Origin of the sequence: Bradyrhizobium sp. RP6 (assembly GCF_003837805.1) — a bacterium.
Taxonomy (GTDB): Bacteria; Pseudomonadota; Alphaproteobacteria; order Rhizobiales; family Xanthobacteraceae; genus Bradyrhizobium.
The window spans coordinates 1-55,808 of sequence record NZ_RQIT01000021.1; the positions used below are offsets into that span (position 1 = coordinate 1).

General features: G+C 64.6%; 52 protein-coding genes (1 of these 52 running past the window's edge). 28 read left to right on the plus strand and 24 right to left on the minus strand.

The features are described 5' to 3' along the window. Positions 1 to 29 precede the first annotated feature (29 nt). The 4 genes from EHH60_RS28555 (at position 30) to EHH60_RS28570 (ending at position 2,839) form a co-directional block, all read left to right on the plus strand. Entirely contained in the window at positions 30 to 497 is a 468-nt protein-coding gene (locus EHH60_RS28555) for a PH domain-containing protein (RefSeq protein WP_124162716.1), read from the plus strand. A gap of 14 nt (positions 498 to 511) precedes the next feature. Then, entirely contained in the window at positions 512 to 1,279 is a 768-nt protein-coding gene (gene ubiG, locus EHH60_RS28560) for a bifunctional 2-polyprenyl-6-hydroxyphenol methylase/3-demethylubiquinol 3-O-methyltransferase UbiG (RefSeq protein ID WP_199752113.1), read from the plus strand. A gap of 111 nt (positions 1,280 to 1,390) precedes the next feature. Then, positions 1,391 to 1,672: a GIY-YIG nuclease family protein gene (locus tag EHH60_RS28565; protein ID WP_124162717.1), complete on the plus strand. Its 282-nt coding sequence runs from the start codon at positions 1,391 to 1,393 to the stop codon at positions 1,670 to 1,672. 267 nt (positions 1,673 to 1,939) lie between these two features. After that, positions 1,940 to 2,839: an EamA family transporter gene (locus EHH60_RS28570; protein ID WP_124162718.1), complete on the plus strand. Its 900-nt coding sequence runs from the start codon at positions 1,940 to 1,942 to the stop codon at positions 2,837 to 2,839. Between the two features lie 137 nt (positions 2,840 to 2,976). Here EHH60_RS28570 and EHH60_RS28580 read toward each other — a convergent pair whose 3' ends face one another. Genes EHH60_RS28580 through EHH60_RS28595 form a run of 4 tightly spaced genes read right to left on the minus strand, consistent with a single transcriptional unit; the run spans position 2,977 to position 5,451 of the window. Then, positions 2,977 to 3,459 (minus strand): DUF1178 family protein, encoded by a 483-nt coding sequence (locus EHH60_RS28580; RefSeq protein ID WP_124162719.1) that lies wholly within the window; start codon positions 3,457 to 3,459, stop codon positions 2,977 to 2,979. Beyond that, positions 3,456 to 4,334, minus strand: a complete 879-nt coding sequence (locus EHH60_RS28585) for a carbon-nitrogen hydrolase family protein (RefSeq protein ID WP_124162720.1) — start codon at positions 4,332 to 4,334, stop codon at positions 3,456 to 3,458. The genes EHH60_RS28580 and EHH60_RS28585 overlap by 4 nt, the downstream gene beginning before the upstream one ends. Then, the gene (grxC, locus tag EHH60_RS28590; RefSeq protein ID WP_124162721.1) at positions 4,331 to 4,606 is read right to left on the minus strand and encodes a glutaredoxin 3; all 276 of its coding nucleotides are present in this window, start codon (positions 4,604 to 4,606) and stop codon (positions 4,331 to 4,333) included. The genes EHH60_RS28585 and grxC overlap by 4 nt, the downstream gene beginning before the upstream one ends. Positions 4,607 to 4,653: 47 nt before the next feature. After that, positions 4,654 to 5,451 (minus strand): ComF family protein, encoded by a 798-nt coding sequence (locus EHH60_RS28595; RefSeq protein ID WP_124162722.1) that lies wholly within the window; start codon positions 5,449 to 5,451, stop codon positions 4,654 to 4,656. A 118-nt stretch (positions 5,452 to 5,569) separates the two neighbouring features. On the opposite strand from EHH60_RS28595, the gene EHH60_RS28600 reads away from it, so the two are divergent. After that, entirely contained in the window at positions 5,570 to 6,439 is an 870-nt protein-coding gene (locus tag EHH60_RS28600; protein ID WP_199752136.1) for a methyltransferase domain-containing protein, read from the plus strand. 74 nt (positions 6,440 to 6,513) lie between these two features. Here EHH60_RS28600 and EHH60_RS28605 read toward each other — a convergent pair whose 3' ends face one another. The 3 genes from EHH60_RS28605 to EHH60_RS28615 all read right to left on the minus strand — a co-directional run bounded on the left by EHH60_RS28605 (position 6,514) and on the right by EHH60_RS28615 (position 9,255). After that, on the minus strand, positions 6,514 to 6,924 hold the full coding sequence (locus EHH60_RS28605) for a (deoxy)nucleoside triphosphate pyrophosphohydrolase (RefSeq protein WP_124162724.1): 411 nt from the start codon (positions 6,922 to 6,924) through the stop codon (positions 6,514 to 6,516). Between the two features lie 4 nt (positions 6,925 to 6,928). Continuing rightward, positions 6,929 to 8,170: a bifunctional glutamate N-acetyltransferase/amino-acid acetyltransferase ArgJ gene (gene argJ, locus EHH60_RS28610; protein WP_124162725.1), complete on the minus strand. Its 1,242-nt coding sequence runs from the start codon at positions 8,168 to 8,170 to the stop codon at positions 6,929 to 6,931. Between the two features lie 146 nt (positions 8,171 to 8,316). Beyond that, on the minus strand, positions 8,317 to 9,255 hold the full coding sequence (locus tag EHH60_RS28615) for a peptidylprolyl isomerase (protein WP_124162726.1): 939 nt from the start codon (positions 9,253 to 9,255) through the stop codon (positions 8,317 to 8,319). 354 nt (positions 9,256 to 9,609) lie between these two features. Here EHH60_RS28615 and secA point away from each other — a divergent pair, with 354 nt between their 5' ends. After that, on the plus strand, positions 9,610 to 12,450 hold the full coding sequence (gene secA / locus EHH60_RS28620) for a preprotein translocase subunit SecA (protein ID WP_124162727.1): 2,841 nt from the start codon (positions 9,610 to 9,612) through the stop codon (positions 12,448 to 12,450). A 381-nt stretch (positions 12,451 to 12,831) separates the two neighbouring features. Here the strand turns inward: secA and EHH60_RS28625 are convergent, their stop codons facing one another. Next, positions 12,832 to 13,275 (minus strand): MarR family winged helix-turn-helix transcriptional regulator, encoded by a 444-nt coding sequence (locus tag EHH60_RS28625; protein ID WP_124162728.1) that lies wholly within the window; start codon positions 13,273 to 13,275, stop codon positions 12,832 to 12,834. A 179-nt stretch (positions 13,276 to 13,454) separates the two neighbouring features. Between EHH60_RS28625 and EHH60_RS28630 the strand changes: the two genes are divergently transcribed. The 7 genes from EHH60_RS28630 to EHH60_RS28660 all read left to right on the plus strand — a co-directional run bounded on the left by EHH60_RS28630 (position 13,455) and on the right by EHH60_RS28660 (position 21,000). Continuing rightward, positions 13,455 to 14,639: a substrate-binding domain-containing protein gene (locus tag EHH60_RS28630; RefSeq protein WP_199752115.1), complete on the plus strand. Its 1,185-nt coding sequence runs from the start codon at positions 13,455 to 13,457 to the stop codon at positions 14,637 to 14,639. Positions 14,640 to 14,803: 164 nt separating this feature from the next. Then, positions 14,804 to 16,318: an amidase gene (locus tag EHH60_RS28635; protein WP_124162730.1), complete on the plus strand. Its 1,515-nt coding sequence runs from the start codon at positions 14,804 to 14,806 to the stop codon at positions 16,316 to 16,318. Positions 16,319 to 16,354: 36 nt separating this feature from the next. Continuing rightward, complete coding sequence (locus EHH60_RS28640; protein ID WP_124162731.1) at positions 16,355 to 17,212, plus strand: branched-chain amino acid ABC transporter permease; 858 nt, start codon at positions 16,355 to 16,357, stop codon at positions 17,210 to 17,212. A 4-nt stretch (positions 17,213 to 17,216) separates the two neighbouring features. Continuing rightward, positions 17,217 to 18,434, plus strand: a complete 1,218-nt coding sequence (locus tag EHH60_RS28645; protein WP_124162732.1) for a substrate-binding protein — start codon at positions 17,217 to 17,219, stop codon at positions 18,432 to 18,434. Positions 18,435 to 18,493: 59 nt separating this feature from the next. After that, positions 18,494 to 19,591 (plus strand): branched-chain amino acid ABC transporter permease, encoded by a 1,098-nt coding sequence (locus tag EHH60_RS28650; RefSeq protein WP_124162733.1) that lies wholly within the window; start codon positions 18,494 to 18,496, stop codon positions 19,589 to 19,591. Next, positions 19,578 to 20,312: an ABC transporter ATP-binding protein gene (locus EHH60_RS28655; RefSeq protein WP_124162734.1), complete on the plus strand. Its 735-nt coding sequence runs from the start codon at positions 19,578 to 19,580 to the stop codon at positions 20,310 to 20,312. The genes EHH60_RS28650 and EHH60_RS28655 overlap by 14 nt, the downstream gene beginning before the upstream one ends. Then, positions 20,305 to 21,000, plus strand: a complete 696-nt coding sequence (locus tag EHH60_RS28660; RefSeq protein ID WP_124162735.1) for a branched-chain amino acid ABC transporter ATP-binding protein — start codon at positions 20,305 to 20,307, stop codon at positions 20,998 to 21,000. Before EHH60_RS28655 ends, EHH60_RS28660 begins: the two co-directional genes overlap by 8 nt. A gap of 116 nt (positions 21,001 to 21,116) precedes the next feature. Here EHH60_RS28660 and EHH60_RS28665 read toward each other — a convergent pair whose 3' ends face one another. From EHH60_RS28665 to EHH60_RS28680, 4 genes are all read right to left on the minus strand, one after another. Then, a complete protein-coding gene (locus EHH60_RS28665) occupies positions 21,117 to 22,637 on the minus strand; it encodes a L,D-transpeptidase family protein (RefSeq protein WP_245454612.1) in 1,521 nt (506 codons plus the stop codon). Positions 22,638 to 23,163: 526 nt separating this feature from the next. Then, positions 23,164 to 24,126, minus strand: coding sequence for an acetyl-CoA carboxylase carboxyltransferase subunit alpha (locus EHH60_RS28670; protein ID WP_124162736.1), 963 nt, complete (start codon positions 24,124 to 24,126; stop codon positions 23,164 to 23,166). 340 nt (positions 24,127 to 24,466) lie between these two features. Then, a complete protein-coding gene (xerD, locus tag EHH60_RS28675) occupies positions 24,467 to 25,423 on the minus strand; it encodes a site-specific tyrosine recombinase XerD (protein ID WP_124162737.1) in 957 nt (318 codons plus the stop codon). Between the two features lie 17 nt (positions 25,424 to 25,440). Continuing rightward, entirely contained in the window at positions 25,441 to 25,587 is a 147-nt protein-coding gene (locus EHH60_RS28680) for a hypothetical protein (RefSeq protein WP_035669499.1), read from the minus strand. A gap of 172 nt (positions 25,588 to 25,759) precedes the next feature. Here EHH60_RS28680 and EHH60_RS28685 point away from each other — a divergent pair, with 172 nt between their 5' ends. The 3 genes from EHH60_RS28685 to EHH60_RS28695 all read left to right on the plus strand — a co-directional run bounded on the left by EHH60_RS28685 (position 25,760) and on the right by EHH60_RS28695 (position 28,945). Beyond that, the gene (locus EHH60_RS28685) at positions 25,760 to 26,386 is read left to right on the plus strand and encodes a shikimate kinase (RefSeq protein ID WP_124162738.1); all 627 of its coding nucleotides are present in this window, start codon (positions 25,760 to 25,762) and stop codon (positions 26,384 to 26,386) included. After that, a complete protein-coding gene (aroB, locus tag EHH60_RS28690; protein ID WP_124162739.1) occupies positions 26,383 to 27,525 on the plus strand; it encodes a 3-dehydroquinate synthase in 1,143 nt (380 codons plus the stop codon). The genes EHH60_RS28685 and aroB overlap by 4 nt, the downstream gene beginning before the upstream one ends. A 67-nt stretch (positions 27,526 to 27,592) precedes the next feature. Then, positions 27,593 to 28,945: a hemolysin family protein gene (locus EHH60_RS28695; RefSeq protein WP_124162740.1), complete on the plus strand. Its 1,353-nt coding sequence runs from the start codon at positions 27,593 to 27,595 to the stop codon at positions 28,943 to 28,945. A 49-nt stretch (positions 28,946 to 28,994) separates the two neighbouring features. On the opposite strand, the gene EHH60_RS28700 is transcribed toward EHH60_RS28695, so the two are convergent. Continuing rightward, the gene (locus EHH60_RS28700) at positions 28,995 to 29,264 is read right to left on the minus strand and encodes a BolA family protein (RefSeq protein WP_124162741.1); all 270 of its coding nucleotides are present in this window, start codon (positions 29,262 to 29,264) and stop codon (positions 28,995 to 28,997) included. A gap of 127 nt (positions 29,265 to 29,391) precedes the next feature. Here EHH60_RS28700 and EHH60_RS28705 point away from each other — a divergent pair, with 127 nt between their 5' ends. Beyond that, positions 29,392 to 30,024, plus strand: coding sequence for a J domain-containing protein (locus EHH60_RS28705; RefSeq protein ID WP_124162742.1), 633 nt, complete (start codon positions 29,392 to 29,394; stop codon positions 30,022 to 30,024). A gap of 258 nt (positions 30,025 to 30,282) precedes the next feature. On the opposite strand, the gene EHH60_RS28710 is transcribed toward EHH60_RS28705, so the two are convergent. Further along, positions 30,283 to 31,398 (minus strand): citrate synthase/methylcitrate synthase, encoded by a 1,116-nt coding sequence (locus EHH60_RS28710; RefSeq protein WP_124162743.1) that lies wholly within the window; start codon positions 31,396 to 31,398, stop codon positions 30,283 to 30,285. A 72-nt stretch (positions 31,399 to 31,470) separates the two neighbouring features. On the opposite strand from EHH60_RS28710, the gene EHH60_RS28715 reads away from it, so the two are divergent. Continuing rightward, entirely contained in the window at positions 31,471 to 32,691 is a 1,221-nt protein-coding gene (locus tag EHH60_RS28715) for a citrate/2-methylcitrate synthase (RefSeq protein WP_124162744.1), read from the plus strand. A gap of 175 nt (positions 32,692 to 32,866) precedes the next feature. On the opposite strand, the gene EHH60_RS28720 is transcribed toward EHH60_RS28715, so the two are convergent. After that, a complete protein-coding gene (locus EHH60_RS28720; RefSeq protein ID WP_124162745.1) occupies positions 32,867 to 33,526 on the minus strand; it encodes a DedA family protein in 660 nt (219 codons plus the stop codon). Between the two features lie 298 nt (positions 33,527 to 33,824). Between EHH60_RS28720 and cobS the strand changes: the two genes are divergently transcribed. The 5 genes from cobS (at position 33,825) to EHH60_RS28745 (ending at position 39,977) form a co-directional block, all read left to right on the plus strand. Further along, entirely contained in the window at positions 33,825 to 34,823 is a 999-nt protein-coding gene (gene cobS, locus EHH60_RS28725; protein ID WP_057196971.1) for a cobaltochelatase subunit CobS, read from the plus strand. A gap of 155 nt (positions 34,824 to 34,978) precedes the next feature. Next, on the plus strand, positions 34,979 to 36,883 hold the full coding sequence (gene cobT / locus EHH60_RS28730; RefSeq protein ID WP_124162746.1) for a cobaltochelatase subunit CobT: 1,905 nt from the start codon (positions 34,979 to 34,981) through the stop codon (positions 36,881 to 36,883). Then, positions 36,880 to 37,965: an esterase-like activity of phytase family protein gene (locus EHH60_RS28735; protein WP_124162747.1), complete on the plus strand. Its 1,086-nt coding sequence runs from the start codon at positions 36,880 to 36,882 to the stop codon at positions 37,963 to 37,965. The genes cobT and EHH60_RS28735 overlap by 4 nt, the downstream gene beginning before the upstream one ends. Before the next feature lie 320 nt (positions 37,966 to 38,285). Continuing rightward, entirely contained in the window at positions 38,286 to 39,398 is a 1,113-nt protein-coding gene (locus EHH60_RS28740; protein ID WP_124162748.1) for an NADH:flavin oxidoreductase/NADH oxidase, read from the plus strand. A gap of 171 nt (positions 39,399 to 39,569) precedes the next feature. Next, positions 39,570 to 39,977 carry a hypothetical protein gene (locus EHH60_RS28745; RefSeq protein ID WP_124162749.1) on the plus strand — a complete coding sequence of 136 codons (408 nt, stop codon included), beginning with the start codon at positions 39,570 to 39,572 and terminating at the stop codon, positions 39,975 to 39,977. Positions 39,978 to 40,034: 57 nt separating this feature from the next. Here EHH60_RS28745 and EHH60_RS28750 read toward each other — a convergent pair whose 3' ends face one another. From EHH60_RS28750 to rpmB, 6 genes are all read right to left on the minus strand, one after another. Further along, positions 40,035 to 40,286, minus strand: coding sequence for a PilZ domain-containing protein (locus tag EHH60_RS28750; RefSeq protein ID WP_124162750.1), 252 nt, complete (start codon positions 40,284 to 40,286; stop codon positions 40,035 to 40,037). Positions 40,287 to 40,457: 171 nt separating this feature from the next. Further along, positions 40,458 to 41,789 (minus strand): T6SS phospholipase effector Tle1-like catalytic domain-containing protein, encoded by a 1,332-nt coding sequence (locus EHH60_RS28755; protein ID WP_124162751.1) that lies wholly within the window; start codon positions 41,787 to 41,789, stop codon positions 40,458 to 40,460. Positions 41,790 to 41,905: 116 nt separating this feature from the next. Continuing rightward, positions 41,906 to 43,750, minus strand: coding sequence for a sbcc family protein (locus tag EHH60_RS28760; protein WP_124162752.1), 1,845 nt, complete (start codon positions 43,748 to 43,750; stop codon positions 41,906 to 41,908). Position 43,751: 1 nt separating this feature from the next. Then, entirely contained in the window at positions 43,752 to 44,261 is a 510-nt protein-coding gene (locus EHH60_RS38720; RefSeq protein ID WP_124162753.1) for an ABC-three component system middle component 2, read from the minus strand. Next, complete coding sequence (locus tag EHH60_RS28770; RefSeq protein ID WP_124162754.1) at positions 44,258 to 45,385, minus strand: ABC-three component system protein; 1,128 nt, start codon at positions 45,383 to 45,385, stop codon at positions 44,258 to 44,260. Before EHH60_RS28770 ends, EHH60_RS38720 begins: the two co-directional genes overlap by 4 nt. A 206-nt stretch (positions 45,386 to 45,591) precedes the next feature. Then, the gene (gene rpmB / locus EHH60_RS28775; protein WP_028176922.1) at positions 45,592 to 45,900 is read right to left on the minus strand and encodes a 50S ribosomal protein L28; all 309 of its coding nucleotides are present in this window, start codon (positions 45,898 to 45,900) and stop codon (positions 45,592 to 45,594) included. 600 nt (positions 45,901 to 46,500) lie between these two features. Between rpmB and EHH60_RS28780 the strand changes: the two genes are divergently transcribed. From EHH60_RS28780 to EHH60_RS28805, 5 genes are all read left to right on the plus strand, one after another. Continuing rightward, the gene (locus EHH60_RS28780) at positions 46,501 to 47,310 is read left to right on the plus strand and encodes a DUF3108 domain-containing protein (protein WP_124162822.1); all 810 of its coding nucleotides are present in this window, start codon (positions 46,501 to 46,503) and stop codon (positions 47,308 to 47,310) included. A 697-nt stretch (positions 47,311 to 48,007) separates the two neighbouring features. Next, positions 48,008 to 51,448, plus strand: coding sequence for a helicase-related protein (locus EHH60_RS28790; protein WP_124162755.1), 3,441 nt, complete (start codon positions 48,008 to 48,010; stop codon positions 51,446 to 51,448). Between the two features lie 22 nt (positions 51,449 to 51,470). Further along, positions 51,471 to 51,722, plus strand: a complete 252-nt coding sequence (locus EHH60_RS28795) for an RNA-binding S4 domain-containing protein (RefSeq protein WP_124162756.1) — start codon at positions 51,471 to 51,473, stop codon at positions 51,720 to 51,722. Positions 51,723 to 51,853: 131 nt separating this feature from the next. Continuing rightward, positions 51,854 to 52,192: a ferredoxin FdxA gene (gene fdxA / locus EHH60_RS28800; protein WP_018643465.1), complete on the plus strand. Its 339-nt coding sequence runs from the start codon at positions 51,854 to 51,856 to the stop codon at positions 52,190 to 52,192. Between the two features lie 345 nt (positions 52,193 to 52,537). Beyond that, a complete protein-coding gene (locus EHH60_RS28805) occupies positions 52,538 to 53,362 on the plus strand; it encodes a CarD family transcriptional regulator (RefSeq protein WP_199752117.1) in 825 nt (274 codons plus the stop codon). 205 nt (positions 53,363 to 53,567) lie between these two features. Here EHH60_RS28805 and EHH60_RS28810 read toward each other — a convergent pair whose 3' ends face one another. The 3 genes in view from EHH60_RS28810 to EHH60_RS28820 are tightly spaced (each overlapping or abutting the next) and all read right to left on the minus strand, a layout consistent with a single transcriptional unit that may run on beyond the window. Next, positions 53,568 to 54,101 (minus strand): response regulator transcription factor, encoded by a 534-nt coding sequence (locus tag EHH60_RS28810; protein WP_124162758.1) that lies wholly within the window; start codon positions 54,099 to 54,101, stop codon positions 53,568 to 53,570. Beyond that, positions 54,091 to 55,494: an ATP-binding protein gene (locus tag EHH60_RS28815; protein ID WP_199752119.1), complete on the minus strand. Its 1,404-nt coding sequence runs from the start codon at positions 55,492 to 55,494 to the stop codon at positions 54,091 to 54,093. The genes EHH60_RS28810 and EHH60_RS28815 overlap by 11 nt, the downstream gene beginning before the upstream one ends. After that, on the minus strand, positions 55,466 to 55,808 hold the end of the coding sequence (locus tag EHH60_RS28820) for an SURF1 family protein (RefSeq protein WP_124162760.1). The gene runs 509 nt beyond the window's last position; only the last 343 of its 852 coding nucleotides appear in the window; the start codon falls outside the window, past its right edge; its stop codon occupies positions 55,466 to 55,468. The genes EHH60_RS28815 and EHH60_RS28820 overlap by 29 nt, the downstream gene beginning before the upstream one ends.

Genomic DNA, 55,808 nt, shown 5'->3' on the forward strand with positions numbered 1-55,808 from the left:
GGCATGGGGGAAGTGGGTTAACCGAGATCATGGCGCGCTATATCGACGAGATCCTGCAACCGGGCGAGCGGGTGCTGTATTCGACCAATGCGCACTGGATCTTCTACTTTCCGGCCATCGTGGCCTGGATCGCGGCGCTGGCCCTGTTCGTGCTGTCCCGGCAGGCCACTGCCGACTGGCTCGTCTTGCTCTGCCTTGGCGCCTCGGGTCTGGTGGCTCTGGCGGCCTTGTATTGGACCATCAAGGGCTGGTTCCATCGCTTCACCACCGAGACCGACGTCACCAATCTCAGGGTCGTGCACAAGACCGGTTTCATCAAGCGCCGAACCTTCGAGATGGCGCTGGACAAGGTCGAGAGCGTCGACGTCGACCAGTCCATTCTTGGACGTATTCTCAACTACGGCGACGTGACGATTCGCGGCGTCGGCGAGGGCATCGAGACGATCAAGACCATCGCCTCGCCGCTCGCCTTCCGTAGTTCGATCACCACGCGGTAGGACCGCGCGCAACCATGAGCATGCAGCAAAATACTTCCCTTTCCGCCCAGCCGGGCTCGACCGTCGATGCCGCCGAGATCGCGAAATTCTCAAAGCTCTCCGCGGAGTGGTGGGACCCCAAGGGCAAGATGGCGCCGCTGCACCGGATCAACCCGCTGCGGCTCGGCTATATCCGCGACGCCGCCTGCCGCAAGTTCGAGCGCAACGTGCGCAGCCTCAATTGCCTCGGGTCCTTGCGCGTGCTCGACATCGGCTGTGGCGCCGGCCTGCTGTGCGAGCCGTTGTCGCGGCTGGGCGCGCAAGTCATCGGCATCGATCCTTCCCAGAGCAACATCGCGGCCGCAAAGCTCCACGCCGACAAGAGCCATCTTGCGATCGACTATCGCTGCACCACGGTGGAGGAGATCGATCCGCGCGAGCGCTTCGACATCGTGCTGGCGATGGAGGTGGTCGAGCACGTCACCGATGTCGGCGTCTTCCTGAAGCGCTGCGCCTCGATGCTGAAGCCGAACGGCCTGATGGTGGTCTCGACGCTGAACCGCAACTGGAAGAGCTTCGCGCTCGCCATCGTCGGCGCCGAGTACGTGCTGCGCTGGCTGCCGCGGGGCACCCACGAATGGAACAAGTTCGTCACCCCCGACGAGCTCGCAAAACACCTGCTCGACAACCGCCTCGTCATCACCGAACAGACCGGCGTGGTCTACTCACCCTTCGCCGACAAATGGACCCTCTCGTCCGATATGGACGTGAACTACATGGTGGTCGCGGAAGGGATGGTGTGAGGGGGCGTGAGTGGGGTACGGAGCTGTTGCTCCGAGAACAGTGTCGTCCCTGCGAACGCAGGGACCCATAACCACCGGCCCCCGTGGTTAACAAAGATAGGCGCTCCGAGCATGTACTACGTCTACATCCTCGCCAGCCGCCATCACGGCACGCTCTACATCGGCATAACCAACTCGCTCCAGAAGCGCCTGGAGCAGCATCGCGCCGGCAGATGCTCGGAGTTCGTGAAGCGCTATGGCGTGCACCGGCTCGTCTACACCGAGGCGTATGAGCGGGCCGAAGAGGCGATCGCCCGCGAAAAGCAGCTCAAGCGCTGGAAGCGCGACTGGAAGATCGAGCTGATCGAACGCGACAATCCGGAGTGGCGTGACCTCAGCGATCTCTTGGTTTGACGGTGTGATGCCGCCAAGCCAATGCTGTCGTCCCTGCGAACGCAGGGACCCATACCGCGGAATCTATCGGAGGCGGACGGTGTTGGATGCGCGGTTTGGCAGTCCTCGCCAAACTGCTTCCTGGGGTTATGGGTCCCTGCGTTCGCAGGGACGACACTGAACTTGTTGCGCGAGCATCGCACCCATGACATCCGCGTGATTGACCTGCTTGAGCGCTAGCTGCAGGTTGGCCGTAATATCTGGCCCCCGTACCCATTTCCACCCCCCATGCTCACCGTTACCAGCCTCTGGATTCCCTTCACCATCGTTGCCGCGCTCGGGCAGGTTGCGCGCAATGCGATGCAGCGGTCGTTGACGAAGCCGCTGGGGACCTGGGGCGCGACCAATATCCGCTTCCTGTTCGGCTTCCCGTTCTCGCTGCTGTTTCTGGGCGTGGTGCTGCTCGCGACCGGCGATCATCTGAGCATGCCGCCGACCGTGTTCTGGCCGTGGCTGCTGCTCGGCGCGCTCAGCCAGATCGTCGCCACCGGCCTGATGCTGCTTGCGATGAACGACCGCTCCTTCGTGGTGACGACGGCGTATCTGAAGACCGAGGCGATCCAGACCGCGATCTTCGGCTTCGTCTTCCTCGGCGATCATCTGACCTGGCTCAAGGTGCTGGCGATCGTGATCGCGACGATCGGCGTCGTCATCACCGCGCTGCGGCCGGGCGGCGAGAAGGGCTTTGCCGAATTGAAGCCGACCATCACCGGCCTCATTGCTGCTGCGGCATTCGCGCTCTCGGCGGTCGGTTTTCGCGGTGCCATCATAAATGTGCCCGGCGTATCTTTCGTGACCTCAGCATCGGTCACCCTGGTGCTCGGCCTGTTCGTGCAGACGCTGGTCTTGACGATCTATCTGCTCTGGCGCGCGCCAGACGTGCTGCGCGGCATCCTCGGACTATGGCGGCCGTCGATGCTGGCGGGTTTCACGGGCGCCTTCGCCTCGCAATTCTGGTTCCTGGCCTTCGCACTGACGGCCGCCGCCAATGTCCGCACGCTCGCTTTGATCGAGGTTCTGTTCGCGCAAGCCGTCGCCTACTACTCGTTCAAGCAGCCGGTCGCGCCGCGCGAGCTTCTTGGCATCGCGCTGATCGTGGTCGGCGTTGCGGTGCTGGTGGGAGTTTAGCAGTCATGCGGGGGCGATGCGCAGCATCGAACCATGGTGCGCGGTTGCGCACCTGAGAATCTCGAGATCCACCGATGCGCAATTGCGCATCTGAGGTCTGGTCCTTCGGACCATCCCGGGATGACGCGCTCCGCGCGTCAGTTCCGGTCTTCCGGGAGCGTCGGCAGCGGCGAGACCTCGATGCCTTCGTCGATCAGCGACTTCGCCTCTTCCGGCGAGGCCTCGCCATAGATCGGACGGTGCTCCTTGTCGCCGTAGTGCATGGCGCGGGCCTCGTTGGCAAAACGCTCGCCGACATTGTCGGCGTTCTTGACGATATGATCGCGCAGCTCCTTGAGCTTGGCACGCAGCTCGCGCTCCTGCGCCATCAGCAGCGAGGTCGGTCCTGAGGGCGCAGCCTCGGGTGTGGTTGCGGTCGCGGCCTCCGGCGGCGGCGTCGCGCGTCCACGGCCCTTCTTGCCGACGATGCGCGGCGCCATGATCGCCTTGTCGACCTTGGCCGAGCCGCAGATCGGGCAGGTCACGAGCTTCCGCTTCACCTGCGAATCATACGCCGACGAACTTTGAAACCAGCTCTCGAAGTCGTGGTCCCGGTCGCAGCGAAGGGCGTAGTGGATCATGCCGAGCCCCGCACGAGGTGCAGATGGTCCGGTCCAGCCTTGGGATCGGAGACGCCGAAGCGGCGGCCATGCTGGAGCGAGGGAATCGCCCGGCGCGCCGTCTCGACCTTGGCAGGATCGATCTTCGCCATGATGATGCCGGGCTCGACATCGCCCTCGGCGAGAATCTCGCCCCAGGGATCGATGATCAGCGAATGGCCGTAAGTCTCGCGCTTGTTCTCGTGCAGGCCGGCCTGGGCCGCGGCGAAGACGAAGCAGCCGGTCTCGATCGCGCGTGCGCGCAGCAGTACGTGCCAATGCGCTTCCCCGGTCTTACGGGTGAAGGCAGAGGGCACGGTGATGAAGGAGGCGCCGCTTTCGGCGAGCGCGCGATAGAGCGCGGGGAAGCGCACATCGTAGCAGATCGTCAAGCCCACGCGGCCCCAGGGCAGATCCGAGATCACGGCGGTTTCGCCCGGCTGGTAATTGGCGGATTCGCGATAGCTCTCGCCGTCCGGCAGCTCGATGTCGAACATGTGGATCTTGTCGTAGCTCGCGAGCACATTGCCCTCGGGCCCGATCAGGAAGGAGCGGTTGACTGCCTTCTCCGGCGAGAAGCGCAGTGCCAGCGAGCCGACATGGAGATGAATCTTCAATTCCGCCGCGAGGGCCCGATAGGCCTTCAGCGAAGCGTCGTCCTCTTCACTCTGCAGATGCTCGAACAATGCCTTGCGGTTCAGCTGCATCATGTTGCTGACTTCGGGCGTCTGCACGTAGTCGGCGCCATTGGCCGCAGCCTGCCGGATCAGCCTTGTTGCCTGTTCGAGGCTCGGCTCGGGCATCAGGCCGGTGCGCATCTGCACCATGGCCGCGGTGAAGGTGCGATTCTCGCTCATGAGGCCGCCTTGACGCTCTCGAGCATGCCGTCGAGCTTGCCGTCGCGGTCGAGCCCATAGAGCTCGTCGCAGCCGCCGACATGGGTGCCGCCGATCCAGATCTGCGGGAATGTCGAGCCTTGGCCGGCGCGGCCGTACATTTCCTGGCGCCAGGACGGGTTCTTGGCGACGTCGAATTCGGTGAAGGTCGCCTTTTTGCGGGTCAGCAGCGACTTGGCGGCGGAACAATAGCCGCAGCCCGGCCGGGTGTAGATCTCGACAGCAGCAGTCATGTCGTCTGGCGCTCTCATGTCATGAATTCATTGAATTATATGGGACTTCACCTGACCTCCACAACCCGGGCGAAGACCAGCACGTCGACCTGGGCCGCCTTGGCGCGGAGCAGGACCCGCGCGCAGGCATCCAGCGTCGCCCCCGACGTCAGGACGTCGTCGATCAGGACAATGCGGCGGCCCTGAACCTCGGCCTGGCGGTCGGGAGATACCTGGAATGCGCCCTGCACATTGGTGGCGCGCTGGGCGCGCGACAGGCCGATCTGCTGCTCGGTGGCGCGCACCCGGCGCAGCACCTCGCTCTGCACCTTGACGCCGCTCTGCCGCGCGATCACGCGCGCCAGCGCCCCGGACTGGTTGTAGCGGCGCCGCCAGGCCCGCCGCCAATGCAGGGGAACCGGCACCAGCATGTCGGCGCCGGCGAGCAGCTCGCCGCCCGCGCGCGCCATCCAGCGGCCCATGGCGGGCGCCAGATCGGTGCGGTCCTGGTATTTCAGCGCATGCACCAGCGTGCGGGCGACGTCGTCATAGCGCACGGCAGCGCGGGCGCGCTGGTAGGCCGGTGGACTCGCGATCGCCTCCATCGACAGCATGTCGGGGCCGGGGTCATACACAAAGGGGATGCCGAGCCGCGGGCAGTAGGGCCGTTCGATGAACGACAGCCGCGCCCAGCATGAGGCGCAAACGCCCTCGCCGTCGACCGGCTCATGGCAGGATACGCACTGCGTCGGCAGCGCGATGTCGAGCGCGAGCCGCGCCGCCCGCGACAGCACGTGGCGGCCGGCCGTCCACGCGGCCCGCAGCGGTGCGGCGAAGGAACGGCTGGGGGCGACGTTGGTTTCCATGCGGGAACGCTAGCGTTGTACCATGGATTGCTCAAGTCATCGTCTCGTCCCGGACGCAGCGCAGCGCTCGTTCAGCGCTGTGGCCGTCCGGGACACGAGGGTGATTGCCATGGCCAGCATGATCGGCGTAACCAGCGGCATGGCTCAGCCCCCGCAAACTCCGCCCGCTTTGTTCGATCGTGCCTTGCTGCATGCACGGCAGCGCCGTGCGCGGGCGCAGGGCGAGGTGACATTCCTGCTCGATCGTGTTGCCGAGGACATGTCCGACCGGCTGGCTGCGGTGATGCGCGAGTTTCACGCACCGGTCGATCTCTGGACGCCCGGCGACGGGCTCGCGGCGTTGCGCGCGCGCCTGCCTTCGCTCGAGCGGATCGCGGCCGATGCGACCGGTGGCGAAAAGCTGCCCTTCGCGCCGGAAAGCCTCGATCTCGTCGTCTCGGCGCTGTCACTGCAATTCGTCAACGACCTGCCGGGCGTGCTGGCGCAGGTCCGTCGCGCGCTGAAGCCGGACGGGCTGCTGCTTGCCGCGATGATCGGCGGCGACAGCCTGACCGAGCTGCGGCAGGCCTTTGCCGCGGCAGAAGCCGAATGCGAGGGCGGCGTGTCGCCGCGCGTGGCGCCGTTCGCCGACCTCCGCGACATCGGCGCGCTGTTGCAGCGGGCCGACTTCGCGCTGCCGGTCACCGACGTCGACCGTGTCGTGGTGCGCTATGGCAATGCGTTCGCCTTGATGCAGGATCTTCGCCGCATGGGCGCGGCCAACGTGCTGATCGAGCGGCGGCGCACGCCGAGCCGGCGCGCAACGCTGCTGCGGATGGCCGAGATCTATGCCGAACGCTTTGCCGATGCCGACGGCCGCATCCGTGCCACCTTCGACATCATCTGGCTGTCCGGCTGGGCTCCGCATGCGAGCCAGCAGCAGCCGCTGAAGCCGGGATCGGCCAAGGCGAGCCTGGCAGAGGCAGTGAAGAAGGCCGGGAGGGAGTGACACGTGTCCCGGACGCGCTGCAGCGCACCGCTAGTCTATAGAAGCGCTACGCTGCGTCGGGGTCACAGTGCAACTCACATCAGTAGATCGATCAGATGCGGGATCAGCGGGATGTCCGCGGGCGGCATCGGGTAGTCGCGCAGCTTGTTGGCGCGGACCCAGGCGAGGTTTTGCCCTTCGCGCGGCGTCACCAGGCCCTCCCAGCGCCGGCAGATGTAGAGCGGCATCAGGAGGTGAAAGGTCTCGTAGCCGTAGCTGGCGAAGGTCAGTGGCGCGAGGCATGGCTCGGCGACGGTGATGCCGAGCTCCTCATGGAGCTCGCGGATCAGGCTCTGCTCCGGCCGCTCGCCCGGCTCGAGCTTGCCGCCTGGGAATTCCCAGAGTCCGGCCAGCGCCTTGCCCTCGGGGCGTTGCGCGATCAGGACGCGCTTGTCGGCATCGACCAGCGCGCAGGCCACGACGAGGGTGAGCTTCAGTTCGGCCATCCGATCAGGACCTGTAATCCCCGTTGATCGCGACGTATTCCTTGGTGAGGTCGCAGGTCAGCACGCGGTCGCGGCCCTTGCCGAGGCCGAGCGAGACCAGAATCGCGATCTCCGGCGCCTTCATCGCTTCCGACACCTGCGCTTCGTCATAGTCGGGATCGCGCGCGCCGCGCTTGGCGACGCGGATGCCGTTGAACGAGATCGAGAGCTTGTCGCGATCGGCCGGCTCGCCGGCCTTGCCGACCGCCATCACCACGCGGCCCCAATTGGCGTCTTCGCCGGCGATCGCAGTCTTCACCAGCGGCGAGTTGGCGATCGACATCGCGATCTTGCGCGCCGAGGCCTTGGTCTTGGCGCCCTCGACCGTGATCTCGACCAGCTTGCGCGCGCCTTCGCCGTCGCGCGCCACCTGCTCGGCGAGATTGGCAAGCACCTGGTTGAAGGCCTTGACGAAGGCCTTCAGGCGCGGATCGCTGGCGCGACTGATCTTCGGTGCGCCGTTCTCGGCGGCGGCGCCGGTCGCAAAAGCCAGCAGCGTGTCCGACGTCGACGTATCGCCGTCGATCGTCACCGCATTGAAAGTGTCCTCGACGCCGCTCTTGAGCAGCGCCTGCAAGGCCGCGGGCGCGATCGGCGCGTCGGTGAAGATGAAGGACAGCATCGTCGCCATGTCGGGAGCGATCATGCCGGCGCCCTTGGCCATGCCGTTGATGGTGACCTTGGCCCTGCCGAGCTTGACGGTCGCGGTCGCGACCTTCGGAAAGGTGTCGGTGGTCATGATCGCCTTGGCCGCGGCGAGATAATCGCCGGGCTCGGCGGTCTCGGCGAGGCGGCCCAGCACGCCGTCGAACTTGGTCGCATCCAGCGGCTCGCCGATCACGCCGGTCGAGGCGAGGAAGATCTCGCTCTCGCTGCACCCGACCGCCTTGGCCGCGATCTTCGCGGTCAGCGCCGTGGAGGCGCGGCCGGTCTTGCCGGTGAAGGCATTGGCGTTGCCGGAATTGACCACCAGCGCGCGCGCCTTGCCGCCCTTCAGCTTGGCGCGGCACCATTCCACCGGCGCTGAGGGGCATTTCGACTTGGTGAAGACGCCGGCCACCGCGGTGCCCTTGTCCATCACCGCCAGCAGCACGTCGGTGCGGTTCCTGTAGCGGATGCCGGCTTCGGCCGTCGCAAGACGGATGCCCGCGATCACGGGCATGTCGGGAACGGTTTTGGGGGCGAGGGGAGAGACGGAGGAGGACATCGCGAGGCGCCTTCGTGGAATCTGGACAAGCAGATGCCCGGCTCCTCTGTGCGAAGACGCGCTTCGCGCTTAGGGCCGGGCATCTGGAAGGCTTAGATACTCTTGGCGTCAGCGAAGTGACAGCGAATTCTTACTTCTTCGCGGTCTTACTTCTTTGCGGGCGGCGCCATCTTGCTGTCGGACGGCTTGGCAGCGTCCGCCGGCTTCGCATCGGACTTGGCGTCCTTGGACGCATCCGCCGCCGGCTGGTCGAGCCGCTCGACCTTGGCTTCGGTGCGCAGCTTGGCGACATACTCGGCCTGAGCCTTGCGGGTCACGTACTGCTCGATCTGGGCCTTGACCTGCTCGAAATCGGGCGCCTTGCGGTTGCGCTTTTCCTCGACCTTGATGATGTGCCAGCCGAACTGCGACTTCACGGGGTCGGAGATCTTGCCGGGCTCGAGCGAGAACGCCACGGCCGAGAACTCCGGCACCATCTGCTCCTTGGTGAAGAAGCCGAGGTCGCCGCCATCGGCGGAGCCCGGATCCTTGGACTTCTTCTTGGCGAGCTCGGCGAAATCGGCGCCCTTGTCGAGCTCAGCCTTCACCGCCTTGGCCTCGTCCTCGGTCTCGACCAGGATGTGGCGGGCACGCACCTCTTGCTCGCCGGTGATCTGCTTGGCGGCCTCCTCATAGACCTTCTTCATGGCGTCCGGCGTGGTGGCGGCCTTGCCCTCATTGGCGAGCAGGCTGTCCATCAGGAGCCGGTTGCGGGCGAATGCGAGGCGCTTCTTGAACTCCTCGCTGTCGGCGATCTTCTTGTCTTCGGCAGCCTTGCTGACGATCTTCATGTCGATCAGAAAGGACAGGACGTTCTCGTCCTTGGTCGCCGGGTCCATCTGGGCGAGGCTCGGGCCGAGTTCCTCCTCGGCCATGGCGACGTCGCTCTTCTTGATTTCCGCGCCATTGACCTTCGCCAGCACCGGATCGTCGGCGGCCCGGAGCGGGCCCGCGAACGCCAGCGACAGCGCCAGAGCGAGGCAGCCAGCCAGGGCGGACGCATGGCGGAAGCGCTGGCCGGTGGTTACCGGGAACGAGGTGGTCATGGAAAATCCTTATGTTGAAGCAGGGGGCTGCTCGAAGCGGGGCGGACACTCGCCCAATTCAGGGGGGCTTGGCAACGCGAAAAGTCTGTCAAAATGATGAATTGGCCGCAATGCGCCCGCCGTTGACAAGGCCCCGACCGGGCCATATCTCTGCCCGGTCGCGACCATGGCGATGGCGTTTATTTTGCTGCGTTTTTGGCCGGTGAACCCAGACTTGCCCAACTCCCACCCATATGGCGGATGAACCCCGCAGTCCGGGCTCTGACGCCGCGAAGCGTCACGGTGAGTTGATAGGCAGGCGGGTGACAACTTCTTGGCTGCAAAGCGGTTAAATCGCGAACACAGGAACTAGGCATGATCGGCGCGCTCGCCCGCAAGTTTTTCGGCTCCGCCAACGACCGGCGGGTGAAGGGATATCAGTCCCGCGTCAACGCGATCAACGCGCTGGAGCCCGAGCTCGTCAAGCTGTCGGACGAGGCGCTCAAGGCCCGCACCGCCGAGTTCAAGAAGCAGCTCGCCGAGGGCAAGACGCTCGACGACCTGCTGGTGCCGGCCTTCGCCACCGTGCGCGAGGCGGCCAAGCGCACGCTCGGCCAGCGCCATTTCGACGTCCAGCTGATCGGCGGCATGGTGCTGCACGAGGGTGACATCGCCGAGATGAAGACCGGCGAAGGCAAGACGCTGGTCGCAACGCTCGCGGTCTACCTGAACGCGCTCGCCGGAAAGGGCGTCCACGTCGTCACGGTCAACGACTATCTCGCCCGCCGCGACTCCGGCTGGATGGGCCAGATCTACGGCTTTCTCGGCATGACCACCGGCGTGATCGTGCACGGCCTCGACGACGCCGAGCGCAAGGCGGCCTATGCCTGCGACATCACCTACGGCACCAACAACGAATACGGCTTCGACTATCTGCGCGACAACATGAAGTACCGGCTCGAGGACATGGTCCAGCGGCCGCACTTCTTCGCCATCGTCGACGAAGTCGATTCGATCCTGATCGACGAAGCGCGCACGCCGCTGATCATCTCCGGTCCGCTCGACGACCGATCCGATTTCTACAACACCATCGACTCGTTCCTGCCCAGGCTCGACAAGACCGATTACGAGGTCGACGAGAAGCAGCGCACGGTGACGCTGACCGAAGCCGGCATGGAGAAGATCGAGACGCTGCTGCGCGACGCCGGCCAGCTCAAGGGCGAGTCGCTCTACGACGTCGAGAACGTCTCCGTCGTGCACCACATCAACCAGGCCCTGCGCGCCCACACCCTGTTCACGCGCGACAAGGACTACATCGTCCGCGACAACGAGGTCGTCATCATCGACGAGTTCACCGGACGCATGATGCCGGGCCGCCGCTATTCGGAAGGCCTGCATCAGGCGCTGGAGGCCAAGGAGCACGTCCAGGTCCAGCCCGAGAACCAGACGCTCGCCTCGATCACCTTCCAGAACTACTTCCGCATGTACGAGAAGCTGGCGGGCATGACCGGCACGGCCGCGACCGAAGCGGACGAATTGTTCGACATCTACAAGCTCGAGGTCGTGGAGATTCCGACCAATCTGTCGGTCGCGCGCCTCGACGAGGACGACGAGGTCTACCGCACCCAGCAGGAGAAATACGCCGCCATCCTTGCCGAGATCGAGCGCGCCAATTCGCGCCTGCAGCCGGTGCTGGTCGGCACGGCGTCGATCGAGAAATCGGAAGTGCTCGCCGAATTCCTCAAGAAGAACGGCTACAAGCAGATTGATTTCGGCAAGGAGAACGCGCTCGACAAGCTCTATGCCGCGGCCCGCGCCGGCAAGCCGGCAAAGCTGTTCGCGGTGCTGAACGCGCGCTTCCACGAGCAGGAAGCCTATATCGTCGCCGAAGCCGGTGTTCCCGGTGCGATCACGATCGCGACCAACATGGCCGGCCGCGGCACCGACATCAAGCTGGGCGGCTCGCTGGAGATGCGTCTCCAGCAGGAGACCGCTGCTATCACCGACGAGGCCGAGAAGGCGAAGAAGGTCGAGCAGATCAAGGCCGACATCGCGCATTTCCGCGACATCGTGCTGAAGGCCGAGGAGACCGTCGAGATCGAGCCGGCGAAGGGGAGCAGGCCCGCCAAGACCGTGAAAAAGCCCGGCGGTCTCTACATCATCGGCTCCGAGCGGCATGAATCACGCCGCATCGACAACCAGCTGCGCGGCCGGTCCGGCCGTCAGGGCGACCCCGGCCGCTCGAAGTTCTTCCTGTCGCTGGAAGACGATCTGATGCGCATCTTCGGCTCGGACCGTCTCGACAGCATGCTCCAGCGTCTCGGCCTGCAAGAGGGCGAGGCCATCATCCACCCCTGGATCAACAAGGCGCTGGAGAAGGCGCAGCAGAAGGTCGAGGCGCGCAACTTCGATATCCGCAAGAACCTCCTCAAGTTCGACAACGTCCAGAACGACCAGCGCAAGGTGATCTTCGACCAGCGCGTCGAACTGATGAAGGACGAGAGCGTCGCCGAGACCGTCACCGACATGCGCCATGCCTTCATCGACGACCTCGTCGCCAAGCACGTGCCGGAGCATGCCTATGCCGAGCAGTGGGACGTCGCGGGGCTGAAGGACGAACTGAAGCGCGTGCTCGACCTCGACCTGCCGGTCGACGAATGGGCCAAGGAAGAGGGCATCGCCGACGAGGAACTGCTGAGCCGCATCGAGACCAAGGCCGACGAGCACATGGCGGCCAAGGTCGCGCAATGGGGTCCCGACGTGATGCGTTACGTCGAGAAGACCATCCTGCTGCAGACGCTCGACCATCTCTGGCGCGAGCACCTGATCATGCTCGACCATCTGCGCCAGGTCATCGGCCTGCGCGGCTACGGCCAGCGCGATCCGCTCCAGGAGTACAAGACCGAGGCCTTCAATCTCTTCCAGGAGATGAGCGCTCACTTGCGCGAGGCCGTCACGGCGCAGCTGATGCGTGTCGAAATCGTCCCGCCGGAGCAGGAAGCACCCGTCCTGCCGCCGATGGAAGCGCACAAGTTCGATCCGAACACCGGCGAGGACGAGATGGCCCTCGCCAGCGTCACGCTCGGCGCCCAGACCACCGACGCTGCGTTGCGCGATCCGAAGAACCCGGCAAGCTGGGGCAAGGTCGGCCGCAACGAGGACTGCCCCTGCGGAAGCGGCAGGAAATACAAGCACTGCCACGGGCGGTATGCGTAATCGCTAGCTTCGCTGTCGTGCGTGAGGCGCGAGGTCGGCGCCTCACTCTCCGACGTCGTCGCCCGGCTGGACGGGGCGACCCAGTACGCCGCGGCTCCTCGGCTCAATCACATCCGTCTCTGGACTACTGGATCGCCCGATTGAATCGGGCGATGACGGTTGAGCATGGGGCGCTCAGCTCTCGCCACGCCGTCGTCCCTGCGAACGCAGGGACCCATACCGCGGAATCTATCGGTGGCGCGCAGTCGTCGTACCGCGCGAGAAAGCGCAACTGCTAATCTTTGAAACAACCATGGCCTGTCCCGGATCTGCGCTCCGCTTCGCTGCGCTTGTGACAAGTGTTCAGAACTCGCCAAGCTGACGTTTCGATTCACGCGCAGCTCAATTCGAGCTGTCGATCAGGCTCTCCAGCAGCCGCTTGAGCTCGCTCGTCGACTTGTCGCCGTAGCTCTCCAGGATATGCTCCTCCTGGTCCACCGCAAGCGAGTTGAGCTTCTTGCACAGCACCTTGCCGCGGTCGGAGATGAACATCAGGACCTTGCGGCGATCGTTCGGGTCCTGCACGCGATAGACCAGCGTGTCGGAGACCATGCGGTCGATGATCTTGGTCAATGTCGGATGGTTGAGCAGCACGGCATCCGCAAGCTCGCCCATCGAATGGCCGCTGCCATCCGACAGCACCTTCAGGATGCGCCATTGCTCGACGGGAACACCTTCCTTGCTCAACCGCAGTTCGAGCTGCCGGTTGATCTCCCGGTTTGCTTGCGCGAGCAGGTAGGCGAGGTGTTCGGTGATCGGGGAGTTTTCTTTCGGCGGTTTTGCCACGGCTAAGACTTCGTCTTGACCCAAATGAGTGAATGTCTTGCAATCGATGCTGCATCTATATGCACTTCAATTCTTGAACATTCAATATTTTCAAAATAGGATCATTGCCTAACAAAAGGGCGGAAGCCGCGGCCGCCCGAAGAATGTGCTTTCAGGTCTGGTCCCGGACAGGAGTTGGCGTGCGCGCGACGGTGAACTTCCCGGCTCACGGCGGCCCGGCGTTGCCGCCGTCCCTGCTGTTCAGGAATTTGTCGCCATCGGCGACGGATTTCGACCTGTCACCGGTCGATGCGCATTTCGTGAAGCGGCGCGGCGCACGCAACAAGCTGCGCATCGGCAATTTCCTCACCTTCACCGGCTCGCCCGGAATCTGGGGGCCGACCTCCACCAACAGCGCGATGCTGGCGGTCGCCGAGATCAACAAGCGCGGAGGCATTCTGGGCCGCGAGCTGGAGCTGTCGATCTACGATTCCGGCGGCTCGATCGAGGACGTGGTGCGCCGCGCCGAGCAGGCGATCGCCTTCGACGAGGTCGACCTCATCATGGGTTCGCATATCAGCGCCGTCCGCGTTGCGCTGCGCAAGGTCACCGGCAACCGCATCCCCTATATCTACACGCCGGTCTATGAAGGCGGCGAGCGGACGCCGGGCGTCATGGCGATCGGCGAGACGCCGCGCTGGCAGAACCGACCGTCGATCCATTGGCTCGCGGAGGTCAAGAAGGCGGCGCGCTGGTATCTCATCGGCAGCGATTACGTCTGGCCGTGGCAGTCGCATCGCGCGGTCAAGCGCTACATCAAGGAAGCGGGCGGCCAGGTCGTCGGCGAGGAGTTCGTCCCGGTCGGCGAGGACAATCACGAGCCGCATCTGGCGCGCATCCGCGCCGCCAAGCCGGACGTGGTGCTGATTTCGCTGATCGGCACCGACAGCATCACCTTCAACCGTGCCTTCGCGGAAGCGGGCCTTGCGACCTCGACGCTGCGGCTTGCCGGCGCGATGGACGAGACCGTGCTGCTCGGCATCGGCGCCGACAACACCGAGAACCTATTCTGCGCCTCCGGCTATTTCAACTGCATGGCCTCGCGGGCCAACGACGAGTTTCTCAGTGGTTATCAAGCCATGTTCGGCCCGCACGCGCCGCCGGTCGGCTCGATCGGTCAGTCGAACTATGAAGGGTTGCGCTTCCTGGAGACCGTGGCCAACCGCGCCGGCTCGCTGGCGTTTCGTCCGCTCCTGAAGGCCGCGCGCAACACCGTCTACTCGGCCGGCCGTGGTCCCGTGACTGTTCGCGACGGCCGCGCCGAGATGCCGATGTACCTTGCTGAAGCCGACGGTCTCGACTTCAGGATCATCAAGACGTTCTGAGTGCGGCCGCTGATACGCCGCAGCCGTCTCGCGAAATAAAACTTGAAAAGGAAAATATTTCCGTCTGTAGTATCGACGCGAAGCCAACCGGCCCGCGCCGTGCAGGCGCGGGAGAAAGGTTTCCGTTCAACGCCAGGGATCAAGAAATCTTCAAGGAGAGCGCCGTGACAGTTGTCCTTCCCACGCCCGCCCAACTTCGTAGCGTCGCCGAGCAGTGCGGCCTTTCGCTGTCCGACGACGACGTCGCCTCGTTCCGCGGCCTGATGCAGGGCTCGATCGAGGCCTACAATCTCGTTGCCGCGATGCCGGACGAGGTGCCGGAGGTCAAATACCCGCGCACGCCGGGCTACCGCCCCTCGCCGGAAGAGAACCCCCGCAATGCCTGGTATCGCAAATCGACCGTGAAGGGTGCCGCCAGCGGCAAGCTCAAGGGCAAGACCGTTGCACTGAAGGACAACATCATGCTGGCCGGCGTTCCCATGACCAATGGGTCGTCGACGCTGGAAGGCTATGTGCCCGATTTCGACGCCACCATCGTCACGCGCATGCTGGATGCCGGCGCCGAGATCAAGGGCAAGGTGCATTGCGAGCACTTCTGCCTGTCCGGCGGCAGCCACACCGGCTCCTACGGGGCGGTGCACAATCCGCACAAGATGGGTTACTCGGCCGGTGGCTCGTCGTCGGGCTCGGGCGTCGTGGTCGCGCTCGGCGAGGTCGACATGGCGATCGGCGGCGATCAGGGCGGCTCGATCCGGATGCCGTCCTCGTTCTGTGGCATCTACGGGATGAAGCCGACCTGGGGCCTCGTGCCCTATACCGGGATCATGCCCATCGAGATCTATGTCGACCATACCGGCCCGATGACCGCGACGGTGGCCGACAACGCGCTGCTGCTCGAAGTGCTCGCCGGCGACGACGGCTACGATCCGCGCATCAAGGCTCCGAAGGTCGAGGAATACACCAAGGCGCTCGGTCAGGGCGTCAAGGGCATGAAGATCGGCATCCTCAAGGAAGGTTTCGAGCAGCCGGTCGCAGAGGCCGCGGTGAATGAAAGCGTGCGCGAGGCGGCAAAGCGCTTCAAGGATCTCGGGGCCAGCGTCGAGACCGTGTCGATCCCGATGCACCTCCTGGGCGGCGCGATCTGGACCCCGATCGGTACCGAAGGCCTGACCCAGACCATGATGTTTGGCGACGGCTACGGCCTCAGCCGCGGCGACCTCTATTCGACCTCGCTGATGGATTTCCACCGTGGCTGGCGCCGCCAGGCCGATTCGCTGTCCGAGACCACGAAACTGTTCATGATGCTCGGCACCTACATCAACAACAATTTCGGTCCGCGCTTCTATGGCAAGGCGCTCAACATCTCGCGCCGGCTGACTGCGGCCTACGACAAGGCGTTGGGGGATTACGATCTCCTGCTGATGCCGACCACGCCGATGAAGGCGACCAAGCTGCCGGAGCCCAATGCCAGCCGCGAGGAGTATGTCGCCCGCGCGCTCGAGATGATCTCCAACACCGCGCCGTTCGACATCACCCACCATCCCGCAATGTCGCTGCCCTGCGGCATGGTCGACGGCCTGCCGGTCGGCCTGATGCTGGTCGGCCGCATGTTCGAGGAATCCACCATCTACCGCGCCGCCCATGCCTTCGAGCAGATCGGCGACTGGAAGAAGATGTGAGGAAACCTTCGCTTCAACTCGGCGGAAACGCAACGCATGGCTAACGCGTTCGTCGCGGCGTTCGAAATCCTGAGCTTCGGTGCGATCATCGTCTTGATCGTGCTGGGGCTCGGGATCATCGCCAGCATGATGGGGATCTTCAACTTCGCGCAGGGCGAGTTCGTCCTGCTCGGGGCCTACATCACCTATCTCGCCTATGCCAAGGGCCTGCCGATCTGGGCCGGCATGGTCGCGGCGCCGGTCGTCGTCGGCGCGCTCGGCTTCGTGCTGGAAGCGCTGATCATCCGCAGGTTCTACGCCGCGCCCATTGTCGCCATGCTCGGCACCTATGCGCTCGGCCTGATCATCCGCGAATCCGTGCGCGGCCTGATCGGCGGCTTCTATCTCACCGTACCGGAGCCGATCGGCGGCTCGATCGACATCGGCGCCATGCACATCTCGGCATGGCGCTTCACCATCATCGTCATCACGCTCCTTGTGATGGCCGGCTGCTACCTGCTGCTCTCTCGCACCAGCTTTGGCCTGCGCATGCGCGCCACGCTGGAGAACCCGTCGCTGGCGCGCGCCTCCGGCATCTCCACGCCCTTGATGTACGGCGCCACCTTCGCGTTCGGCTCCGCGCTCGCCGGGCTCGCCGGCGCGCTGATCGTGCCGGTGTTCAGCCTCTACGCCGATCTCGGTCTGCGCTTCCTGATCCAGGGCTTTGTCGCGGTCATGGTCGGCGGCGTCGGCTCCTTCATCGGCCCGGTCGCCGGCGCCGGCGTCATCGGCACGCTCAGTGCCGCCTTGCCCTGGGTGATGGCGCCCGTCGTCGCCGACGTCCTCGTCTTCGTGCTCGCCATTGTCTTCATCAAATTCCGCCCGCAGGGTCTCATCGCTGGAAAAGGGGTTTAATCACATGCTTGATCGTACTCAGCTCACGCGACGTCGTTTCCTCTCCAATTTCGCCTTTGCGTCCGGCGCGGTCGCGACCGGCGTCGGCAGCTGGGTGATCCCGGCGCCCTGGGCCAATGCGGCCGAGGCCCCGATCAAGGTCGGCATCGCCACCGACCTCACTGGCCCCATCGCCTATGCCGGCAATGCTGACGCCAACGTCGCCAAGATGGTGATCAAGGAGATCAACGCGGCCGGCGGCCTGCTCGGCCGTCCGCTCGAGCTCTACATCGAGGACACCGCGTCCAACGAATCGGTGGCCGTCGGCAACGTGCGAAAACTGATCCAGCGCGACAAGGTCGACATGGTGCTCGGCGGCATCACCTCGTCGATGCGCAACGCGATCAAGGATCCGATCGTCGCCCGCGGCAAGACGCTCTACATCTATCCCCAGCTCTACGAAGGCAAGGAGTGCACGCCCTACCTGTTCTGCACCGGCCCCACGCCGGCGCAGCAATGCGACGAATTCATCCCCTGGCTGATCAAGAACGGCGGCAAGAAGTTCGCGCTGCCCAGCGCCAACTATGTCTGGCCGCACACGCTCAACGTCTACGCCCGCAAGGTGATCGAATCCAACGGCGGCGAGGTCGTGTTCGAGGAATATTACCCGCTCGACCAGGTCGACTTCTCCTCGACCGTCAACCGCATCATCTCCAACAAGGTCGACGTCGTCTTCAACACCGTCATTCCGCCCGGCGTCGGCCCGTTCTTCAAGCAGCTTTATGAAGCGGGCTTCCTCAAGAACGGCGGGCGGCTCGCCTGCGTCTACTATGATGAGAACACGCTCAACATCAACCAGGCCGCCGAGATCGAGGGCCTCGCAAGCTGCCTCGACTATTTCAAGGTGTTGACCAAGGAAAACCCGTTCGACGCGAAGATCCAGGCCGCGTACGAGAAGGATTTCCCCGGCAACTTCCTGTTCGCCGCCGGCAGTGCTGCCACCGGCACCTATCGCGGCCTGAAGCTGTGGGAAGCCGCCGTCAAGGAAGCGGGCAAGATCGATCGCGAGTCGGTTGCCGCCGCGCTCGACCATGCCAAGATCGCGGAAGCTCCCGGCGGGCCCGCCGAGATGGTGCCGGGCAAGCGCCACTGCAAGATGAAGATGTACACCGCCGTCGCGAAGGGCGGAAACTACGAAATCGTCGCCCGCAGCAACGGCCTCGTCGATCCCAAGGAATGCTGATTTTTCACCTCTCCCCGCCGGGGAGAGGTGTCGACCACCACGAAGCGCTTTAACTCGGAATGCTGAAATTCATGGGTGCAGCTAAGCAGGCCGTCCACGCCGACGCCGGGGGCGAGATAGACGTTTCGGTGGTCGAGCGTACTGCGGCAGCAGGACGGGCGACAGCGGAGCGAAAGATCCTGCCGATCGTGGAGGGCGTCGTGCTCGTCGCGGCGCTGCTCGCGCCGCTGGTGCTGCAGGACTATCTCACGGTGTTCGCGACGCGCGTGATCATCCTGGCGCTGTTCGCGCTGTCGTTCGATCTGGTCTGGGGCTATGCCGGCATCATGAGCTTCGGCCAGGCCCTGTTCTTCGGTTCGGCCGGCTACGGCGTCGCGCTGCTCGCGCGCGACCTCGACATCACCAACATCTTCCTCGTGCTGCCGGCGGGCACGCTGATCGGGCTCACCTTCGCGCTCCTGCTCGGCGGCTTTCTGCTGCTGGGACGGCATCCCTCCAGCGTGATCTTCGTGTCGCTGGGCACGCTCACCGGCTCCTACGCCGCCGATCGCCTCGCCCGCGGCTGGTATTATCTCGGCGGCCAGAACGGCATCCCCTCGATCGCGCCGATGTCGCTCGGCGGCTACGACTTCACGGAAGGACCGGCCTTTTATTATCTCGTGCTCGGCATCCTCGTCGTCGTCTACCTGCTCTGCCGCTTCCTGGTGCGCTCGCAGTTCGGCCTCGCGCTCGCCGGCCTGCGCGAGAACGAGCAGCGCATCGCCTTCTTCGGCTACAAGGCGCAGCATCTGAAAGCCATCATCTTCACCATCGGCGGCGCCATCGCAGGCCTCGCCGGCAGCCTCTATGCCTTCCACGAGGGCTTCGTCTGGCCCAACATGGTCGGCGTTGTGGTCTCGACCCAGGTCGTGCTCTACGTGTTGTTCGGCGGCTCCGGCACGTTGATCGGTGCCGTGATCGGCACCGTCATCGTCGAGGGCGTCAGCTTCTGGCTGTCGGACAATTATCGTGACATCTGGCCGATCATCCTGGGCCTCCTGCTGCTGCTCGTGATCCTGTTCCGGCCGCTCGGCCTGATCAGCTTCGTGCTCGGCGAGCGTGAGCGGGTCGGCAGCTTCGGTGCGAAGCCAAAGGAGAAGCGCAATGCCGCTCCTTGAGGCCGCCGGCATCAAGAAGGTCTTCGGCAAGCTCACGGCGCTCGATGGCGCGGCGCTCACCGTCGGCGAGAACGAGTTTCACGGCCTGATCGGCCCGAACGGCTCCGGCAAGAGCACGCTGATGAAGTGCATCGCTGGCGCCGAGGTGCCGACGCAGGGCAAGGTGAGCTTCGTCAACACCGACATCACCGCCTTCACCCCGACCGAGCGCGCCCGCGCCGGCATGAGCCTGAAATTCCAGATCACATCCGTGCTGCCGACGCTGACGCTCTACGACAACATCCTGCTCGCGCTGCAGGCGCAGTGCTCGCTGCTCGACCTCGTGTTCTCGCGCACGCGCGGGCTCCTGCACGATCAGGTCATGACCATGCTGACGCAGTTCCGCCTCGCCGACCGCGCCTTCGATGCGGCCGCGGCGCTGTCGCACGGCCAGCAGCAATGGCTGGAGATCGCGATGGCGCTCGCCGGCAAGCCCAAGCTGCTGCTGCTCGACGAGCCCACCGGCGGCATGAGCCTGGAGGAGCGTCGCGTCACCGGCGAATTGCTGCAGCCGATCAAGCAGCATTGCTCCCTCGTCATCGTCGAGCACGACCTCGATTTCATCCGCGACATCTGCGACCGTCTCACCGTGATCGACCAGGGCAAGGTGCTGGCGTCGGGCACGGTGTCCGAGATCCAGGCCAACAAATCCGTCCAGGAGATCTATCTGCGCCGTGCCTGAATTTTTGGACATCAAGCATCTCGACGCCGGCTATGGCCGCAGCCAGGTCCTGTTCGACGTCAGCCTCGGCATTCCCTGGCGCGGCGGCGTCGCCGTGCTCGGCCGCAACGGCGCCGGCAAGACCACGCTGATGAAGACCATCGTCGGCGAGCTGCCGGCCTGGAAGGGCGAGGTCGCCTTCGACGGCCGCGACATCAGCCGCCGCGCCACCCAGGAGCGCGTCCGCGCCGGCATCGGCTACGTGCCGCAGGAGCATTCCGTGTTCGCGCGCCTGTCGGTGCGCGACAATCTCGCGGTCGGCTCGCTCGCGAACAAGGATGCTTCAGCGGTCGACCGCGTGCTGACCATCTTCCCGAAGCTCGGCCAGCGGCTCGACCAGCCCGCCGGCACGCTCTCCGGCGGCGAGCGCAAGATGCTCGCGATCGGCCGTGCCATGCTGGGTGATCCGAAACTGCTGCTGCTGGACGAGCCGACCGAGGGCGTCTGGATCGGCGTGATCGAGGAGATCACCGAGCGCCTGATCGATCTCGCCAAGGAGATCGCCGTCATCATCGTCGAGCAGCACCTCGAACTCGCACTGCGCGTCGCCGACTACGCCTACGTGCTCGACCGCGGCAGGGTTGCGCTGCAAGGCGAGGCGGGCGAGGTGCGCAGCAATCCGGAGCTGATGCGGTATCTGGCGCCGTAGAATCGCGCTGTTCGCCTGTGGATGAGGCGCGACACTGTCACCTGCGATCAACTGTCATTCCCGCCTTCGCGGGGAATGACCGCGTCAGGCTGGGATGGGGTGGAGAACGTCTCCGCCTACTTCACAGCCCCAAAGCGGCTGTCGAACGAGTTCGACTGCACCACCGGTGCGGCGCCCATGATCTGCGTCGCTTCGCCCGCGCCGTCCGAGACCGACGGCTTCAGCGCCGGACGCGTCGCGGCAAGGCGCGTATCCGGCTTCGCCGGTTCGGCGGGCTTGGCGGCCACAGTCGGTTTCGGCGCATCCTTCGCACTGTCCTTGGACTTGTCATGCCCCGGCACGAAGCGGGTCACTGCGGCCTTGAGCCTCGATGCTGCCGTGGGCGGCGTCACGGACGTCTGGGCCGGCGCCACGGACGCTGTGGCCTGCGGCGGAGGCGTGGTCGCCGTGGTGTCGGCGGTGCCGAGGCCCATCTTGCGGCCGAGATTTGAGAAGAAGCCGCCTCCCGAGGATTTCTCTTGAGCCTTCTCCGCCGGCGCAGCCGCGGCGACGCGCGTGGTCGCGGGCGCGCTGACGGCGACAACCGGCTCTTCCTGCGTCGCTGGCGCGGATGCGACCGAGTCGAGATTCGGCTTGGGCGGATTGACGTGTCCGGGGATCGTGCCCGGCGCCTTCGCCATGGCCAGCATCTGCAGCGTGGTGCCTTCGGCGCTCTCGGAGAGGCCGGTCGAGCCTTCCGGAATCTTGGCGGCGAACACCTTGTTCATGCCGCCGTCGATGCCGGTGTTCATGCGCGCCACCGGCGTGCCCTTGGCGACGAGCCTGGCGTATTCGGTTTCGTCCTTGGCCTGCTTCCCGCGCACGGCCTCGGCGATCTCCTCGGGGATCACATAGGCCGGGCATTTCGCCGAGGCGTCGAACACCGGATCGCGCTTGGCGTCCGCCGGCTTCGCCGCGTCGAACACGTATTTCTTCTCGCAGAAATCGACCTTCGGCTCCTGCCGCGTCACCTCGAAATGATCATAGCCTTCCTTGATCATCTTCCAGAACGGCATGTTCGGATTGTTCCGGTGCCTCGCCATGTTCACCGGCGTCATCTTGAACGGATAGGCCTGCAGCTGGAACGCCTTCTGGCCGCCGAAGAAGGATTCGCGCCCGAGCGAATAGATCTCCGCGATCTGCTCGTCCGTCATCGCGTAGCAGCCGCGCGAGGAGCAATCGCCATGCACCATCAACTGCGAGCCGGTGCGCCCCAGCGCCTTGTCGAATGCGTTCGGATAGCCCGTGTTGAAGGAGAGGTAATAGGCCGATTGCGGATTCATCTGGCTCGGATTGATCGAGTAGAATCCCTCCGGCGCCTGGCGGTCGCCCTCGCGCACCTTGGGGCCGAGGTCGCCCGACCAGCGGCAGATCGGATAGGTCTTGAGCAGCGCGAACTTGCCCGAGCGGGTCTGCTTCCAGACCTCGAGCTCGGCCTCCTGCTTGAACAGGCGGACCAGGATCGGGGACTGCAGGTCCATGTCCTTCTCGGCCATCGCGGCGATCAGCTTCGGCGGCACCGGCTGGTTGGCCTTGGCGTTGGTTGCGAGCGAGATCTGGTCGCTGTTGCAGCCGGACAGCAGGACGCCGGCCGTCATCAGCGCAACCGAAGCCAAGAGTGCGCGAGCAAGCGAACGAGAAATCAAGATGGACCCCACACCGTGCCGGGCAGCGAGCGCGAACCCCAATTCTTCTGGAGCATGATCCGACCGGCAAACCGGACCCGTCATGACGGGCTTTTTCAGCTCACGCTCCAGCGCTTGTGCCCTGAAGCCATTGAGTAAAATTCTAACCTCTGGGTCATGTGGTCGCAACCCGAGCGGGGATCACGAGGGCGTTGGCCCAAAGCTGTGGTCAACAGAGACTTAAACTGGGCCGGAACTTGGACTACACGGCCAAACCGCCACTGAGATCGCCGATTTGGGCAAAAAAAGGGTTAATGCGGGGTTACTGGGGGCTTGCCGCGGGCGGTCTCGTGCCCCGGACGCAGCGCAGCACCTCTTGGCGGTGTGCTGCTGAGCCGGGTCCCATGCTGCGGGCGAGCTGTGCGGCCTCTTGGGTCCCCGGCTCTGCGCAGCAGCGTTCCACGCTGCAGCGCGTCCGGGACACGGCAACAAGCCCGAATCAGCCCAGTTTCCGGCCGATATCGAGGAATTTCTGCCGCCGCTGCTTGCGGATGGCCTCGGCGTCGAGGTCCCGGAGCTCGTCGAAGGCCTTGGCGATGGCTTCGCCGGTGGTGGCGATCATGGCGGCGGGGTCGCGATGGGCACCGCCGACCGGCTCCTTCAGGATCTGGTCGATCACCCCGAAGCGGAGCATGTCCTGGGCGGTGATCTTCATGTTGTTGGCGGCTTCCTGCGCCTTGGTGCCGTCGCGCCAGAGGATGGAGGACGCCGCCTCCGGCGAGATCACGCTGTAGATCGCGTGCTCCAGCATCAGGACCTTGTTGGCGGTGGTGATGGCGATGGCGCCGCCCGACATACCCTCGCCGGTGATGATCGCGACGTTCGGCACGGTCAGCGCCAGGCAGGCGTCGGTCGAGCGCGCGATCGCCTCGGCCTGGCCGCGCTCCTCGGCGCCGATGCCGGGATAGGCGCCCGCGGAATCGGCGAGCGACAGCACCGGCAGGCCGAAGCGCTCGGCCATCTCCATCAGCCGCACACATTTGCGATAGCCTTCCGGCCGCGCCATGCCGAAATTGTGCCGGATCCGGCTCTCGGTGGAATCGCCCTTTTCCTGGCCCATCACGCAAATCGGCTCGCCGCGGAAGCGGCCGAAGCCGGCGACCAGCGCCTCGTCCTCGCCGAACTTGCGGTCGCCGGCGAGCGGGGTGAATTCGGTGATCAGGCCCTTGATGAAGTCGTTGAAATGCGGCCGCTGCGGATGCCGCGCCACCAGCGTCTTCTGCCACGGCGTCAGGTTCTGATAGAGGTCGGCCAGCGCCTGCGCCGCCTTGTCCTCGATCCGTCCGATCTCGTCGCTGATGTCGGTGCCGGAGGCAGCGAGCGCCCGCAATTCATCGACCTTGGAGTCGAGCTCGGCGACGGGCTTTTCGAAGTCGAGATAGCTGCGCATCTGGTCTTGCATCAACTCAATATAGGGGGACGGGGCCTTGGAGCGAAGCGAGGTTAGGGTCGCGGAAAGAAGTGTAGCATCTTCAATGGTTTGGCTTGTGCGCTGTATGGCGCCAGCCAAATCAAGCGTGAGGCCCCGGCTCTTTCCGCGCAGATGTGGCGGAAGTCAAGGCGGTTTCATCATCGTCCCGGTCGACCTCGCGTGTCCCGGACGCGCTGCAGCGCCTTTAGCGCTGCTGCGCAGAGCGGGGACCCAGCATGCGGCAGGGCCCCGGATCAGCAGCGCCATAGCGCGTCGAAGACGCGCGCTAACGCGCTTATGTCACGCTGCGCTGCGTCCGGGGCACGAGATATCACTTCTCCGCCAGCGGGTGCAGGTCGCGCACCAGACTCTTCAGCCGCTCCTCGACCACATGGGTGTAGATCTGGGTCGTGGAGATGTCGGTGTGGCCGAGCAGGGTCTGCACGATGCGCAAATCGGCACCATTGTGCAGCAGGTGGCTGGCAAAGGCGTGGCGCAGCACGTGCGGCGAGACCAGCCGGGCCTGCAGGCCGGAGGCGACCGCGAGCTCCTTGAGGTCGCGGGCAAAATGCTGGCGCGTCAGATGTCCGCTCTCGCCAAAGGAGGGGAATAGCCATTTCGACGCGGCAACGCTGTTCTTCTTGTCGGCTTTTGCCGCTTCCGTCGCGGCAAGGTAATCCGCCATCGCCTGGCGCGAGGCCTCGTTGAGCGGCACCAGCCGTTCCTTGTTGCCCTTGCCGCGCACCACGATCATGCGGGCGTCGCGCTTCGCTGCCGAGCGCGGCAGCGCCACCAGCTCGGAAACGCGCAAGCCCGTGGCGTAGAGTACCTCGAGCAGGCAGTAGAGCCTTAAAGCGCGCAGCCGCTTCGAGGGCGAGGCATCTTCCGCCTCGCTCAACTCCTTGGCGCGGCGGAGCATGCGGTCGACGTCCGCGATCGACAGCACCTTCGGCAGGCCGCGGCCGCGCTTGGGGCCGGACAGGATCGCGGCCGGGTCGTCACCGCGGATGCGCTCGTTGAACAGGAAGCGGTAGAGGTGTCGCATCGCCGACAGCCTGCGGGCGACGCTGGTGGACTTGAAGCCGCGGGTGTCGAGATCGGCGAGATAGTCGCGCAGCGTTTGCGTCTCCGCATCCGCGAAACTGCGGCCGGCGCGACCCAGGAACTCCGAGAAATCGGTGAGGTCGCGGCGATAGGCGTCGAGCGTATTGGGGCCCGCGCCCTGTTCCGCCGCGAGCATGTCGAGGAACAGGCCGATGAGCTTGGCGTCTGAGGGCTTGGTGCGCATGCCCTGGAGGCTAGCTCCTATTTCTTGAGAAACTTATCCGGCGGGATCGTCACCGTCATTTCCCGCGGCTTGGGATTGACGAAATTCGCCAGTGCGAAGACCACGCCATAGACGATGCCGGCGATCACGGCGACGACCGTCAGGAAGCGGAACAGGCTGGGCATCGGCGAGATCTCGAAGAAGGGTCCAGACGGGCAAATTAACCAATGAAATCATCCAACATGTTCGCCGTTTCGTGGCAAGAGTCCTCTGGCGAGGGCTCCCATGGGGTCGTATAGGTGGCCAAAGCATGCCGCCCCCGGCGGCAGTTGGAGCGAGATCCAATCGAGCGAGACAATGTCCGACGCCGCGGTGCCAGCACAAGCGACCTCTGAGGCCGACATCCTGTCGGCGCTCGGCGCGCGCTCGATCGTGCTGGTCGGCATGATGGGAGTGGGCAAGTCCACCATTGGCCGGCGGTTGGCGGCGCGGCTTGGCCTGCGATTTGTCGATGCCGATGTCGAAATCGAGATGGCCCACGCCGGCATGACCATTCCGGAAATCTTTGCGACCCATGGCGAGCCCTATTTTCGCGACGGCGAGGCCCGGGTGATCGCGCGCCTGCTCGAGGGCGGGCCGATCGTGCTGGCGACCGGCGGCGGCGCCTTCATGCGCGAAGAGACGCGTGCGCGCATCGCGGCGAAAGCCATCTCGGTCTGGCTGAAGGCGGACCACGACGTCATCATGCGCCGCGTGCGCCGCCGTGCCGACCGTCCGTTGCTCCAGACCGCCGATCCCGAGGGAACCGTGACGCGCCTCCTCACCGAGCGCGAGCCGGTCTATGCGAATGCCGACCTCACCATCGCCTCGCGCGACGTGCCGCACGACAGAATCGTCGAGGAATGCATCGAGGCGCTGCACGCCCATCTCTGCGGCGGACAGGCCGCCCAACCATCTGCCGACGTTGCGAGTGCCATACGATGACTGCGCCGTTGAAACATTCCGATCCCGTCAAGGTGGATGTCGCGCTCGGCGACCGCGCCTATGACATCGTCATCGGCCGCGGCACGCTGTCTTCGCTTGGCGAACGGGTCGCAGCCTTGCGGCCCGGCGTACGTACGGCTGTCGTCACCGACCGCACCGTTGCAAAGTACTGGCTCGAGCCGGCCGAATCGTCGCTCGCAGCAAGCGGCATTCCGACCTCGCGCATCGTCGTCGAGGAAGGCGAGATCTCCAAGACCTATGCGGGCCTCGAAAAAGTCAGCGAAGCCCTGATCGCCGCCAGGATCGAGCGGAACGATCTCGTCATCGCACTCGGCGGCGGCGTGGTCGGCGATCTCGCCGGCTTTGCCGCGGCGATCCTGCGCCGTGGCGTCGATTTCGTGCAGGTGCCGACCTCGCTGCTGGCGCAGGTCGATTCATCCGTCGGCGGCAAGACCGGCATCAACTCGCCGCAGGGCAAGAACCTGTTAGGAGCCTTCCACCAGCCGGTGCTGGTCATTGCCGATACCGCCGTGCTCGACACGCTGTCGCCGCGCCAGTTCCGCGCCGGCTATGCCGAGGTCGCCAAATACGGCGTGCTCGGCGACGAGGCCTTCTTCACCTGGCTGGAGAAGAACCATTCCGACATCTTCAAGGGCGGCTCGGCGCGCGAGCACGCGATCGCGACCTCCTGCCGCGCCAAGGCGGGCGTCGTCTCGCGCGACGAGCGCGAGACCGGCGAGCGCGCGCTGCTCAATCTCGGGCACACTTTCGGTCATGCGCTGGAAGCGGCGACCGGCTTCTCCGACCGTCTGTTCCACGGCGAGGGCGTTGCGATCGGCATGACGCTGGCGGCGCAGTTCTCGGCCAGGCTCGGCATGATCGGCGAGCTGGACGCGGCGCGCGTCGAACGGCACCTGATTGAAGCCGGCCTGCCGACGCGCTTGCAGGACATCGCCGGTTTTGCGCAGGAAGGACTTGCCGATGCCGATGCGCTGATGGCGCTGATGGCGCAGGACAAGAAGGTCGCGCGCGGCAAGCTCACCTTCATCCTGCTCGAGGCCGTGGGACGCGCGGTGATCGCCAAGGACGTCGAGCCGGCGCTGGTGCGCGATTTCCTGCAGTCGAAACTGTCGCAGTGATGGCGGGACCGTTCAGGTCGGCCGCCCGCGAAACGGCGGGGAATGCCGAGGCGGTCGCGAGGCAAACATGAGTTCGATCTCGATCAATCTTCTGCTGGCGGTCCTCTTGCTCGCCGCCAACGCGTTTTATGTGGCTGCGGAATTTGCGCTGGTGAAGAGCCGCGGCTTTCGCGTCAAGGCCATGGTCGAGCAAAATCGCTTCGGCGCCCGCCTGCTGCAGACGATGATGGGCAATATCGAGTCCTATCTCGCCTGCTGCCAGCTCGGCATCACCATGGCTTCACTCGGTCTTGGCTGGATCGGTGAGCCGACCGTGTCTGCGCTGCTGAGTCCGATCCTCGCTCCGCTCGGATTGCCGGACGCCACGCTGCATTTCACCTCGTTCGTGGCGGGTTTCCTGGTTTTCTCCTCGCTGCACATCATCATCGGCGAGCAGGTGCCGAAAACGCTCGCGATCCGGGAGCCGATGCCGGTGTCGCAGTGGATCGTGTATCCGCTTCATGTCTCCTACCTGGTGTTCTATCCGCTGAGCTGGTGCCTCAACGCGGCCTCGAGCGCGATCCTGCGTCTGATCGGGGTCCAGGAGTTTTCGCAGCACGAAATCCTGACGGATTCCGAGATCGAGGGCCTGGTCGAGGAATCGGCCGTGCACGGCAAGATCGAGAGCGGCGAGGCCGAGTATATTCACAATGTCTTCCGCCTCGGCGAGCTGACGGTGTCCGACGTGATGGTTCATCGCACCGCCATGGTGATGATCAATGCCGACCTGCCGCCGGAGGAACTGGTGCGGGAGGTGCTGGCCACCGAATACACCCGCATTCCGCTGTGGCGCGACAAGTCGGAAAACATCATCGGCATTCTGCACGCCAAGGATCTGTTGCGGGCCATCCGCGCGGCGGAGGGCGATACCTCGCGCATCGACGTCACCACGATCATGCTGCCGCCCTGGTTCGTGCCGGAAATGCGGCCGATATCCCAGCAGCTCAAGGCGTTCCGCCGTCGCAAGACCCATTTCGCGCTCGTCGTCGACGAGTATGGCGAGGTTGAAGGCCTCGTGACGCTGGAAGACATTTTGGAGGAGATCGTCGGCGATATTTCCGACGAGCATGACGTGGTGGTCGCCGGCGTGCGCCGCCAGCCCGATGGCTCCGTCGTGGTCGACGGCTCGGTGCCGATCCGCGACCTGAACCGCGCCATGGACTGGCATCTGCCCGACGAAGAGGCAACCACGGTCGCCGGCCTCGTCATTCACGAGGCGCGCTCGATTCCCGACCGCGGCCAGAGCTTCACCTTCCATGGCTTCCGCTTCCGCGTCCTCCGCCGCGAGCGCAACCGCATCACCGCGCTCCGTATTTCACCGGTGCCACGCGAGGCCGAGCTGGAAGGGGCAAAGCCGAGAAGGGCAGGGAAATCGTTTTAGGGCTGCTGACGATGTCGATGCCGCGCTGCATCGCCCCGGAATGACGAGGCTAACCTTCCCCCGGCGCCTGCGCCTGGATTGCGAGCGCGTGCACGCCGCCGGAGAGTTCCGCGGCGAGCGCCGCATTTATCATGCGATGTCGGTCGATCCGGCTCTTCCCTTTGAAGGAAGCAGACACGATATAAACACGGAAGTGCGTCTCGCCGCCCGGCCGATGGCCGGCGTGCCCCTCATGCAGATGTGACTCGTCGACGACTTGCAGGCTTTCGGGCGTGAAAGCTTCCTGCAACCTGTTGCTGATAGTGTCTTTCATAGCCATGTGTGCCATTAAGGTGCGCGATCGCACCCCGTCAATACCCGGACGTCCAAGGTCATTGCGACCGGGTGCTCAGCGAATTGCAATGTCAAGACTTGAAGGTTTTTGCATTGCGTAGTCATAGTCAGCCATGCCGATCGATTCATCAAAGTTCTTCGACTCCATCCGCGTCAAGCCGCGTGGCAAGCAGCCGGAAGTGAAGCCGCGCGACACCGCGGTCGCCTGCGAGTGGGCGGGCTGCGCCAACAAGGGCTCGCACCGGGCGCCGAAGGGGCGCGAGAACCAGCGCGAGTATTGGCATTTCTGCCTGGACCACGTGCGCGAGTACAACCAGAACTACAATTTCTTCTCGGGCATGAACGCCGACGCCGTCGCGCGCTACCAGAAGGATGCGCTGACCGGCCACCGCCCGACCTGGAAGATGGGCGCCAATGGCGGCAAGAAGGGCGCGGAAGCCGAAATCGACATGGCGTCCGATCCGTTCAGCATGTTCAGCGAGATCAACGGCCGCGCGAGCTGGCGGAAGGGCCCGGACGCCCAGCCGAAGGCCGAGACGCGCAAGGTGATGAACGCCGAGCGCAAGGCGCTCCAGGTCATGGGCCTCGGCCCCAGCGCCACGCTCGCCGACGTCAAGACGAAATACAAGGCGCTGGTCAAGCAGCACCACCCCGACGCCAATGGCGGCGATCGCTCCACCGAAGATCGCCTGATCGAGATCATCAAGGCGTATAATTATCTGAAGACGGTGGTGCGGGAGGCGTAAGGCCTCCTTCGGCATTCCGTTTCTTTCCTTCTTCCCTTGCGGGAGAAGGTGGCGCGAAGCGCCGGATGAGGGCTCTCTCTCCGCGAATTCAAACTGCAAGAGATGAGGACGCGGAGACAACCCCTCACCCGTCTCGCTGCTGCGCCATAGCCGATGCGAAGCATCGGCGTTCTTGAGAACGGCGGCCGAAGGCCGCCTATGCCACCCGGAAGGGGAGAGGGCAGACGCGCAGCGTTCGCCTGACCTCCAGCAGAGACGTCACGCCTTCGGCATCGCCCCCACATACGACGAACTCGGCCGGATCAGCCGTCCCGTTCGCTGCTGCTCGCGCGCGTGTGCGGTCCACCCCGCGGCGCGTGCCACCGCGAAGATCGGCGTGAAGGCCTGCCTTGGAATCGCGAGCGCGTCGAGCAGGATCGCAGTGAAGAACTCCACATTCGTCTCCAGCGGCCGCTCCGGATTCTTCTTGCGCAGCGCTGCGCGGATATAGGCTTCGACCTCGCCGGCGAAGGGCAGGTCGGCGCCGTTGGAAGCCAGCGCCTCGATCGCGGTCTTCAAGACGTCGGCGCGCGGGTCGCGCACGCGATAGACGCGGTGACCGAAGCCCATCAGCCGCTCGCCGCGCGCCAGCGCCGCGTCGACCCACGGCTTGATCCGCTCGCGCGAGCCGATCGCATCCAGCATCTCCAGTACCGGCTCCGGTGCGCCGCCATGCAGGGGACCGGTGAGCGCGCAATAGCCTGCGGTCACGGCGGCGAACAGGTCGGCCTGCGTCGAGGCCACCACACGCGTCGTGAAGGTCGAGGCGTTCATGCCGTGGTCGCAAACCGTGACGAGATACGCATCGAGCGCGGTGACCTCGCGTGTTGCAGGCGCCCGCCCGTGCAGCATGCGCAGCGTGTCGGCGGCGTGGCTCACGCCGGGATCGGGCGCGACCGGCTCGAGCCCCCTGGCGCGGCGGACCAGTGCGCCTGCAATCACGACCAGTGCGCCTGCAATCACCGGAAACGCGCCGACGATGGTCGCTTCGTGTTCGAGCCCGTGCTCGGCGCGAAGTCCGGCAACGGCTGCGCGAAACCCGTCGACGATGCCCATGCCGCGTGTCGCCGGCAACAGCTCGTCCAGCCGCGTGAAGGCGCGCTCGCGCGCCGTGCCGAGGCTTGCCCGCACATTGGCTTCGCTGAGGTTGCTCTTGCTGGCGCCGTTCCAGAGCCGGGCGGTGACGTCCTCGAAGCTCGATTTGGCGGCGAGGCTGCCGACATGTTCGCCGGCGATGATCAGCTCGCCGCGCTCGCCGTCGACATGGCTCAGCACGGTTTCAGCCGCAGGGACGCCGTCCAATCCGATCTGGCTTTTGGTGAGGTGAATGTTCATGGCCTGTCTCCTTTCACGCCGGAAAGGTCGGGCCTCTCGACAGATTGATCAATCTTGATTACATAAATCAATATGAAAAATTCCGATGGGCTGTACCTCTCCGCCCGGGAAGCCGCCGCCGAGCTCGCGATCTCCCCGGCAACCCTCTACGCCTATGTCAGCCGCGGCCTGATCCGCTCCGAGCCGACACCGGATTCGCGCAAGAACCGCTATCGGGCCGAGGACGTGCGCGCGCTGAAGGAGCGCCGCGTGCCGGCACCGGAGCCGCGGGGCTTGCGCAGCTTCGATGCCGACCTGCCGGTGATGGACACGGAGATCTCGACCATCACCGAGGAGGGCGCGATCTATCGCGGCGTCAATTGCGTCGATCTCTCCGGGAGCGACACGCTGGAGCACACGGCGACGCTGCTCTGGGACGTCTCCGGCGTCGATCCGTTCGACCCGGACAACCAGCCGGAGATATCCGAGGAGATGCGCATGATCGCAGCGGCCGCGCGCCGGGCGGCGCCGATCGACCGCGCCATCGCCGTGCTGGCGCTGGCCGCGAGCGCCGATCCCCGCGCCTTCACCCGCGCGCCCGATGGCCGCGCGCTGGTCGGCGCGCGCATCGTCCGCCTGCTGGTCGCGACCATGCTCAACGCCGAGCCCGCGGCCGAGCCGTTGCACCAGCAGATCGCCAGGGCCTGGGCGGCGGACAACAAGCATGCGCCCGAGCTGATCCGCCGCGCGCTGGTTCTGCTCGCCGACCACGAGCTGAACGCCTCGACCTTCACCGCGCGCTGCGCGGCCTCGACCGGCCTCAATCTATACGACTCGGTCGTCGCCGGGCTCGCCGCGTTGAAGGGGCCGAAGCATGGCGGAGCCGGCGTGCTGGCCTCGCAGCTCGTGAAAACGCTGGTTGACCGCGACGTGGAGCCGATGGTGCGCGAGCGCGTCGCGCTCGGCGAGCGCTTTGCCGGCTTCGGTCACGGCGTCTACAAGCGCGGCGATCCCCGCGCGCAGTCGCTGCTGAACGCGCTGTCGCGCGCCGGCGCGCCGCGAAAATTCACCCGCGAGGTGCCGGAACGTATCGCGGAAGCAACCGGCGAGTTCGTCAACATCGACTATGCCCTCGCCGTGCTCGTGCACGCCCTGCGCCTGCCCGCGGGCAGCGAGCTCGCTTTGTTCGCCATGGCCCGCAGCGTCGGCTGGATCGCGCATGCCAGCGAGCAATTGCAGTTCGGCAAGCTGATCCGGCCGCGGGCAAGGTATGTCGGGCCTGCGCCGGGACGGCGGATGGGAGCTGCTGGTTAGAAGCTCGGCTGCCGCGTCGCTCTCTGCTGTCGTCCCAGCGAACGCGGGGATTCATACCGCGTGATCCATCGATGGCGATCGACAGGAGTATCGAACGACTAACCTTCGCCAAACCACTCCCTGTGGTTATGGATCCCTGCGTTCGAAGGGACGATGCCTTTGGCGTAGCAGCACCCTACTCCCCCGGCTTGGCCACGGCGGCAGAGCCGTGCCGCCGGCGGCGGTAGATCCACAACGCCACACCCCCCGCGATCGCAACCCCAACCACGGTCAAGATCCAGATGTGCTTGCCGACATGCTCATGATGATGCAGCCCGGCATATTCGTGCAGGGCCGACACCGCCAGCACGCCGGGCAGCACATGCGCGGGCGCCCAGGCCAGGATCGCCGGGATGTTCACCGCGTAGAATTTCGCCGGCGCCATGCCGAGCGCGCCGGCGGTCACCGGGACGAAAGCGCGGACCGGCGGCACGAAGCGGGCGAAGAACACGGCCCAGGTGCCGAAGCGGTTAAAGAAGCTCTCGCTCTCGGCGACCACGCGCGGATAGTTGGTCAGCGGCCAGGTGCTGAGGATCTCGCGCTGCCGCCGGTGCCCGATCCAGTAGGCCGACCCGTCGCCGAGCACGGCGCCGAGCGCGGCCGCCGCCAACACCCATGGCAGCTGCAGTTCGCCGCCCGGGACCAGGGCGCTCAGTGCCAGGATGATGGTCGAACCGGGAATCACCGATCCCACCACCGGAACGGCTTCGAGCAGCGCCGCCAGGAAAAGGACCAGATAGCCCAGCCATGCATGGGCCGAGACGAAGGAGATGAGAGGGTCGAGGAAGGACGTCACGTCGTCTCTGTGGCGGGCTGGAGCGTTTGGAGTTCGGACCCTACCTAAGTAAGCACGTGCGGCAAACCTGCCATTTGGGCAGGCAGAGGCGTTGCCCCGCCCGAAATTCGAGCGGGATTCGCAAGGCAGCCCTCCAAAAACTGCGTTCCTTGCCTATCTAAATGAAAAGACGACGGAACTTTGATTGGAGGTCGGGCTTCTGCCGGCCCCGTGTCTCTGATAGGTTGCTTTCCAGCACCCAGCCGCAGCCAACGTGCGAATAACCGGTTTCGGGACCGCCCGGGACCTCGGAGGATTGATGACGACCGCCGCCCTGTCCAAAGTTGAGGAAGTTTCCGGTCTGCCCGACATGAAAGTGTCGGTTCGCCAGGTGTTCGGGATCGATAGCGATCTCGAAGTGCCGGCCTATTCCGAAGTCGATCCTCATGTGCCCGAAGTCGATTCCGACTACCGCTTCGACCGCGCCACCACGCTTGCCATTCTCGCCGGCTTCGCCCGCAACCGCCGTGTGATGGTGACCGGCTATCACGGCACCGGCAAATCCACCCATATCGAGCAGGTCGCCGCCCGCCTGAACTGGCCCTGCGTGCGCGTCAACCTCGACAGCCACATCAGCCGTATCGACCTCGTCGGCAAGGACTCGATCGTGGTCCGCGACGGCAAGCAGGTCACCGAATTCCGCGACGGCATCCTGCCCTGGGCGCTCCAGCACAACGTCGCGCTGGTGTTCGACGAATACGACGCCGGCCGCCCGGACGTGATGTTCGTGATCCAGCGCGTGCTGGAAGTCTCGGGACGCCTGACGCTGCTGGACCAGAACAAGGTGATCAAGCCGCACCCGGCGTTCCGCCTGTTCGCGACCGCCAACACCGTCGGCCTCGGCGACACTTCGGGCCTCTATCACGGCACCCAGCAGATCAACCAGGGCCAGATGGACCGCTGGTCCATCGTCACCACGCTGAACTATCTCAGCCACGACGAGGAAGTGGAGATCGTGCTGGCCAAGGCCAAGCACTATCGCACCCAGGAGGGCCGCGACATCGTCAACAAGATGGTCCGCCTCGCCGACCTGACCCGCAACGCCTTCGCCAACGGCGATCTGTCGACGGTGATGAGCCCACGCACGGTGATCACCTGGGCGGAAAACGCCGACATCTTCGGCGATATCGGTTTTGCTTTCCGGGTCACCTTCCTCAACAAATGCGACGAGCTCGAACGTCCGCTGGTCGCCGAGTTCTATCAGCGCTGCTTCAACGCGGAGCTGCCGGAATCGGCGGTGAACGTGGCGCTGAGCTGACGCAACCACGATGTCGTCCCGGACCAGCGAGCGCCGATCCGGGACCCATAACCCCAGGCCCGCGTTGCGGCGCGAGCTGTCAGTTCCCGCCCTTCGTCAAACGACGTCCTGTGGTTATGGGTCCCCGCCTTCGCGGGGACGACGGTGAGATCGAGATGAGCACCACCTCCAACTCCAAATTCCGTAGCAACAAGGAAGCGCCGACCGAGCCGTTCAAGCGCTCGGTCGCCTCCTGCCTCAAGGCGATCGCCAAGACGCCGGAGCTCGACGTCAGCTTCGCGGCCGAGCGGCCCGGGCTTGCGCCGGGCAAGGCGCGGCTGCCCGAGCCGGCGCGCAAGATGACCAAGCGCGATGCCGCGGTCGTGCGCGGCCACGCTGATTCCATCGCGCTCAAGCTCGCCTGTCACGATCCCAAGGTTCATCGCAAGCTGATGCCCGGCAATCCGCAGGCGCGCGGCGTGTTCGAGGCGGTGGAGCAGGCGCGCGTCGAGGCGATCGGTGCGCGCCGCATGGCGGGCGTTGCCAAGAACCTTACCGCGATGCTCGACGACCACTTCCATCGCGGCAAGTTCGACGAGATCACCGACCGCGCCGATGCGCCGCTCGCCGATGCGCTGGCGATGCTGGTGCGCGAGCGCCTGACCGGCCTCGCGCCGCCGGCGGCGGCGAAGAAAATGGTCGATCTCTGGCGGCCGATCCTCGAAGACAAGATCGGCAAGCGGCTCGACCGGCTCGACGGCGTGGTCGAGGACCAGACCAGGTTCGGCGATGCCGTGCACGATCTGTTGTCGGCGCTCGAGCTCGGCGACGAGCGCAACGCCGACAGCGAAGACAATGACGAGAACGACGAGAACCGGGACGGCGACAACGACCAGTCCGGCGCCGAAGGCTCGCCCGATTCCGACGCCGCGCAGGAAATGAGCGCCGACCAGGCGCAGGCGAGCTCGGAGGAGATGAGCGAGAGCGCGATGGAAAGCGCGCAGGCCTCGACCTCGGATACGTTCGAGGACGGCGAGCTCGGCGACGACGAAACGCCCGGCGAGGCGACGCGTCCGAACGCGCACGGCAAGAACGAGCCGCGCGGGCCGGAATATCACGCCTTCGCGCCCAAGTTCGACGAGGTGATCGCGGCCGAGGACCTCTGCGACCATGACGAGCTGGAGCGCCTGCGCGCCTATCTCGACAAGCAGCTCGCGCATCTGCAAGGCATCGTCGCCCGCCTCGCCAACCGGCTGCAGCGCAAGCTGATGGCGCAGCAGAACCGCGCCTGGGAGTTCGACCTCGAAGAGGGCATCCTCGATCCCGCGCGGCTGTCGCGCGTCGTCACCGATCCCTATCACCCGCTGTCCTTCATGCACGAGAAGGAGGCGACGTTCCGCGACACCGTCGTGACGCTGCTGCTCGACAATTCCGGCTCGATGCGCGGACGCCCGATCACGGTCGCGGCGACCTGCGCCGACATTCTCGCGCGCACGCTGGAGCGTTGCGGCGTCAAGGTCGAGATTTTGGGATTTACCACGCGTGCCTGGAAAGGTGGCCAGTCCCGCGAGGCGTGGCTTGCTGCCGGCAAGCCGGCCAATCCCGGCCGCCTCAACGATCTCCGTCACATCATCTACAAGTCGGCGGATGCCCCGTGGCGGCGCGCGCGAAAGAACCTCGGCCTGATGATGCGCGAGGGGCTCCTGAAGGAGAACATCGACGGCGAGGCGCTGGACTGGGCGCACAAGCGCCTGCTCGGCCGGCCCGAGCAGCGCAAGATCCTGATGATGATCTCGGACGGCGCGCCGGTCGACGATTCCACGCTGTCGGTCAATCCCGGCAACTATCTCGAGCGGCACCTGCGCCATATCATCGAGGAGATCGAGACCCGCTCGCCCGTCGAGCTGATCGCGATCGGCATCGGCCATGACGTGACGCGCTACTATCGCCGCGCGGTGACGATCGTGGACGCCGAGGAGCTCGGCGGCGCCATCACCGAGAAGCTCGCCGAACTCTTCAGCGAGACCAACACGGCGCCTACGCAAGCACCCGGTCGCCCGCGACGCAAATTGCATTCGTGAGCACGCGTTCATCCCGCCGCAGCTTTCTCAGGCACGCAGCGGCGGGATTCTCCACTCTCGCAGTCTCTCCTCTCGCGCGGGCGCAAGGCGTGGCCGAACCGCCTCCGCGCGCGCTCCAGGTCGAGCACGCCGTCGCCGCGCCCGTCAGCGTCGAGGTCAACGCGCGCAGCATTCCCAATTTCGAGCGGCGCGACCGTTCGCGCACGCGCTTCGGTTCGCTGGAATATCGCAGCGGCATGGTGCTGACCTCGCCCTATCGCGGCTTCGGCGGCTTGTCGGGCCTCCGCTTCCTCGACGGCAAGGGCGAGCGCTTCCTCGCGATCTCCGACCAGGGTGGCTGGTTCACCGGCGCCATCCGCTATTCCGGCCGCGAGATGACGGGCCTTTCGGACGTCGAGGCTGCGCCGCTGCTCGGCGCCGAGGGGCGGCCGATCACGGAGAAGCGCCTCTGGTGGGATTCGGAATCGCTCGCGCGCGACGGCAACCTCGTCTATGTCGGGCTCGAGCGCGTCAACCAGATCCTGCGCTACGATTTTGCCAAGGGCGGCACGCGCGCCCGCGGCGAGGTGATCGGCGTGCCGCCGGCCTTGCGCAAGCTGCCCTACAACAAGGGGCTCGAGGCGATGGTCGTCGTGCCCAAGGGCAAAGACCAGAACATGCCGCTCGCGGGCACCCTGATCGCCTTCTCCGAGCGCGGCCTGGATGCCAACGGCAACCTCGTCGCCTTCCTGATCGGCGGCCCCACGCCCGGCCAGTTCAGCGTGCGGCGCACCGAGACCTACGACATCAGCGATGCCGTGCTGCTGCCCTCCGGCGAGCTGCTCATCCTCGAACGCAAATTCTCCTGGTTCACCGGCGTCAACATCCGCATCCGCTCGATCCCGCTGAAGTCGATCGCGCCCGGTGCGCTGGTCGATGGTCCTGCGCTGTTCGCCGCCGATCTCGGCCACGAGATCGACAACATGGAAGGCATCGACGCCCACGTCACGAGCGAAGGCGAGACGGTGCTGACCCTCGTCTCCGACGACAATTTCTCGATGCTCCAGCGCACCTTGCTGCTGCAATTCACGCTGGCGGAGTAGGGCCGCTGTCGTCTCTGCAAACCCCCGCTGTCGTCCCTGCCTAGTGCGCAATTGCGCACGGGGCGCAGGGACCCATACTGCGTGATCTATCGGGTCAGCAGATAGAAGTCCCGAACGACCAATCTTCGCCAAACCGCTCCCTGGGGTGATGGGTCCCTGCGTGCGCAGGGACGACAGCCGTTTTTGCGGCCGCGCTGTTGCGACCAGACGATTGCGGAAATGCACGCCGGGGCGACCCGCCATTCCCCCTTGCGCCTAGCAATCCGCGCGTCTCCCACTACACTCCCCGCATCGCCCCTCCATCCTCCGGAACTCCCCGCATGAGCGTCCTGTTTTCCCCGATCAAGCTGCGCGGCCTGGCCTTGAAGAACCGCATCGTGGTGTCGCCGATGTGCCAGTATTCGGCCGACGACGGCGTCGCCACCGATTGGCACTTCACCCACATCAACAATCTCAGCCTGTCGGGCGCTTCGATGTTCTGCATCGAGGCGACGCATGTGGAGGCGATCGGCCGCATCACGCCGGGCTGCCTCGGGCTCTACAGCGATGCCTGCGAGGCCGCCTTGAAGCCGATCCTCAATTCGGTGCGCAAGCATTCCTCCACCGCGATCGCGATGCAGCTCGCCCATGCCGGCCGCAAGGCCTCGAGCGCGCGGCCCTGGGATGGCGGCCAGCTGATTCCCGTCAGCGACGGTGGCTGGCAGACCGTCGGCCCGAGCGCGGTGCCGCACAAGGAGGGCGAGGCCGCCCCGCTGGCGCTGGATGCTTCGGGCCTGAAGCGCATCCGCGAGGCCTTCGTCGATTCAACGAAGCGCGCCGCGCGGCTCGGCATCGACGCCATCGAGGTGCACGGTGCGCACGGCTATCTCCTGCATCAGTTCCTGTCGCCGATCTCCAACCGGCGCACCGACGAATATGGCGGCAGCCTCGAGAACCGCATGCGCTATCCGCTGGAAGTGTTCGACGCGGTCCGTGCCGCTTTCCCCGCCGACAAGCCGGTCGGCATGCGGGTGTCGTCGACCGACTGGGTCGAGGGCGGCTGGGATCTGGCGCAGACGATCGAATTTGCGCGAGCGCTGAAGGCGCGCGGCGTCGACTGGATCGATGCCTCCTCCGGCGGCGTCTCGCCGCTGCAGAAGATCCCGCTCGGCCCCGGCTATCAGGTGCAGTTCGCGGACGCCATCCGCCGTGAGACCGGCCTGCCCACCATCGCCGTCGGCCTGATCACGGACGCCAAGCACGCCGAGGAGATCGTCGCATCGGGCAAGGCCGACATGGTCGCGCTCGCCCGCGGCATGCTCTACGATCCGCGCTGGCCCTGGCACGCCGCCGCCGCGCTCGGCGGCGAGGTCGAAGCGCCGCCGCAATATTGGCGCTCGCAGCCCTCGACGCAGAAGGCGCTGTTCGGCAAGACCACGTTCGGCGCGCGGTAAGGGGACGCGTCGCGCCCCCTGCTTATGTGACGCAATAGCGGCGCCTCATCACCATTGTGGAGCGCGCTTTCGCCCCCTCGCTTCCCTGCCGCATCCGTAAACCTCCGCTGCTTCCACAGTCTCCAAAACTGGCCTAACCTTCCGCGCAGGCGAGGCAACGGAGGGCTGCCCATGCGTTATCCTGTCCGCAAAGCGGCTCACATCTTCGAGCGCGTCGGCCTCGCGATGGCCGGCGCGGCGTGCGGGCTGTTCATCGGCGCCTATGTCGGATCGGCCATTCCCGCGCTCACCACGCAGGGCTTCCTGCTGCTGATGATGCTGCTCGGCGGCATCGGCTTCTATCTCGGCATCGACACGCCGCAGATGCCGTTCGACGATGCACACAGCCAGATCGACGCCGCCGAATTCATGAGCGCCGCCGGCACGCTGTTCGCGACGCTCACCGCCTTCGTCTCCGTCGTCGTCATCGTGCTGCGGATCGATCCGCACATGCTCTGGACCTGGCTCGTCTTCGCCGGCTGGCTCGCCGGCGTCCTCATGCAGATCGTCGCGGGCGCCAAGGCGAGGATGCGGAAGTAGCGCGCTCTCTCTCTTCACCCTCCAGGGGAGGGTGAGCAAGCCGCCGGCTGCTATCCCTCAGAACACCACGCCCACACGCGTGCCGCGCTTCCAGGCGATGCGGCAGCGCTTTTTGGTGTTGACGTGCAGCAGCTCGAAGCGATCGGGGATCTTCACCTGGCCGCCGAGATCGACGCAGGCCCCGCCGGGCGAGTAGTCGATCAGCGTGCAGGGGATCACCGGCGCGCGCGGGTCGGTGATGATCTTGGCTTGCCGCGACACCAGCCCTGCGGGTTTCACGCGGGTATATTTGCGTGGGAATTGCGGCACGTCTCCTCCAGCTCCGCAAGGTTTCGCGGCGTACTCGAGCCGCCATGATGACGCGCAGAAGATGCGAACCGGCTAAAGCAGCGGCGAGAATTTTAATGAAAAGTAGCGGCGACGGAAGAATGTAGCGGTAGCGGGCCACCCTCCCCCTCCAGGGGAGGGTAAGCGCTCCCATCACCCCGTCGTGCTCTCCCCCGCCGCCTCCGCGTGCCCCGGCTCCGCCGGCATCGGCACCGTCACGTAGTCCTTCGGCATGTTCACCGGCCGGTAGTCCGGCTCCACGGCCATCCGCTTCAGCACGCTCTCATGCACGTGCGCGCCTTCGGGAATGACGCGCGGCTCGCAATTGGGGATGTAGAAGCCGAAATAGACCTTCCGCGCCGGCCATTCCTTGTACCTGGCGTTCTTCGGCAGATACTCCAGCACGCGCCAGGCCGGCGTCATCGAATCGTGCAGTTGACCCGTCTTGCCGGTGTAGGCCGGCGCGACATAGTGGAACGGCGAGTTCTTGCGCGGAACGCCGAAGGCGAGCTGGTTCACCGTGCTCGGGTTGAACTTCAGCCCGGCCTTGGCGGCCTCCTCGATCATCCAGATCAGCGGATATTTCGAATCGCCGCTTTCGGATTCCGGATAGCCGCCGCCGATGTCGCCATGCACGCCGGCGAACCACACCTGCAGAATGTCCTGCGGCACCTTCTTCTCGTCGGGGACGTAGCGGTTGCTCCAGAAGTCCTGCGGGTCGCGGTACTGCTTCAGGCGGAACATGCAGCGCCGCTCGTCGATCGCGATCGCCTGCCGGAAGATCCTGACGCTGGGGTTGCGCAGCGTGAAGGCGAGCTCCTCCAGGCTGGGCCAGAACAGGCGGTCGGGGCGCGGCACGATCACGCTCGCCACCGTGTCCCACACGCCGATGAAATGGATGGTCGGCCAGCGCGTCGAAGTGATGCGCGCGAACTGCGCGGCGAGGTCGAACGTGTCCTTCGGCAGCGGCCCGCTCTCGTCGCTCGCGACGCCCTCGACGTCTTCGACCGCGTTGCCGCGCCCGGTGCCGGAATATTGCTTGTAGGCGATGAGGCCCGAGCCTGCGAGGTTTGCCTGCTCCGGCGAGATCAGGCCGATCTTGTGAATGAGCCCCGCCAGCACCCGCACGGTATAGGCCCCGCGCGAGAAGCCGAACAGGTAGATCCTGTCGCCGGCCGCGTAATGCTGAACCAGGAAGCAATAGGCCGACAGCACGTTGTCATCGAGCCCGTAGCCGGTGGCGAGCCCCAGCACCAGGTTGATGTTGGTCTTCCAGCGGTGCCACGTCGAAGGCTCCGTCACCGTGCCGACCCCGGGATCGTAATACACCATCTGCCGCGGCGACGTTTTGTCGGTCTTGCGCAGGCAGCGATAGAGCTTCAGGACGTTGGAGATGTTCTCGCTGATCTCGTTGCCGGTGCCGTCGCAGCAGATGACGAGGTGTTTCGGATCTAGCTTGCGGTCGGTGGTGGCTGCGGACTCCATGGGATGCACCTCGGGGTGATGCTACCGGGGAGAGTATAGCGGAAACACCCGTTCGGAGGACAGCGGCAAATTGAATGCAGTTGGCGGTCCGGCGAAAGCACCTGCGTCGTGTGCGCTTAAGCCGGAATAAAACCTTGTCGCTCACCCTCTCGCGCGTTTTCACCAGCGAACCATTCGTAATGAATAGCCCGGCCGATATCCTTCGGTGGTTCCTTGTTTTCGATGACGATCAACTGCAAGTTTTTGTCAAAAGTGGTGAGCGACTGCCAAAATCCAGCTTCGATGCCAGGATCAATTGGCCCGTCTTCGGTAATGTCAGTTGTGCCCTTTTTATAGCTTGTTAGCGGAGAATCGATGAGAAGTGCTCCCAGGTGAGGACGCTTGTTCTTCCCACAATATCGCAAGAGTCCAACAACGAACGCCGAATACAATACAGCGCGAACGCCTTTGCCGTGCGACTGTCGAGCCTGACCGTCAACAACTATGTCATAGTTTGCTTCGTCAAAACTGACCCGCCCTTCGCCCTTCCAATTCCAGTCCCTGAGGACGGCTTCAATCTCCTTGCAAAACTCTAGCAGCATCTTTGATGGTAAGGGCTCCCATTTTGTTGAGGGTCGCTTGCTATTTGTGGAAGTGCTTTCAATGCGCTCTTTCGCTTGGCGTAAGGTCAATGCTTGCGCTTCGTCGTTGCGGATGGATTCCGCTTGGACACGACGAGAAACTAACTTCTCTAAGCGCTGACTTGCTTCTTGCATCGTTGGTGCAAGGAAGTTTGCGATTCGAGAGTCGATGCGTCTTATCGATGAGGTGCTCTCGATTCGTTCTGCATCGCATCTATCCCTTCTGACCTTAAGACTCTCAGTTGCTTCAGCAAGGTCTTTTCGATGAGCAAGAATCTTCGATGCTTCGGCCTTCGTTGCCTGATAGGTTGATTTGCTTTCAAAGGAAACCTTGTGCGCATGATCGGGCGACATAAGTTGATCGCAAAGTGGACATCGAACTTCTTGGAGGCCGTTGAAGAAGTGGGCTCCTTCCGCGATGAAATCGAGCCGCTTTAGATCCGATTGATATCGCTCATCTAACAATGTGTACTGACCCAAGAGCTGATCAATCGCGATGAGCTGAGATTCCGAACGTTGTTGAGCCGCTATCGAATCTCTTCTCTCGGATTCTAGAGCCGTGCGCTCCGCGGAATGATCGGCTAAGGTCTTGGTCAACTCAGCTATGGCGTTGTCAAGTTTGTCGGCAGCGGTGTCTGCATCTTCTTCTATGGGCTGGTTCTCTAGTCGAGCTTGTATAGGGGAAAGAAGTTCGTCGATTAAGCCCAACTGTGCTCCAAGCCGAGCGGAAACGATTTCTTTTTTTTCCGCTGCAATTACTCCAGTGTCATCTTTTCCCGAGAGCATGTAGGCAAAGGCCCGCTTGCGAGCGGTCGTATCGAAACTACTCTGCCCAAGCACCGGCGAACGCTCATCAATGATGGTTATTTCGTCGACGAGAACCATGGGAAGTAAGGTCCGGATAGTTAGGCGCTGGACTTCGCCGCGATCGTTCTTTCGTAGGGCGGCTTCGCCGATTCCAGAAAATTCAAAGAGGACTGCTGTCACATCGCGTGCTTGGCTGCGGCCGGATCGGCTCGGAACAATCTTCTCGCCCTCGCCTGCTTTGATATTGTCGATCTTGGTTCGATGAGCCGCAAGATCGCCCCCTGCGAGACCTCGTTCCAGCGTCAAGCTGTCGCCTGCCGAATTCTCAAACTCTACGAAGAGCTGTGAGTAGGATTCGGCTTCCGGAATGCGCTTGTTCATTTCGTCAGCGCCGAAAATATAGTCGAGACAATGAACTAGATAACTCTTACCGGTATCTGAAGCTCCAGCAACTACGTTCGCGCCATCTCCAAACGTAACGATTGCGTCTTTTACTTTCGTGCCGCGCAGTAAGATTGTTCTTATTTGAAGCATGCTAGAGCTCTAGGTCATTGACGGCAGTCAACCGGTCAAACTCGGCGCCCCATCGGCCGACATTGTTGGTCATGAAGCGCGACAATTCCTCGTCCTGCATCTCGCCAAATTTCTTTATCACCCAGTCTGCTCGCTCGCGCAGAGATGTCGCGTAGTCGGTTTTCAAGAGCGCGATGAACGCGGCAGTTAGTTCGGTCGCGCAATACAGAATTCCAGAGGCGTCAAAAGTCTTCTGAAGCAGCTCGCGGGAAAACATTTCATCGAGCCCGGCGCTGATCACGTCCCGCTTCACAAGAAGCTCGGTTCCGCGAAATGGAACTGACGGGTGTAAGCTAACTGGTCCCCCCATCACGTCTCCAGAGTGGACAAGTAGATAGTCATAGGCGATCAGCCGTTGGAGGTCGGCGCGACTCCCATGAGCGGCAGTCAAAACAAATAGAACTCTGAGCCCGCATTCGAGTGGCGAATTGAAGGGTCTCGCTTTTCTATGATGGGGGTGCTCAGCTGTCATGGGGCGCACCAGTTGAGCCGCTTTTCGTTGGCCATCTGATGACACATTCCTTCGCGGTCTTTTGCAAGAACGTGAGGTGCGAGGATGTGCCCGCTCAGTTGCAATGATTGCGCAGCCTTCACTGTATTCAGGAGGCGCTGCAAGCCGCTCAAGCTCCGAGCAGTGTAGTCGTGGTAGAGGCCGTCGACAAATTCCTGCAGCAGCGTGTCAAAGTACGCTGTATCTGCCATCTGGTCGCGAGCAAGTTCTTTGAGACCTTCGGCGCAGTAGAATGTAATTCTCGATCGATCGAACAAACGGGCGTGGACTTGATAATCGGCAAAGTCGGCGATGCTGGATACTGCCTTGCCAATATCCGCACTTATGACCTGATATAGCTGCCGAACATATTCCGTTTCGCTTGCCGCTACTGCTGACGGTGGGGTTGGGGGAGGAGGTCGATCAATGAGAGGTTGGCCGAACACAGTCAAATGATAGCGGGTCTGAGCGTGTTCCTCAATTAGCGCGAGAGGTTGTTTGACTCGAAAGATGGAGAATTTGAAGGCTTCGATGTGAGCCTTGAGCTTGTCGCTCAAGGAGATTTTTTCTTTGGATGTTATCTTCGTTGAGCACCGTGCGTCCCAGTTTGTCAGAATGTATGCGCGGAGCTTCTCAGGCTCATCGATATAATCTTGGAAATCTGACGTGACACCACGATGAGTTACGAACCAATATTCTTCGGGTGTGGTATAGTCGCGAATAAGTGTATAGTAGAGAACTTTCCCGATCTCTGCCGCAGCTGTTCCTATCCCAAGTTTGCTGTCGTAGTGCTTGCACTGATACAACGACCAGCGGCGCGGGCTAGCGGTTGTTGCATCCAGCCACACGACTATGTCGCGCCCCTTGTCACCAGCGCCGCCTCGCTGCTGTACTTCGCAAATGTTTGGGATTTTTGAAGCCAGGTAACCAGAGGCCCATTCAAGCGTAAAGCGCTCAAAATCCTCTGGGCTGAACTGCGCTAGTCGATCTAATGGATCAACGGGAAGACCAACCCCTAGTCCCAATAACCTTGCGTTCGCATTCGGCCAGGGAGTGGGAAGCGGCAGATTCTCGATTGACTTCGGCTTGGTTTTGACCGCCCCCACATCTCCCCCAGACGCGAAATTACGACGATTGATTGATCGCGAGAGTTACTTGATAGCACAACTTCTCGTAATTCCACCTTGGGCGAATGTGTTTTGGCCCACAAAACAAAAGCGGCCGGATCTTCCGATCCGGCCGCTACTCAAACTCTTACTGGCTAAGCCTACGCCACGCGACGCAACCTAGCCCCCGCCCAATTTCCGAAAACTCAGCTCGCCTGCTTCGCCGGCGCGGTGTCGCCTACCTTCTTCTGGATGGCGCGCTTCAGCTCGAGGGCGCGCGGCGACAGGTTGTCGGCGTTGGCCTTGAGCAGGAAGGGGTCGAGGCCGCCATTGTGGTCGACGCTCTTGACCGCGTTGGTGGAGACGCGCAGGCGCACGTTGCGGCCCAGCGCTTCCGAGATGAACGTCACGTTGACGAGGTTCGGCAGGAAGCGGCGCTTGGTCTTGATGTTGGAGTGGCTGACCTTGTGGCCGACGAGGGGGCCCTTGGCCGTCAGTTCGCAGCGGCGAGACATGGCAAAAATCCTTCATCTAAGCCCCCAACGATCTGCGGCCGCCATTCGGGGCGCCACGGGGGCAAATTCTCTTGTCCTTGCAGGGAGCGGGCGGACGTATAGGGGGGAAGGGGCCTTGCGTCAAGTTTTTGGGCGCCGATTCGGCCGCCCGGGTGGTGCGCTCCCTCTCCCGCTTGCGGGAGAGGGGTGGGGAGAGAGCCCTCTCCTCCGGGGGCAGCCGTTGCCACGAATGGTGCCTCAAGATGAGAAAGCCCTCACCCGCGCCTTCGGCATAGCCGAGGCTCCGCCTCGGCGTCCTCTTTCAAGGACGGCCGCCGAAGGCGGCCTACGCTCTCCCGCCAGCGGGAGAGGTGTGGGAGCCCGCGGTTACCGCCCGATCACAAAAACGGCAATGATTGTCGCGCCTTACCATCACATAAACGGCGTATTCGCCGCCGAAATATCGGGGGGAGTTCCGGGGCGGATACGTCCGGACACATTGTTTGCCGCGGTTTTTGGTTTAAGTAACAGCGCATCGCGCCCCGATTGGATTGTTTCGTGCTTGCAACGTCCCCTTTTGCGCAAGATTTGCGCTCAGCCCGTCCGCGCCTGGCCGGCTGGCTGGTAGCGCTTTGCGCGCTGGCAATGGCGTGGGGCGCGGTGCCGGCGGCGGCGCAAGGCAAGCTCGAGGCGCAGTATGAGGCCTCGCTGGCCGGCATTCCCGTCGGCAAGGGCGCCTGGAACATCGATATCCAGGACGACGTGTTCTCGGCGGCGGCCGCCGGCGGCACCACGGGGCTGCTGAAGTCGTTCACGGGCGGCTCCGGCACCGGCGCCAGCCAGGGGCGCGTCGTCAACGGCGCGCTGGTCGCGACCGGCTACCAGGCTTCCACCACCACCCAGAAGAAGACCGAAGAGATCCGCATCACCCTCGACAAGGGCAATGTGAAGGACTTTGCGATCCTGCCCGAGCCGCCGGTCGATCCTGATCGCATCGTCGTCACCGAGGCGCATCGCCGCGGCGTCTGGGACCCCATGACGGCCTCGCTGCTGCGCGTGCCCGGCAATGGCGATCCGGTGTCTCCGGAGGCCTGCCACAACGGCGCGCCGGTGTTCGACGGCCGCATGCGCTACGACCTCAAGCTCGATTTCAAGCGCATGGAGACCGTGAAGGCGGAGAAGGGGTACAAGGGCCCGGTCGTGGTGTGCTCGCTCTATTTCGTGCCCGTTGCCGGCTACATCCCCGATCGTCCCGTGATCAAATACCTCGCCGCCCAGCGCAACATCGAGATCGCCTTCGCTCCCGTCGCCGGCACGCGCATCCTGGTCCCGTTCTGGCTGAAAGTGCCGACGCCGCTGGGGCCCGCCATGCTGGAAGCCACCAGCTTCATCACCTCGGCCCAGCCGCCAAGAGTCGCGAAAACGCAGTAAGAGCCATAGCGGCGGTCCGCGTTTACCCTCCCCTGGAGGGCCCTCCAGGGGAGGGTAAGAGAATCTTCGTAAAATCAATCACTTCCCTACTGTGCATGGGGTTGTTTTCGCAACGATAGGTTCGGAAGGCCGTCATGGCCGGCTTGACCCGGCCATCCATCCCTTCGAGAGACGCTCGTCTTTCGATGGATGCGCGGGTCAAGCCCGCGCATGACGAAGGCGGGAATCCATTTGACTCCTCGGCGATTCTGATTCGACTCCGCGCCGTCCCCAGCTTTAACGAATCCAGTCGCTTGTGCGACCGCGCAAAACTCCATCTAGTGCGCAACCAGCGCGAGTCCCGCGACATGTTGCGAGAACGGAACGGGACTCAACGGGGAGTCAGCGATTCGGCCGCGATTCGTTCTAGAGTCGTTCCGAAGCTTAAGGCGAACGGGAAAAGCGTCGCAAAGTGAAACAGTTGCGCGGGAATTGGGGGGAGCGTGTCCACGCCTTCGGTGTGCCCCTCAACTTGAGGCGGCCGCGCGAGCGGCCGTCTCGAAGGGCGAGGGGCCTGGCTCCCTCAATGGCACCAGTCGGGCCTTCATCCCTCGAGACACGCTGACGCGCTCCTCAGGCTGAGGACCAAAGCAAGCCCCCGGCCCGCCTCATCCAGCACTGACATTCGCCCAAATCGCCACTACCTAATCCTTCAGACATGGCTTTTTCCTCCCCCCCCTTCGCCTCCGAGCGCGCGCCTTCCGATCGCGTGCCCGGCGCCGGCGTCACTGCGGTGCTCGGGCCGACCAACACCGGCAAGACCCATCTCGCCATCGAACGGATGCTCGCGCATCCCTCGGGCATGATCGGCCTGCCGCTGCGCCTGCTCGCGCGCGAGGTCTACAACAAGATCGCCGCCAGAGCCGGCGAGGCCAGCGTCGCGCTCGTCACCGGCGAGGAGAAGATCAAGCCGAAGAACCCGCGCTATTGGGTCTCCACCGTCGAGGCGATGCCGCGCGACCTCGACGTCTCCTTCCTCGCCGTCGACGAGGTCCAGATCGCCGCCGATCTCGAACGCGGCCATGTCTTCACCGATCGCATCCTCAACCGCCGCGGCCGCGACGAGACGCTGCTGTTAGGGGCCGCGACGATGCGTCCGATCATCGAGCGGCTGCTGCCGGGCGTGTCCATGATCACGCGTCCGCGCCTGTCGCAGCTCGAATTCGCCGGCGACCGCAAGATCACGCGCCAGCCGCGCCGCACCGCCATCGTCGCGTTCTCGGCGGATGAAGTCTACGCCATCGCCGAGCTGATCCGCCGCCAGCACGGCGGCGCCGCGGTGGTGCTGGGCTCGCTGTCGCCCCGCACGCGCAACGCGCAGGTGGCGATGTTCCAGAACGGCGACGTCGACTATCTCGTCGCCACCGATGCCGTCGGCATGGGCCTCAATCTCGACGTCGACCACGTCGCCTTCGCCTCCGACCGCAAGTTCGACGGCTACCAGTTCCGCCGCCTGACGCCGGCCGAATTCGCGCAAGTCGCCGGCCGCGCCGGCCGCGCCACCCGCAACGGCACCTTCGGCACTACCGGCCGCTGCGCGCCGTTCGAGCCCGAGCTCGTCAACGCGCTGCAGAACCACACCTTCGATCCCGTGAAGGTGCTGCAATGGCGCAACTCGAAGCTGGATTTCTCCTCGCTCGGCGCGCTCCAGGTCTCGCTGAACCTCGCCCCCGGCCACGAGGCGCTGACGCGCGCGCCTGTTGCCGAGGACATGCGCGTGCTCGACCACGCCGCCCGCGACGGCGAGGTGCGCGATATCGCGCATGGCAAGGCCGCGGTGGAACGGCTCTGGGAAGCCTGCCAGGTCCCGGACTACAGAAAGCTGTCGCCGGCCGCCCATGCCGAGCTGGTGACGACGCTCTACGGTTTCCTGATGCGGAAGGGTTGCATCCCTGATTCCTGGTTCGAGTCCCAGGTCACCCAGGCCGACCGCATCGATGGCGACATCGACACGCTCTCGGCCCGAATCGCCCAGATCCGCACCTGGACCTTCGTCGCCAACCGCCCGGACTGGCTGAGAGACCCCGAACGCTGGCAGGGGATCGCGCGGGAGGTCGAAAATAAATTATCGGATGCGCTCCATGAACGCTTGACTGAGCGTTTCGTTGATCGCCGGACCAGTGTATTGATGCGCCGCCTGCGGGAGAACACGAGCTTGAATACTGAAATCGGCAAGACCGGCGAAGTCATCGTCGAAGGCCATGTCATCGGCCGCCTCGACGGCTTCACCTTTGCACCGGATGCGGCGGAAGCAGGCTCCGATGCGAAAGCCTTGCAGGCCGCAGCGCAAGCGGTGCTCGCCGGCGAGATCAACGCGCGCGCCGAGAAGCTCGGCAATGCGCCGGACGAGCAGTTCGTGCTGACCTCGGAGGGCATCATCCGCTGGACCGGCGATGCGGTGGCGCGGCTGTCTGCCGCAGACGACGCGCTGCATCCGCGCATCCGCATCATCTCCGACGAGCGGCTGACCGGCGGCCCCCGCGACAAGGTCCAGGCGCGGCTGGAGCTCTGGGTCAAGACGCATATCGAGAAGCTGCTCGGGCCGATGTTCGAGCTGTCGAAGGCCGAGGACGTCACCGGCATTGCCCGCGGCATCGCCTATCAGCTGGTCGAGGCGCTCGGCGTGCTCGAGCGCCCGAAGATCGCGAGCGAGCTGAAGGATCTCGACCAGTCCTCGCGCGCCGTGCTGCGGAAATACGGCGTCCGCTTCGGCGCCTATCACATCTATTTCCCCGGCCTGCTCAAGCCCGCCGCGCGTGCGCTCGCCGCGCTGCTCTGGGCGCTGAAGCAGGACAATGTCGATCTCTCCGCGCTCTCGGGCGCGCAGCATCTGGCATCTTCGGGCCGCACCTCGTTCCCGGTCGACAAGCAGCTGCCGCGCGATGCCTATCGCGTACTCGGCTACAAGCAGGCCGGCGAGCGCGCCGTGCGCGTCGACATACTGGAGCGGCTGGCCGATCTGATCCGCCCCGCACTGGCCTGGCGCGAGAACTCGCCCGGCGAAAAGCCCGCCGGCGCGTTCGACGGCCGCAGCTTCGTGGTCACGCAGGCGATGACCTCGCTCACGGGTTCAGCCGGCGAAGACTTTGCCTCCGTGCTGCGCGCGCTCGGCTATCGCATGGAGAAGCGTCCGCCGCTGCCGCCAAAGCCGGTCGTTGTTGAAACGGTTGCGGCCGAGACGCCGCCCGCCGAGGCCAGCGCGGAGACATCGGCCGAGACTTCGACCGAGACGACCTCGACAGAGACGGCGGCAGAGGCCGTGGCCGGCCTGCCGGCGGAGGCCTCCACCGAAGCTGGCGCCGAGCCGGTCGCCGTCGAAGACGCGCCCGGCATGGAGCCGCACGACGAGCCCGCTCATGAGGAGCCGGCGCTCGAAGCCTCTTCCGAGGCTTCCCTCACGCCCGAAGACGCCCCCGGCATCGCGCCGCCGGCAGAAGAGGCTGCGACGTCCATCGAGGCTGCCGGCCTCGAAGCCGCTGCCGCCGAGACGGCCGCGACCGAGGCCGCGGCATCGCCCGACGCTGCCGCGCTAGAGGCTGCCACGCCCGAGGCTGCGACCGCGCCGGCAGAACCCGAGCTGGTCGAGGTCTGGCGCCCGGCTGGCCGTCACGAGGACCGCAAGCCGCGCCACGAGCGCCATCGCCACCAGCGTCACCACCAGCCGCGTCCGCAGGCCGGAGCCGAAGGCGCCGCGGCCGCGCCGGGCGAAGCGGCCGAGGGCGCAAAGCCGGGCGAGCGCCATCGTCATGGCGGTCATCGCCGCGATGGGGCCAAGGATTTCCGCAAGGGCCGCGAAGGTGGTGGAGAGGGCGCGCCGCGTCCCGAGGGGCGCGACGACAGGAATCGCCGTTTCGAGGGCAAGGATCGCGACAAGGATCGCAACCGCGACAACAAGGGCAAGTTCGGCGGCGATCGCGACAAGGGTCGCGAGCATCGCGGCCGCGACCGCGACAAGGGCCGCGACCGCCAGGGTGGGCCGTCGCTGCGTCCCTACGCCTCGAGCGCGAACCCGCGTGAGCGCGATCGTCCTGCGGATCCGAACTCGCCCTTCGCCAAGCTCGCCGCGCTGAAGGAGCAGCTGTCCGGTCGGAAGGAGTGATCCTACGACCGACCGGCAGCGCATCGACAAATGGCTGTGGCACGCGCGGGTGGTGAAAGCGCGCACCTCCGCGGCCGAGCTCGTCGTCACCGGCCATGTCCGCGTCAATGGCGTTCGCGAGACATCGCCGGGTCACGCGATCAAGCCCGGCGACGTGCTGACCATCGCACTCGATCGCACCGTGCGCGTCCTGAAGGTGACGGGCTTCAACGAACGCCGCGGCGATGCTGCCTCGGCACGGGTGCTGTATGAGGAGCTCGGGACGCGCAATTAATTGCGCCTGTCATTCATTTCTTGGTCGATCAAACGCGCAAAGCCGTCATGATCGGCCTTCCCGATCTTGCGGCGCCGGGCCATCCGCGCTACGCAAGCCACGACTTTTAAAAGAGCTTTTCGGAGCGTTGGATGACTTACGTCGTCACTGAAAACTGCATCAAGTGCAAGTACACCGACTGCGTCGAGGTCTGCCCGGTCGACTGCTTCTACGAGGGTGACAACATGCTGGTCATCCACCCCGACGAGTGCATCGATTGCGGCGTGTGCGAGCCGGAATGCCCCGCCGACGCCATCAAGCCGGACACGGAACCGGGCCTCGAAAAGTGGCTCCAGGTCAATGCCGACTATGCCAAGAGCTGGCCCAACATCACCCAGAAGAAAGAATCGCCCGCCGACGCCAAGGAGTTCGACGGCATGGAAGGCAAGTTCGAGAAATATTTTTCTCCGAACCCGGGCTCGGGGGACTAATTCAGGCCCAAACTTAACCCTAATAGCGGCGCCGCCGCCGAAAACCAGCCCTCAAGACCCCTAAATCATTGATTTTTGCGGGAAATGTGCTATATTGGGCACATTAAGCCGAACCCCGTCAGCCCCGTTTGGCCCCTCAGGGTTCCCGTGAAACCAAATGTCGAACAGGGGCGTGGCAGTTTCCGCGCGCAGGCTGTGTCACAGAAAACGCGTAAAAAGAGTACTTCAGCGAGGGCTTCCCATAAGGAGGCCAAAAAAGTCGCCGCGGCCAGCCGTAGCGCATCCAAGGGTCGGACCGCGACGAAAGCGCCGGCTGCAAAGTCCTCGAAGAACAAAAGAAGCGCAATGCCTAACAAGACTGCCAAACCGGCCGCGAAAGCGACCGCTGCCAAGCCTGCTGCCGCCAAGCCTGTGACTGCAAAGCCGGTGGCCGCCAAGGCTCCCGCTGCCAAGCCCGCGACGAAGGCCCCTGTTGCTGCTACGCCTGCCAAGGCTCCCGCAGCGGTCAAGCCGGCTGCCAAGCCCGCTGCCGCGCCGAAGGTCGAGGAAAAGAAGGTCGTGACCCAGCGTCAGGGCTTCAAGGCCAACGAATTCGTCGTCTATCCCGCTCACGGTGTCGGCCAGATCCTGGCCATCGAGGAGCAGGAGATCGCCGGTGCGAAGCTCGAGCTGTTCGTCATCAACTTCATCAAGGACAAGATGACGCTGCGCGTGCCGACCGCCAAGGTCGCCAATGTCGGCATGCGCAAGCTGTCCGACCCGGCGCTGGTCAAGAAGGCGCTGGAGACGCTCAAGGGCCGCGCCCGCGTCAAGCGCACCATGTGGTCGCGCCGCGCCCAGGAATACGAAGCGAAGATCAATTCGGGCGACATCGTCGCGATCGCGGAAGTCGTGCGCGACCTCTATCGCTCTGAGTCGCAGCCGGAGCAGTCCTACAGCGAACGCCAGCTTTATGAAGCGGCGCTCGACCGGCTCTCCCGCGAGATCGCTGTGGTGCAGCACTCGACCGAGACCGAAGCGGTCAAGGAGATCGAAGCCCAGCTCGCCAAGAGCCCGCGCCGCGCCAGTGCCAAGGCAGAAGCCGCCGACGGCGAAGCCGAGACGGACGCCGAGGGCGATACCGACGATACCGATGGCGACGACACCACGGTCGCCGACGAGGCGGCGTAGGCACCGCGTCGAATGCAAGAGATCGAGAGCCCGGCCGTTCGGCCGGGCTTTTTGTTTGGAGTTCGGAGGGTGGGTTACGGCCGCAGATGCGCCTCGCGCCTCCGCTGAGCGATGGGTTTGTTGGAGAAGATCGTAACGCAAAGCCGTCATCCGGGTTCGTGCTTCGCACGCCACGGAATGACAGCGCTCAGAAATTGATGAGGGCCTACTTCACCGGCCGCTTCTCGAGCTTCCTTGCCAGTGTCCGCCGGTGCATGCCCAATCGCCGTGCCGCTTCCGAGATGTTGAACTCCGTCTCGATCAGGGTCTGGTGGATGCGCTCCCATTCCAGTGTCTTGATCGAGGTCGGCCGAGCATCGAGCGCGACCTCGGCATTGCCTTCGGCCTTGTTGAAGGCGGCTTCGATGTCGTCGGTGTTCGAAGGCTTTGCGAGATAGTGGCAGGCGCCGAGCTTGATCGCCTCCACGGCGGTGGAGATGCTGGCAAAGCCGGTCAGCACCACGATCAGCATGTCCGGATCGTGCGTGTGCAGGAGCTCGACGCAGGCGAGGCCCGAGGCGCCGCCGAGCTTGAGGTCGACCACGGCGTGGCCGAAGGAGCGTTGCTCCAGTACCTGCCGCACCTCCTCGATCGAGGCGGCGAGCACGACTTCGTAGCCGCGGCGCTCGAAGGAGCGCTTCAGCGTGCGGGCGAAGCCGGCGTCGTCCTCGACGACGATGAGGGAGCGGTCAGGCGTCAAAATTCCCTCCGATCGCGAGCGTTGCGAGCGGCAACGTCAGGCGCACCGTGGCGCCGCGCTTCCTGTGGTTCTCGGCGGTCACGGTGCCTCCCAATTTGCGAACGACATTCACCACCAGGAACAGGCCGAGCCCGCCGCCGGCGCGGCCCTTGCTCGACTGGTAGGGCTTTCCCAGCTGCGCCAGCATCTCCGGCGCAAAACCCGGACCGCGGTCGCTGATCGACAGCACCAGATTGTCGCCTTCGCGCTCGGCGACGAGCTCGACCCAGTCGCGCGAGACCTCATAGGCGTTGTCGAGCACGTTGAAGATCACCTGCTTCAACGCGACGTCGGAGACGATCGCGACGTCCTCGCCGAACGTATTGACGAAGTAGAGCGTGCGGGCCGAGCGCGCGTCGCGCCATTCCTCCACCAAGGCGGTCACGAAGGCCGTCACCGTCGTCGGCGAGGAGCCTTCGCCGCGCGCTTCGCCGGCCGACACCAGGATGCCCGTCACGATGGACTTGCAGCGTTGCAGCGAGGTCTCCATTTCCGCAAGATCCTCGGCGAGCTCCTCATCGGCGGCGAGATCCGGCATGCGACGCCAGTCGCTGAGGATCACCGAGAGCGAGGCCAGCGGCGTGCCGAGCTCATGTGCCGCGCCGGAGGCGAGCAGGCCCATGCGCACGATGTGATCCTGCTCGGCCGCATGCTGACGCAGCGCCGCCAGATGTGCATCGCGCTCGCGCAAATTCCTGTTGATGCGGGTGACGAACACCACCAGCAGCACGGCATTGAGAACGAAGCCGAGCAGCATGCCTGTTACGGTGAGGGTGTAGGTCTCACTCAGCGGATTGGGCGGCAGGTCCAGTGGTCGGTAGGCCAATGTCAGCCAGACGAAGCTCGCACAGGTCAGCGCGACCAGCGACCATGTCGAGCGGGCATCGAGCAGCACCGCGCCCAGCGTCACCTGGAGCAGGAACAGCGAGGTGAAGGGATTGGTGGCGCCGCCGGACAGGTAGAGCTGCGCGGTCAGCGCGGCGACGTCCAGCATCAGGGCGACCAGCAGCTCATTATTCGTGATTGCGGCGCGATGGCGCACCCAGACCAGGCTGGAGACGTTGAGCAGCACCAGCGCGCCGATCACCGCGCTCATCCGCTCCAGCGGCAGGGGGATGCCGAGGCCGAAATGCACGGCACCGATGGTCACGATCTGGCCGACCACCGCGGTCCAGCGCAGCTGGATCAGCAGCGCCATGTTCTTGCGATTGGTCTCGTCCTCGGTCGGCATGGTGCCGATCAGCTCGCTGCGCGCGTCGGCCTGCGATTGCAGCGTAACGGCTTGCCCGTCACGCCCAAGCGTCTGGGAAAGCGTTTTCCCGTCGTCAGGTCGGCTCGACGATCGTTCCAGCATCTGATCCCGTCCTGCGGGCGGCGGCATCCGAGCCGCCGGCCTTTTCGTGGACGAAGCGCTGGCGGCGGAACAGCCCGCCGCCGAATGTGACGAAGAATTTGCCGGCCAGCATGAAAGCCAGGGCAAACCACGTCAGCGCGTAGATCAGGTGGTTATTGGGAAAGCGGATCACGGTCAATCCGCCGATCGGACCGTCGGCAATTTGTGATCCGGCGTCGGCATCGACGAAGAAGGGCGCGACATTGTGAAGGCCGCGTGCCGCCGCAATCGCGGCGACATCCCGTGAGTACCAGCGGTTGTGCTGGGGCGCGTTG

What these genes read in the sequence shown, in the direction of transcription:
- EHH60_RS28555 (WP_124162716.1), top strand. Translation starts at nt 30, where the DNA reads ATGGCGCGCTATATCGACGAGATCCTGCAACCGGGCGAGCGGGTGCTG.
- ubiG (WP_199752113.1), top strand. Translation starts at nt 512, where the DNA reads ATGAGCATGCAGCAAAATACTTCCCTTTCCGCCCAGCCGGGCTCGACC.
- EHH60_RS28565 (WP_124162717.1), top strand. Translation starts at nt 1,391, where the DNA reads ATGTACTACGTCTACATCCTCGCCAGCCGCCATCACGGCACGCTCTAC.
- EHH60_RS28570 (WP_124162718.1), top strand. Translation starts at nt 1,940, where the DNA reads ATGCTCACCGTTACCAGCCTCTGGATTCCCTTCACCATCGTTGCCGCG.
- EHH60_RS28580 (WP_124162719.1), bottom strand. Translation starts at nt 3,459, where the DNA reads ATGATCCACTACGCCCTTCGCTGCGACCGGGACCACGACTTCGAGAGC.
- EHH60_RS28585 (WP_124162720.1), bottom strand. Translation starts at nt 4,334, where the DNA reads ATGAGCGAGAATCGCACCTTCACCGCGGCCATGGTGCAGATGCGCACC.
- grxC (WP_124162721.1), bottom strand. Translation starts at nt 4,606, where the DNA reads ATGACTGCTGCTGTCGAGATCTACACCCGGCCGGGCTGCGGCTATTGT.
- EHH60_RS28595 (WP_124162722.1), bottom strand. Translation starts at nt 5,451, where the DNA reads ATGGAAACCAACGTCGCCCCCAGCCGTTCCTTCGCCGCACCGCTGCGG.
- EHH60_RS28600 (WP_199752136.1), top strand. Translation starts at nt 5,570, where the DNA reads ATGATCGGCGTAACCAGCGGCATGGCTCAGCCCCCGCAAACTCCGCCC.
- EHH60_RS28605 (WP_124162724.1), bottom strand. Translation starts at nt 6,924, where the DNA reads ATGGCCGAACTGAAGCTCACCCTCGTCGTGGCCTGCGCGCTGGTCGAT.
- argJ (WP_124162725.1), bottom strand. Translation starts at nt 8,170, where the DNA reads ATGTCCTCCTCCGTCTCTCCCCTCGCCCCCAAAACCGTTCCCGACATG.
- EHH60_RS28615 (WP_124162726.1), bottom strand. Translation starts at nt 9,255, where the DNA reads ATGACCACCTCGTTCCCGGTAACCACCGGCCAGCGCTTCCGCCATGCG.
- secA (WP_124162727.1), top strand. Translation starts at nt 9,610, where the DNA reads ATGATCGGCGCGCTCGCCCGCAAGTTTTTCGGCTCCGCCAACGACCGG.
- EHH60_RS28640 (WP_124162731.1), top strand. Translation starts at nt 16,355, where the DNA reads ATGGCTAACGCGTTCGTCGCGGCGTTCGAAATCCTGAGCTTCGGTGCG.
- EHH60_RS28645 (WP_124162732.1), top strand. Translation starts at nt 17,217, where the DNA reads ATGCTTGATCGTACTCAGCTCACGCGACGTCGTTTCCTCTCCAATTTC.
- EHH60_RS28650 (WP_124162733.1), top strand. Translation starts at nt 18,494, where the DNA reads ATGCTGAAATTCATGGGTGCAGCTAAGCAGGCCGTCCACGCCGACGCC.
- EHH60_RS28655 (WP_124162734.1), top strand. Translation starts at nt 19,578, where the DNA reads ATGCCGCTCCTTGAGGCCGCCGGCATCAAGAAGGTCTTCGGCAAGCTC.
- EHH60_RS28665 (WP_245454612.1), bottom strand. Translation starts at nt 22,637, where the DNA reads ATGACGGCCGGCGTCCTGCTGTCCGGCTGCAACAGCGACCAGATCTCG.
- EHH60_RS28670 (WP_124162736.1), bottom strand. Translation starts at nt 24,126, where the DNA reads ATGCAAGACCAGATGCGCAGCTATCTCGACTTCGAAAAGCCCGTCGCC.
- xerD (WP_124162737.1), bottom strand. Translation starts at nt 25,423, where the DNA reads ATGCGCACCAAGCCCTCAGACGCCAAGCTCATCGGCCTGTTCCTCGAC.
- EHH60_RS28680 (WP_035669499.1), bottom strand. Translation starts at nt 25,587, where the DNA reads ATGCCCAGCCTGTTCCGCTTCCTGACGGTCGTCGCCGTGATCGCCGGC.
- EHH60_RS28685 (WP_124162738.1), top strand. Translation starts at nt 25,760, where the DNA reads ATGTCCGACGCCGCGGTGCCAGCACAAGCGACCTCTGAGGCCGACATC.
- aroB (WP_124162739.1), top strand. Translation starts at nt 26,383, where the DNA reads ATGACTGCGCCGTTGAAACATTCCGATCCCGTCAAGGTGGATGTCGCG.
- EHH60_RS28695 (WP_124162740.1), top strand. Translation starts at nt 27,593, where the DNA reads ATGAGTTCGATCTCGATCAATCTTCTGCTGGCGGTCCTCTTGCTCGCC.
- EHH60_RS28700 (WP_124162741.1), bottom strand. Translation starts at nt 29,264, where the DNA reads ATGGCTATGAAAGACACTATCAGCAACAGGTTGCAGGAAGCTTTCACG.
- EHH60_RS28705 (WP_124162742.1), top strand. Translation starts at nt 29,392, where the DNA reads ATGCCGATCGATTCATCAAAGTTCTTCGACTCCATCCGCGTCAAGCCG.
- EHH60_RS28710 (WP_124162743.1), bottom strand. Translation starts at nt 31,398, where the DNA reads ATGAACATTCACCTCACCAAAAGCCAGATCGGATTGGACGGCGTCCCT.
- EHH60_RS28715 (WP_124162744.1), top strand. Translation starts at nt 31,471, where the DNA reads ATGAAAAATTCCGATGGGCTGTACCTCTCCGCCCGGGAAGCCGCCGCC.
- cobS (WP_057196971.1), top strand. Translation starts at nt 33,825, where the DNA reads ATGACGACCGCCGCCCTGTCCAAAGTTGAGGAAGTTTCCGGTCTGCCC.
- cobT (WP_124162746.1), top strand. Translation starts at nt 34,979, where the DNA reads ATGAGCACCACCTCCAACTCCAAATTCCGTAGCAACAAGGAAGCGCCG.
- EHH60_RS28740 (WP_124162748.1), top strand. Translation starts at nt 38,286, where the DNA reads ATGAGCGTCCTGTTTTCCCCGATCAAGCTGCGCGGCCTGGCCTTGAAG.
- EHH60_RS28745 (WP_124162749.1), top strand. Translation starts at nt 39,570, where the DNA reads ATGCGTTATCCTGTCCGCAAAGCGGCTCACATCTTCGAGCGCGTCGGC.
- EHH60_RS28755 (WP_124162751.1), bottom strand. Translation starts at nt 41,789, where the DNA reads ATGGAGTCCGCAGCCACCACCGACCGCAAGCTAGATCCGAAACACCTC.
- EHH60_RS28760 (WP_124162752.1), bottom strand. Translation starts at nt 43,750, where the DNA reads ATGCTTCAAATAAGAACAATCTTACTGCGCGGCACGAAAGTAAAAGAC.
- EHH60_RS38720 (WP_124162753.1), bottom strand. Translation starts at nt 44,261, where the DNA reads ATGACAGCTGAGCACCCCCATCATAGAAAAGCGAGACCCTTCAATTCG.
- rpmB (WP_028176922.1), bottom strand. Translation starts at nt 45,900, where the DNA reads ATGTCTCGCCGCTGCGAACTGACGGCCAAGGGCCCCCTCGTCGGCCAC.
- EHH60_RS28790 (WP_124162755.1), top strand. Translation starts at nt 48,008, where the DNA reads ATGGCTTTTTCCTCCCCCCCCTTCGCCTCCGAGCGCGCGCCTTCCGAT.
- fdxA (WP_018643465.1), top strand. Translation starts at nt 51,854, where the DNA reads ATGACTTACGTCGTCACTGAAAACTGCATCAAGTGCAAGTACACCGAC.
- EHH60_RS28805 (WP_199752117.1), top strand. Translation starts at nt 52,538, where the DNA reads ATGCCTAACAAGACTGCCAAACCGGCCGCGAAAGCGACCGCTGCCAAG.
- EHH60_RS28815 (WP_199752119.1), bottom strand. Translation starts at nt 55,494, where the DNA reads ATGCTGGAACGATCGTCGAGCCGACCTGACGACGGGAAAACGCTTTCC.